At 62.5% G+C, this 56,027-nt stretch carries 55 protein-coding genes and 1 tRNA gene (2 of these 56 cut by a window edge); 23 read left to right on the top strand and 33 right to left on the bottom strand.

The features are described 5' to 3' along the window. Positions 1-199, bottom strand: the start of a protein-coding gene (locus tag FBY03_RS01300) for a PP2C family serine/threonine-protein phosphatase (protein ID WP_147170386.1). It extends 587 nt beyond the left edge of the window; 199 of the gene's 786 nt are visible here — the first part of the coding sequence; it begins with the start codon at positions 197-199; the stop codon falls past the left edge of the window. 354 nt (positions 200-553) lie between these two features. Between FBY03_RS01300 and FBY03_RS23155 the strand changes: the two genes are divergently transcribed. From FBY03_RS23155 to msrA, 5 genes are all read left to right on the top strand, one after another. After that, positions 554-685 carry a hypothetical protein gene (locus tag FBY03_RS23155; RefSeq protein WP_256677816.1) on the top strand — a complete coding sequence of 44 codons (132 nt, stop codon included), beginning with the start codon at positions 554-556 and terminating at the stop codon, positions 683-685. Positions 686-769: 84 nt separating this feature from the next. Then, entirely contained in the window at positions 770-1,180 is a 411-nt protein-coding gene (locus tag FBY03_RS01305; RefSeq protein WP_147170387.1) for a GNAT family N-acetyltransferase, read from the top strand. Between the two features lie 155 nt (positions 1,181-1,335). Continuing rightward, positions 1,336-2,385, top strand: coding sequence for a GGDEF domain-containing protein (locus FBY03_RS01310; protein WP_147170388.1), 1,050 nt, complete (start codon positions 1,336-1,338; stop codon positions 2,383-2,385). A 143-nt stretch (positions 2,386-2,528) separates the two neighbouring features. Further along, positions 2,529-3,053 carry a peptide-methionine (R)-S-oxide reductase MsrB gene (msrB, locus tag FBY03_RS01315; protein WP_147170389.1) on the top strand — a complete coding sequence of 175 codons (525 nt, stop codon included), beginning with the start codon at positions 2,529-2,531 and terminating at the stop codon, positions 3,051-3,053. Positions 3,054-3,055: 2 nt separating this feature from the next. After that, the gene (msrA, locus tag FBY03_RS01320) at positions 3,056-3,724 is read left to right on the top strand and encodes a peptide-methionine (S)-S-oxide reductase MsrA (RefSeq protein ID WP_147170390.1); all 669 of its coding nucleotides are present in this window, start codon (positions 3,056-3,058) and stop codon (positions 3,722-3,724) included. Between the two features lie 143 nt (positions 3,725-3,867). On the opposite strand, the gene FBY03_RS01325 is transcribed toward msrA, so the two are convergent. From FBY03_RS01325 to glaH, 7 genes are all read right to left on the bottom strand, one after another. After that, positions 3,868-4,356 (bottom strand): heme-binding protein, encoded by a 489-nt coding sequence (locus FBY03_RS01325; RefSeq protein ID WP_147170391.1) that lies wholly within the window; start codon positions 4,354-4,356, stop codon positions 3,868-3,870. A gap of 118 nt (positions 4,357-4,474) precedes the next feature. Continuing rightward, complete coding sequence (locus FBY03_RS01330) at positions 4,475-5,095, bottom strand: response regulator transcription factor (protein WP_218570746.1); 621 nt, start codon at positions 5,093-5,095, stop codon at positions 4,475-4,477. Then, positions 5,092-6,594 carry a sensor histidine kinase gene (locus FBY03_RS01335; protein WP_178090521.1) on the bottom strand — a complete coding sequence of 501 codons (1,503 nt, stop codon included), beginning with the start codon at positions 6,592-6,594 and terminating at the stop codon, positions 5,092-5,094. The genes FBY03_RS01330 and FBY03_RS01335 overlap by 4 nt, the downstream gene beginning before the upstream one ends. 767 nt (positions 6,595-7,361) lie before the next feature. Next, positions 7,362-8,813 (bottom strand): NADP-dependent succinate-semialdehyde dehydrogenase, encoded by a 1,452-nt coding sequence (gabD, locus tag FBY03_RS01345; RefSeq protein ID WP_147170393.1) that lies wholly within the window; start codon positions 8,811-8,813, stop codon positions 7,362-7,364. A gap of 106 nt (positions 8,814-8,919) precedes the next feature. Beyond that, positions 8,920-10,287 carry an aspartate aminotransferase family protein gene (locus tag FBY03_RS01350; protein WP_147170394.1) on the bottom strand — a complete coding sequence of 456 codons (1,368 nt, stop codon included), beginning with the start codon at positions 10,285-10,287 and terminating at the stop codon, positions 8,920-8,922. 238 nt (positions 10,288-10,525) lie between these two features. Continuing rightward, complete coding sequence (gene lhgO / locus FBY03_RS01355; protein WP_147170395.1) at positions 10,526-11,755, bottom strand: L-2-hydroxyglutarate oxidase; 1,230 nt, start codon at positions 11,753-11,755, stop codon at positions 10,526-10,528. Between the two features lie 84 nt (positions 11,756-11,839). Next, entirely contained in the window at positions 11,840-12,817 is a 978-nt protein-coding gene (glaH, locus tag FBY03_RS01360) for a glutarate dioxygenase GlaH (RefSeq protein ID WP_147170396.1), read from the bottom strand. 190 nt (positions 12,818-13,007) lie between these two features. Between glaH and csiR the strand changes: the two genes are divergently transcribed. Further along, positions 13,008-13,727: a DNA-binding transcriptional regulator CsiR gene (csiR, locus tag FBY03_RS01365; protein WP_147170397.1), complete on the top strand. Its 720-nt coding sequence runs from the start codon at positions 13,008-13,010 to the stop codon at positions 13,725-13,727. Positions 13,728-13,833: 106 nt separating this feature from the next. On the opposite strand, the gene FBY03_RS01370 is transcribed toward csiR, so the two are convergent. From FBY03_RS01370 to FBY03_RS01390, 5 genes are all read right to left on the bottom strand, one after another. Continuing rightward, a complete protein-coding gene (locus FBY03_RS01370; RefSeq protein ID WP_147170398.1) occupies positions 13,834-14,793 on the bottom strand; it encodes a helix-turn-helix domain-containing protein in 960 nt (319 codons plus the stop codon). A 96-nt stretch (positions 14,794-14,889) separates the two neighbouring features. Continuing rightward, positions 14,890-16,980: a hydantoinase/oxoprolinase family protein gene (locus FBY03_RS01375; protein ID WP_147170399.1), complete on the bottom strand. Its 2,091-nt coding sequence runs from the start codon at positions 16,978-16,980 to the stop codon at positions 14,890-14,892. Positions 16,981-17,015: 35 nt separating this feature from the next. Beyond that, on the bottom strand, positions 17,016-18,761 hold the full coding sequence (locus FBY03_RS01380; RefSeq protein ID WP_147170400.1) for a hydantoinase B/oxoprolinase family protein: 1,746 nt from the start codon (positions 18,759-18,761) through the stop codon (positions 17,016-17,018). Positions 18,762-19,012: 251 nt separating this feature from the next. Next, positions 19,013-20,191 (bottom strand): porin, encoded by a 1,179-nt coding sequence (locus FBY03_RS01385; RefSeq protein ID WP_147170401.1) that lies wholly within the window; start codon positions 20,189-20,191, stop codon positions 19,013-19,015. Positions 20,192-20,337: 146 nt separating this feature from the next. Then, a complete protein-coding gene (locus FBY03_RS01390; protein WP_147170402.1) occupies positions 20,338-21,699 on the bottom strand; it encodes a cytosine permease in 1,362 nt (453 codons plus the stop codon). A 247-nt stretch (positions 21,700-21,946) separates the two neighbouring features. Between FBY03_RS01390 and FBY03_RS01395 the strand changes: the two genes are divergently transcribed. Then, complete coding sequence (locus FBY03_RS01395) at positions 21,947-22,255, top strand: hypothetical protein (protein WP_147170403.1); 309 nt, start codon at positions 21,947-21,949, stop codon at positions 22,253-22,255. Between the two features lie 101 nt (positions 22,256-22,356). Here FBY03_RS01395 and FBY03_RS01400 read toward each other — a convergent pair. Together FBY03_RS01400 and FBY03_RS01405 are read right to left on the bottom strand one after the other, a co-directional pair. Then, positions 22,357-22,432 (bottom strand) — tRNA-Thr (locus FBY03_RS01400). Positions 22,433-22,570: 138 nt separating this feature from the next. Next, positions 22,571-23,413 (bottom strand): S1 RNA-binding domain-containing protein, encoded by an 843-nt coding sequence (locus FBY03_RS01405; protein WP_147170404.1) that lies wholly within the window; start codon positions 23,411-23,413, stop codon positions 22,571-22,573. A 313-nt stretch (positions 23,414-23,726) separates the two neighbouring features. Here FBY03_RS01405 and FBY03_RS01410 point away from each other — a divergent pair, with 313 nt between their 5' ends. Continuing rightward, entirely contained in the window at positions 23,727-23,915 is a 189-nt protein-coding gene (locus FBY03_RS01410; protein ID WP_025165310.1) for a hypothetical protein, read from the top strand. Positions 23,916-24,138: 223 nt separating this feature from the next. Further along, positions 24,139-26,352: an LTA synthase family protein gene (locus FBY03_RS01415; protein ID WP_256677819.1), complete on the top strand. Its 2,214-nt coding sequence runs from the start codon at positions 24,139-24,141 to the stop codon at positions 26,350-26,352. 65 nt (positions 26,353-26,417) lie between these two features. Here FBY03_RS01415 and FBY03_RS01420 read toward each other — a convergent pair whose 3' ends face one another. Further along, positions 26,418-27,554 carry a PQQ-dependent sugar dehydrogenase gene (locus FBY03_RS01420; RefSeq protein ID WP_147170406.1) on the bottom strand — a complete coding sequence of 379 codons (1,137 nt, stop codon included), beginning with the start codon at positions 27,552-27,554 and terminating at the stop codon, positions 26,418-26,420. A 144-nt stretch (positions 27,555-27,698) separates the two neighbouring features. Continuing rightward, complete coding sequence (locus tag FBY03_RS01425; RefSeq protein WP_256677820.1) at positions 27,699-28,421, bottom strand: ABC transporter substrate-binding protein; 723 nt, start codon at positions 28,419-28,421, stop codon at positions 27,699-27,701. 168 nt (positions 28,422-28,589) lie between these two features. On the opposite strand from FBY03_RS01425, the gene FBY03_RS01430 reads away from it, so the two are divergent. Further along, the gene (locus tag FBY03_RS01430; protein ID WP_147170407.1) at positions 28,590-29,570 is read left to right on the top strand and encodes a zinc-dependent alcohol dehydrogenase family protein; all 981 of its coding nucleotides are present in this window, start codon (positions 28,590-28,592) and stop codon (positions 29,568-29,570) included. Positions 29,571-29,793: 223 nt separating this feature from the next. Here FBY03_RS01430 and FBY03_RS01435 read toward each other — a convergent pair whose 3' ends face one another. Next, entirely contained in the window at positions 29,794-31,152 is a 1,359-nt protein-coding gene (locus FBY03_RS01435; protein ID WP_147170408.1) for a DEAD/DEAH box helicase, read from the bottom strand. A gap of 176 nt (positions 31,153-31,328) precedes the next feature. On the opposite strand from FBY03_RS01435, the gene FBY03_RS01440 reads away from it, so the two are divergent. Continuing rightward, complete coding sequence (locus FBY03_RS01440) at positions 31,329-31,745, top strand: anti-virulence regulator CigR family protein (protein ID WP_147170409.1); 417 nt, start codon at positions 31,329-31,331, stop codon at positions 31,743-31,745. Between the two features lie 95 nt (positions 31,746-31,840). Here FBY03_RS01440 and rarD read toward each other — a convergent pair whose 3' ends face one another. From rarD to FBY03_RS01460, 4 genes are all read right to left on the bottom strand, one after another. Next, positions 31,841-32,731: an EamA family transporter RarD gene (gene rarD / locus FBY03_RS01445; protein ID WP_147170410.1), complete on the bottom strand. Its 891-nt coding sequence runs from the start codon at positions 32,729-32,731 to the stop codon at positions 31,841-31,843. Then, positions 32,731-33,603, bottom strand: coding sequence for a carboxylate/amino acid/amine transporter (locus tag FBY03_RS01450; RefSeq protein ID WP_147170411.1), 873 nt, complete (start codon positions 33,601-33,603; stop codon positions 32,731-32,733). Before FBY03_RS01450 ends, rarD begins: the two co-directional genes overlap by 1 nt. Before the next feature lie 235 nt (positions 33,604-33,838). Continuing rightward, positions 33,839-34,438, bottom strand: coding sequence for an FMN-dependent NADH-azoreductase (locus tag FBY03_RS01455; RefSeq protein ID WP_147170412.1), 600 nt, complete (start codon positions 34,436-34,438; stop codon positions 33,839-33,841). Between the two features lie 169 nt (positions 34,439-34,607). Continuing rightward, positions 34,608-34,922 (bottom strand): 3-phosphoglycerate kinase, encoded by a 315-nt coding sequence (locus tag FBY03_RS01460; RefSeq protein WP_147170413.1) that lies wholly within the window; start codon positions 34,920-34,922, stop codon positions 34,608-34,610. A gap of 93 nt (positions 34,923-35,015) precedes the next feature. Here FBY03_RS01460 and FBY03_RS01465 point away from each other — a divergent pair, with 93 nt between their 5' ends. The 3 genes from FBY03_RS01465 to FBY03_RS01475 are packed head-to-tail and all read left to right on the top strand — an operon-like array spanning position 35,016 to position 37,328. Beyond that, positions 35,016-35,942, top strand: a complete 927-nt coding sequence (locus FBY03_RS01465; RefSeq protein WP_147170414.1) for a LysR family transcriptional regulator — start codon at positions 35,016-35,018, stop codon at positions 35,940-35,942. 13 nt (positions 35,943-35,955) lie between these two features. After that, on the top strand, positions 35,956-36,771 hold the full coding sequence (locus FBY03_RS01470) for an alpha/beta fold hydrolase (RefSeq protein WP_147170415.1): 816 nt from the start codon (positions 35,956-35,958) through the stop codon (positions 36,769-36,771). 2 nt (positions 36,772-36,773) lie between these two features. Then, positions 36,774-37,328: a peptidylprolyl isomerase gene (locus FBY03_RS01475; RefSeq protein WP_147170416.1), complete on the top strand. Its 555-nt coding sequence runs from the start codon at positions 36,774-36,776 to the stop codon at positions 37,326-37,328. Positions 37,329-37,535: 207 nt separating this feature from the next. On the opposite strand, the gene FBY03_RS23015 is transcribed toward FBY03_RS01475, so the two are convergent. Beyond that, on the bottom strand, positions 37,536-37,712 hold the full coding sequence (locus tag FBY03_RS23015; RefSeq protein WP_178090522.1) for a hypothetical protein: 177 nt from the start codon (positions 37,710-37,712) through the stop codon (positions 37,536-37,538). 281 nt (positions 37,713-37,993) lie between these two features. On the opposite strand from FBY03_RS23015, the gene FBY03_RS01480 reads away from it, so the two are divergent. Both FBY03_RS01480 and FBY03_RS01485 read left to right on the top strand, forming a co-directional pair. Beyond that, positions 37,994-39,826 (top strand): ABC transporter ATP-binding protein, encoded by a 1,833-nt coding sequence (locus FBY03_RS01480; protein WP_147170417.1) that lies wholly within the window; start codon positions 37,994-37,996, stop codon positions 39,824-39,826. Between the two features lie 64 nt (positions 39,827-39,890). Then, positions 39,891-40,166: a DUF2790 domain-containing protein gene (locus FBY03_RS01485; protein WP_147170418.1), complete on the top strand. Its 276-nt coding sequence runs from the start codon at positions 39,891-39,893 to the stop codon at positions 40,164-40,166. Here FBY03_RS01485 and FBY03_RS01490 read toward each other — a convergent pair whose 3' ends face one another. The 5 genes from FBY03_RS01490 to FBY03_RS01500 all read right to left on the bottom strand — a co-directional run bounded on the left by FBY03_RS01490 (position 40,167) and on the right by FBY03_RS01500 (position 42,818). Then, positions 40,167-41,291, bottom strand: coding sequence for a GNAT family N-acetyltransferase (locus tag FBY03_RS01490; RefSeq protein ID WP_147170419.1), 1,125 nt, complete (start codon positions 41,289-41,291; stop codon positions 40,167-40,169). Between the two features lie 163 nt (positions 41,292-41,454). Beyond that, a complete protein-coding gene (gene ccoM / locus FBY03_RS23395; RefSeq protein WP_306102461.1) occupies positions 41,455-41,571 on the bottom strand; it encodes a cytochrome c oxidase subunit CcoM in 117 nt (38 codons plus the stop codon). A 151-nt stretch (positions 41,572-41,722) separates the two neighbouring features. Beyond that, positions 41,723-41,884 carry a hypothetical protein gene (locus FBY03_RS23020; protein WP_178090523.1) on the bottom strand — a complete coding sequence of 54 codons (162 nt, stop codon included), beginning with the start codon at positions 41,882-41,884 and terminating at the stop codon, positions 41,723-41,725. After that, on the bottom strand, positions 41,881-42,483 hold the full coding sequence (locus tag FBY03_RS01495; protein ID WP_371920736.1) for an alpha-ketoglutarate-dependent dioxygenase AlkB: 603 nt from the start codon (positions 42,481-42,483) through the stop codon (positions 41,881-41,883). The genes FBY03_RS23020 and FBY03_RS01495 overlap by 4 nt, the downstream gene beginning before the upstream one ends. A gap of 38 nt (positions 42,484-42,521) precedes the next feature. Then, positions 42,522-42,818, bottom strand: a complete 297-nt coding sequence (locus FBY03_RS01500; RefSeq protein WP_147170421.1) for an aspartate-semialdehyde dehydrogenase — start codon at positions 42,816-42,818, stop codon at positions 42,522-42,524. A gap of 164 nt (positions 42,819-42,982) precedes the next feature. Here FBY03_RS01500 and rapA point away from each other — a divergent pair, with 164 nt between their 5' ends. Next, complete coding sequence (gene rapA, locus FBY03_RS01505) at positions 42,983-45,826, top strand: RNA polymerase-associated protein RapA (protein ID WP_147170422.1); 2,844 nt, start codon at positions 42,983-42,985, stop codon at positions 45,824-45,826. A 122-nt stretch (positions 45,827-45,948) separates the two neighbouring features. On the opposite strand, the gene FBY03_RS01510 is transcribed toward rapA, so the two are convergent. Further along, positions 45,949-47,277, bottom strand: coding sequence for an MFS transporter (locus tag FBY03_RS01510; RefSeq protein ID WP_147170423.1), 1,329 nt, complete (start codon positions 47,275-47,277; stop codon positions 45,949-45,951). 624 nt (positions 47,278-47,901) lie between these two features. On the opposite strand from FBY03_RS01510, the gene FBY03_RS01515 reads away from it, so the two are divergent. Beyond that, positions 47,902-49,455, top strand: coding sequence for a GGDEF domain-containing protein (locus tag FBY03_RS01515; protein ID WP_178090524.1), 1,554 nt, complete (start codon positions 47,902-47,904; stop codon positions 49,453-49,455). A 47-nt stretch (positions 49,456-49,502) separates the two neighbouring features. On the opposite strand, the gene FBY03_RS01520 is transcribed toward FBY03_RS01515, so the two are convergent. Continuing rightward, on the bottom strand, positions 49,503-50,291 hold the full coding sequence (locus FBY03_RS01520; protein ID WP_147170425.1) for a hydroxypyruvate isomerase family protein: 789 nt from the start codon (positions 50,289-50,291) through the stop codon (positions 49,503-49,505). Beyond that, positions 50,288-51,178, bottom strand: coding sequence for an NAD(P)-dependent oxidoreductase (locus FBY03_RS01525; RefSeq protein WP_147170426.1), 891 nt, complete (start codon positions 51,176-51,178; stop codon positions 50,288-50,290). Before FBY03_RS01525 ends, FBY03_RS01520 begins: the two co-directional genes overlap by 4 nt. A 129-nt stretch (positions 51,179-51,307) precedes the next feature. Between FBY03_RS01525 and FBY03_RS01530 the strand changes: the two genes are divergently transcribed. The 4 genes from FBY03_RS01530 to phnE are packed head-to-tail and all read left to right on the top strand — an operon-like array spanning position 51,308 to position 54,559. Further along, positions 51,308-52,159 carry a putative selenate ABC transporter substrate-binding protein gene (locus FBY03_RS01530; protein ID WP_147170427.1) on the top strand — a complete coding sequence of 284 codons (852 nt, stop codon included), beginning with the start codon at positions 51,308-51,310 and terminating at the stop codon, positions 52,157-52,159. Beyond that, positions 52,156-52,959, top strand: coding sequence for a phosphonate ABC transporter ATP-binding protein (locus FBY03_RS01535; protein ID WP_147170428.1), 804 nt, complete (start codon positions 52,156-52,158; stop codon positions 52,957-52,959). Before FBY03_RS01530 ends, FBY03_RS01535 begins: the two co-directional genes overlap by 4 nt. Next, complete coding sequence (locus FBY03_RS01540; RefSeq protein ID WP_147170429.1) at positions 52,953-53,780, top strand: ABC transporter permease; 828 nt, start codon at positions 52,953-52,955, stop codon at positions 53,778-53,780. Before FBY03_RS01535 ends, FBY03_RS01540 begins: the two co-directional genes overlap by 7 nt. After that, positions 53,777-54,559 carry a phosphonate ABC transporter, permease protein PhnE gene (phnE, locus tag FBY03_RS01545; RefSeq protein ID WP_178090525.1) on the top strand — a complete coding sequence of 261 codons (783 nt, stop codon included), beginning with the start codon at positions 53,777-53,779 and terminating at the stop codon, positions 54,557-54,559. Before FBY03_RS01540 ends, phnE begins: the two co-directional genes overlap by 4 nt. A gap of 79 nt (positions 54,560-54,638) precedes the next feature. Here phnE and FBY03_RS01550 read toward each other — a convergent pair whose 3' ends face one another. Together FBY03_RS01550 and FBY03_RS01555 are read right to left on the bottom strand one after the other, a co-directional pair. Next, entirely contained in the window at positions 54,639-55,007 is a 369-nt protein-coding gene (locus tag FBY03_RS01550; RefSeq protein ID WP_147170430.1) for a DUF5064 family protein, read from the bottom strand. Between the two features lie 80 nt (positions 55,008-55,087). Continuing rightward, a complete protein-coding gene (locus FBY03_RS01555; RefSeq protein WP_147170431.1) occupies positions 55,088-55,405 on the bottom strand; it encodes a DUF2288 domain-containing protein in 318 nt (105 codons plus the stop codon). 298 nt (positions 55,406-55,703) lie between these two features. Here FBY03_RS01555 and FBY03_RS01560 point away from each other — a divergent pair, with 298 nt between their 5' ends. Then, on the top strand, positions 55,704-56,027 hold the start of the coding sequence (locus FBY03_RS01560; RefSeq protein WP_147170432.1) for a branched-chain amino acid ABC transporter substrate-binding protein. Its footprint extends 804 nt past the window's final position; only the first 324 of its 1,128 coding nucleotides appear in the window; it begins with the start codon at positions 55,704-55,706; the stop codon falls past the right edge of the window.

Consider the following 56,027-nt stretch of genomic DNA (forward strand, 5'->3'; position numbering starts at 1 on the left):
GACCCTCGGCACAGGCGCTACGCAGCGTTTGCAGTGCCAAGGCACTGGCCACCTCACCGCGCCGATGCCCGCCCATGCCATCGGCGACCGCCCATAGACTCAACTCAGGACAGCACAACAGCGCATCTTCGTTGTGCCCTCGTACCTGGCCAATGGCAGTCTGTGCTGCGTATACCAGGGGTTCTCCAATCAACGCCATCGACCTGCCTACTTCTTGATCATCTGGAGGGCTGCGTGACATACAGCGTAGAGTCGCTGACAACAACGCGCATGGGCCAATCAGGGTTCGACGCAGTCGTCGAGCGACGTAGTACCCCCCCATGAACAGCTGCTCAACCTCCTTCATCATAAGCATAGGTGGCCCACTGCAACCATGGCAGCTATCACAGCGCGATAAAAATCTAGCGTGCACCTTCTATCGCTCAGCTATTCTCAGAAGAGCAGTAGCGACTTTCGATCCATGCAGGCTCATGCAGCTTGGGAGGTGGGAATGCCCCAGAAAACCCTTCGATTACCGCATTCTTCAACCGCGAACTAGACAGAGGTGAAGATCATGAGCAAAGGTATGGACTCAAAGAAACAAGCAAAGAAAAAGCCCCTGAAAACTGCCCATGAAAAACGCATGGCAAAGAAAGGCAAAGCCACCAGTAAAACCATTCTGGGGAGCCACTCCGCAGACGCCTGAGTCATTCGTCCAGCGCAGGCCCTGCGCCTGCTGCTGGACATTTATCCCGCCCCCAGTGCACCGACCATACCCGGCCCCATCCGCATGCACGACCTGCACTATCGCGCCCTCCCTGTGCCACTCAAGCCGTTGGCGGACAAGTTCTACCGCAGCCATCGTTCGCGAATGCTAGCCCGCCATGAAGACCAGGTGTGGGTCGCACAACACACCGAAATCGTCGCCGCGCTGTGCCTGCGGCCTGTCGCTCAGGGGCACTGGCTGACCAGCCTGTTCGTAGCACCCGCACAACGCCAGCAAGGGCTGGCAAGCCAACTGCTCGAGCAGGCGCTGACGCACACAGCAGGCGCAATCTGGCTGTTCTGCCATCCTGAGTTGAGCTCGTTCTACAGGCGCCAGGGCTTTATGCCTTGCGCCAGCCTGCCCCCAGCGCTGAATGAACGATTTTTGCGCTATCAGCGCAGCAAGACCTTGATTGCCTTGGAGCGCTGTAGATAAAGCCAACAATCCACTCATCCAATCGGATGAATAGCCCCGCGCCACAGGGTTATTCGTCGATCCGGCGAAAATACTGGCACTTTGCCCGACTTTGACCCTTGCCATCTACTGACTAAGCTCTGCATCCTTAGCCCAAACAATCACAAGAATCGGCCATGGCTATGCAACACTCGCGACTGCTCAAGCGGCTGCGTCGAGACTTCCAGCTCTCCATCATCACCTTGATGGGCCTGTTCGGCATCCTGGGCATCTCGCCTTATGCCGTGTATCGCTTGGCGGAAGGTAATTACCTGGTCGGTGCAGCCGATACCATCATCGTGCTGTCGACCCTGTTCGCCGTGCTCTATGCCTGGCGCACTGGCGACACGGTCAAGCCGGGTATCTACCTGGCGGGTATTTTTTCCGTGGGCGCGACGCTGATCGTCATCAACCTCGGGGTCAACGGCCTGTTCTGGATCTACCCGCTGATCCTCTTCAACTTCTTCATGGTCTCGCCGGGCAGAGCCTGGGTGATCACGGCACTGGTACTGACCGCGTTGGTCGCCCATGCCCTGTTCGTCCCGGGCACGGTGTTCGACAGCCACTATCAGATGGTGTCATTCCTGGTCACCAGCATGATGGCCAGCGCCCTGACGTTTATCTTCGCCTACCGCACGCGCAGCCAGCGCGACCAGTTGCAGACCCTGGCGAGCCACGATCCACTGACCGGCGCACGCAATCGTCGGGCAATGAATGAAGAACTGAAAATAGCGGTATCCACGCATCGCCGACACGGCAACAGCTACGGCGTATTGGTCATGGATCTGGATCACTTCAAACAGGTCAACGACAGCTACGGCCACCAGGCTGGCGACCAGGTACTAGTGGAGTTCGTCGAGCTGATCAAGGACTCTTCGCGTCAGGAGGATCGCTTGTTTCGCTTTGGCGGAGAAGAATTCCTGCTACTCCTGCCCAATACCGCCAAGTCAGGCCTGCAGGCGGCCGCGAACCAGCTGCAACAGCAGATCGCGGCCAACCTGCAAGGCCCAGGCGGGCCGGTGACGGTCTCCATCGGCGGCGCCATTTTGCGCAGTGGTGAACAGTGGGGCAGCTGGCTGCAACGCGCCGATCAGTGCCTGTATCAAGCCAAGAGTGCCGGGCGTAACCGCAGCATCATCGATGAGACATCGCAGAACGTCAGCGAACAACCGATCGGTAATAGCTGAGAAAATCCACCTTGCCTGTTAGGTTCCCAGCGCCATCTGGCGCAGCAAGGCAGGCTCTGGGTAGATTCCGCGCAGAAGCCTTGCCCCTGTAACAACACAGACTGAGGCGTGTCTACTGAGTACATTCACACCTGAGACCGGTCATGAAACGACGCTCCTTACTCCAAGGCATTGCCCTGCTGCCGGCCCTGCCACTGCTCGGCAGTTATGCCCCGCTCAGCCTGGCCGAAACCTCCACTGACAGCGCTCCGGTTACCCCGCTGGACAAGCCCCACAGCGCCTGGCGCGAGCTGCTGCCACCTGCTGCCTATGCGGTGTTGTTCGAAGAAGACACCGAACGCGCTGGCAGCAGCCCGCTGAATCAGGAGAAACGCGCCGGCACCTTCATCTGCGCCGCCTGCTACTTGCCGCTGTTCGATAGCCAGCACAAATACGACAGCGGTACCGGCTGGCCGAGTTTCACTCAGCCGATTGCCGGTCACACCGGCTTCAAGCGCGATTTCAAATTGATTTTCCCGCGCACCGAGTACCACTGCGCTCGCTGTGGAGGGCATCAAGGCCATCTGTTCGACGACGGCCCACAGCCGCGTGGCGAGCGCTGGTGCAACAATGGTGTGGCGCTGCGTTTCGTCCCTCGGGACGAAACCCTTCCTGCACTCAGGAGCTGAAAATGACCGCTATTGTTTTCAACCGGCTCACTCGTGGGCCTCTGCTGGCGGTATCCCTGTTGCTGGCTGCCTTATTGGCGGCGTGTGGACAGACGTCGGCCCAGACTGCGGAAACCCCCGCTAGCCCACCGAGCAGCAGCGCCGCAGAAGGCGTGGCGGTATTCGCCGGAGGTTGTTTCTGGTGCACCGAATCGGACTTCGACAAGGTCCCCGGGGTGATTTCGACCACCTCCGGTTACATCGGCGGCACGGTTGCCAATCCAACCTACCAACAGGTCTCGGCTGGTAGCACTGGTCATGCCGAAGCGGTGCAGGTGCGTTTCGACCCGAGCAAGACCAGCTACGCCAAGCTGCTGGAAGCCTTCTGGCCGACCATTGATCCGTTGACCGCGAACGCGCAGTTCTGCGATCACGGCTCACAATACCGAAGCGCAATTTTCTACGGTAATGCCGACCAACAGGCACAGGCCGAAGCCTCAAAAGCCGCCCTGCAAAAATCCGGGCGCTTCAACCAGCCCATCGTTACCGAGATCCTCCCGGCCAGCACCTTCTACCCAGCCGAGGATTACCACCAGGACTATCACCAGAAGAATCCGCTGCGCTATGCCTATTACCGCAGAGGCTGTGGCCGCGATGCTCGGCTTGAGCAACTGTGGGGAAAAAAAGGCTAGGCCGCACTGGCAAGCGCGGACGATAGTCCTTTAGCTGACCCGCCCGCCCCTCGCTGCAGCGGCAACTGCCGATGCAGCGAGGGGCGGCTTGGGTTAAGCATCAGGCATGCCCGTGGCGCTGCGCATGCGGATACCCGCGGCCCTTACTTGAGCTGGCTCTTGACCTTCTCCAGTGCGGCGCTGGCGCACTGCTCATCGAGATGACCACCTGGCGCGCCACCAATACCGACAGCACCAATCACCTCATCCCCGACCTTGATCGGCAAGCCGCCGCCCAATACCAGGAAGTCGTCGATCATCGGCAGGTTTTGAGCGCCTGGGTTCTTCTGCACCATCTCGACAATGGCCGAGGTGGCGGCCTTGGTCGAAGCCGAGGTGTAAGCCTTGCGGCGGCTGGCATCGACGGTATGGGGGCCGGCATTGTTCGCACGCAAGACGGCCCGCACCGAACCGGCCCGGTCGACTACCGTGGCGGTGACGTTATAGCCCTTAGCGGTGCAACTCTCGACGGCGGCGCTGACGATCTGCGCGGCGAGCTTCTGGCTCATGTTGCGCTCAGTGGCAACCTCTGCCTGAGCGGTGACACTGAGGGCGGCGAGACTGCCCAGGGCAATGATGGCTAAGGATTTCATAAACGTTCTCCAGTTGAGTTTATCGGCCAGAACCGAAGCCCATTCTGGGAAGTTTGTACGGCTGAGTACCATCGGCCTGACTGCGGAGGTCTCTGCGTAGAATTACCTAAAGTACCGCTCACTCGGGGGCGAGAGCCGTCAGATAGAGCCTGACCAGTTGCGCCAGCGAATCAACGTCGAGTTTCTCGAACAGGTTGGCGCGGTGGCTTTCCACCGTGCGCGGCGAGAGAGCTAGCTCGCGGGCGATCTGCTTGTTGGAAAGACCATCGACGATCTTCGCCAGCACTTCGCCCTCACGCTCGGTGAGGCGGGCCAGACGCGCCTGCGCCTGCCGCGAGACGCTGGCCTTCTCCCGACTGCGGATGTGCGCACGCACTGCGCCCTGTACCGCCTCGATCAGCTCGCCTTCGTCCGCCGGTTTGCTCAGAAACTCGACTGCGCCACTGCGAAAAGCCCGCCGACAGGCCGCCAGGTCTCCGTGCCCGGTGAGAATGATCACCGGTAGATCGATGTGCTCGGCGCTCAAGCGATCGAGCAGTTGCAGGCCCGACTCGCCCGGCATGCGAATATCCAGAATCAGGCAACCGATGGCATGCGCAGCGTATCCGCCGATGAACTCGGCACTGCTGGCATAGGCCTCACTGCTCAGGCCCACGGAGCGCAGCAACAAGGCCAGCCCCTCGCGCACATCCGGGTCGTCATCCAGCAGATAGACCACCGGGGATTGTTGATTGATCAATCGAGCGCCTCCAGGGCGATAGGCAGGGTCACACTGAACAGGCAGCCGCCGACAGGGCTGCTGACGACACTCAGCTCACCGCCGGCCTGCTCGATAATGCTGGAGCAGATAGTCAGGCCAAGCCCCAGTCCCCCCTGTTTGGTGGTGAAAAAAGGCTCGAACAAACGACTGGCCACTTCACTGCTGAGGCCCGGGCCGGAGTCGGCGATATCCAGGCGCAGGCTGCGCGCCTCACGAGTCAGGCTGACATCGAGCCGGCGCAGAGGCTGCCCAGCCATGGCCTCGATGGCATTCAGCAACAGGTTGACCAACACCTGTTCGAAGCCGATGGCATCGCCCAGTACCGGCGGCAATCCGCTGGGCAGCGAGGCGTGCACCTTGATCTGCTGGCGGCGCAGCGTCTCGCGGGTGAGCGCCAGCGCACCCTCGACCACGCCCCGCAACTCAACGGACTCGGCTTGCGGGGTATGCGGTGACATGAACTGGCGCAGTCGATGGACTATCGCACCGGCTCGTTTGGCCTGACGCGCCAGGTTGCCGGCGGCCTGCTGAGCACCGGGCAGATCGAGCGGATCGTCGGCGATAAAGTTGGCCAGCGCCTGGCTATTGGCGAGCATGGCGGCCAGTGGCTGGTTCAACTCATGGGCGATCCCGGCCGCCAACTCACCCATGGTATTGATGCGCGAGGCCTGAGCCAGGGCCAATTGCCGCCGGGCGATGCTGCTTTGCCGGTACTGTTCTATCGCCCAGCTGGACAACAGGCTGACCAGCAACAGCATGGCGCTAACCATCCCCAGGCGCAGCCAGGGCAGCTGCTCGGGTAACGGCGCTTGCCGGCTGGTGAGCAAAAATGGCTGGGACTGGCTGCCCAGGTGCTTGCTGAACAGTAAAGGCGCCATCCCCGTCCAGCTGGGTTGGCGCAGGGGGAGCTGCCAGAGCACCAGCCCATCACTGGCCGACAGCTCGGCTCCCATAGATGGCGGCGGCAACTCTTCAGGCTGCAGCAAGCGCTCGCTGGCGATGCGCAGGGCGAAGATCGAACCATGCTGACTGCGGCGCAGCAAACGGTAATGCCCAGGCTCAGCGGGAGCCACGTTCAGCAACCCTTGGCCGGGGCGCTCAGGCAAGGCTTCCAGCACCCCATCACCGAGCGGCGGGGTCGGCTGACTGGCAATCTGCTGCCAGCGCCCCTGAGCTGTCTTGCGGTAGCGCTCGATGCTGGCAACCTGCGGATAAGCGCGCTGCAGCGAGGCGGCGAAGGTCGCAAATAACCCACTGGAGGTGCCCATGGAAAGCTCGGCGGCGATCAACGCAGCAAGAATCGCCTCGTGCTGTTCGGCCCGTTGCGTCAGCAGACGGTGAACAATCCGCGACTGGGTTTCAAACGCCTCGAGCGTAGCGGCCCGCTGCTCACCCAGCAGCCAGGTGGCATAAGCCAGGGACAGCCCCAGCCAAACCAGCAAGGCGCTTAACCAGAGCGGCACGGCCTTCAGGCGCATGGGCTGGGCTGGCATGTCGAGAAAGAGGAAGGCGGCACGGAGCACTCTGCTGTGGGACGGACAATACGCGAGACACCCGAAGTGCCTCTGTTCGCGCAGAGTGTGCCACCGCAACACGCCTTTGTCGTTTCCGTACAACTACGCAGAGACCCGTGTAAAAGCCGACTGCTGACGCCGATGCGCGCACAGGACGGGGCTGAGAAGCCTTATCGCCGCTGTCCCGGAAACCACGACAACGCACAAAGTAAAGCTGCAATGCTTGAGTCGACTACCTGACCCAAAGCATGGGCTCGCGCATCCCTGCGCTCGGGCCTTCGGCCCAGCCTGCGGCTGCCCAGAATCGCTCCCGGCGATTCTGTCTGGCCAAGGCCTTTGCTCGCCCCATCCATGGGGCTCGGCCTTCGGCCCGCCCTGCGGGCGTCCAAAATCGTTCCGGACGATTTTGTCGAGGCGAGCTGGTGCCGCAAGTCCCCAACGACGAACCGGCCAGCGTGCTGCTGGAGCGAATAAAAGCCCAACACGCCGCAGCGTCCAAGGCTCGCGGCAGAGCTCGCAAGAGCGCGGATAGCCATGCTTGACGGCGTGCTGGCGGGAAAAGACGCGGCACGGACCTTGGGGGGCAACGCCTTACCCTCGCCCAGGCTGAAGGAGCCGAGGGCAAGTTACCCATAGCTGCAGCCCGGTGTTGCAAAACACTGGGCTTCAGCCCGGAGCCCATGCCCACACTGATAGACCTTGGAGGCGAAACTCCAACGAGGGAAAGTCGTTCAAATACCGCCGAGGCAGAGGTACTTAATCTCCAGGTAATCCTCGATACCGTACTTCGAGCCCTCACGGCCCAGGCCCGAGGCCTTGATGCCGCCGAACGGCGCCACTTCATTGGAGATCAACCCGGTGTTGATCCCCACCATGCCGTACTCCAGTGCTTCGGCCACACGAAATACGCGGCCCAGGTCACGGGCATAGAAGTAGGAGGCCAGACCGAACTCGGTGTCGTTGGACATGGCGATCACGTCGGCCTCGTCCTTGAAGCGGAACAGTGGCGCCAGCGGGCCGAAGGTCTCTTCCTTGGCCACCACGGCGTTGTTCGGCACGTCGGTGAGGATGGTCGGCTCGAAGAAACTGCCACCCAGGGCGTGCGGCTTGCCACCGGTGAGCAGCTTGGCACCCTTGCTGATGGCGTCGGCAATGTGCTCCTGGACCTTGGCCACGGCCTTGGCGTCGATCAGCGGGCCGGTGGTGGTGCCTTCGTCCAGACCGTTACCGATCTGCAACTTGGCCACCGCGACTTTCAGCTTCTCGGCGAACGCGTCGTACACGCCGTCCTGGATATACAGACGGTTGGCGCATACGCAGGTCTGGCCGTTGTTGCGGTACTTGGAGATCAGCGCGCCTTCTACCGCCTTATCCAGGTCGGCATCGTCGAACACGATAAAGGGTGCGTTGCCGCCCAGCTCCAGGGACACCTTCTTGATGTCCTTGGCGCACTCGGCCATCAGCTGGCGCCCGATCTCGGTCGAGCCGGTGAAGCTCAACTTGCGCACGATCGGGTTGCTGGTCAGCTCGCCACCAATGTCGCCAGCGCTGCCGGTGACCACACTCAAGACGCCTTGCGGAATACCGGCGCGGTGCGCCAGCTCGACCAGCGCCAGAGCGGAGAACGGCGTCTGCGAAGCCGGCTTGATTACCATGGTGCAACCGGCGGCCAGGGCCGGGCCGGCTTTACGAGTGATCATCGCCGCGGGGAAGTTCCACGGGGTAATCGCCGCGGTGACGCCGATCGGCTGTTTGAGCACGATCAGACGTTTGTCCGGCTGGTGGCCGGGAATCACGTCGCCATAGATGCGCTTGGCTTCTTCGGCGAACCACTCGATAAAGGACGCGGCGTAGACGATTTCGCCCTTGGCTTCGGCCAGCGGCTTGCCCTGCTCCAGGGTCATCAGGCGGCCGAGGTCGTCCTGGTTCTCGATCAGCAGCTCGAACCAGCGGCGCAGTTTGTTCGAACGTTCCTTGGCGGTCAGCGCGCTCCAGGCCGGCAGCGCACGGTTGGCGGCTTCGATGGCTCGGCGGGTTTCCGCGGCGCCCATCTTCGGCACAGTCCCTATGATTTCATTGGTGGCCGGGTTGGTGACCTTGAGGGTCTGGCCGCTGTCGGCGTCCAGCCAGGTGCCGTCGATATAGGCTTGCTGACGAAACAGCTGGGGGTCTTTCAATTGCATGCGGGGCTCCTTCACAGGCGGCAGTCCGTCCTGAGCAGCGTTGATTTCAGGCAGTGAGTGGCAGGTGGTCGTTGGGGGCAGACGCCGAGCGCTGCCCCCGACGGACTTAGCCGACCCAGCGGGTGGTGTCATCCAGGGCCTTGGCGAAGCGCTCCAGAATCAAGCCGACTTGCTGCTCGTTGACGATTAACGGCGGGCAGAAGGCCACGGCATCACCCATGGCGCGGGTAATCATGCCGTGCTCCTGGGCTCTGCCGGCCATGTAGCGGCCGAGAGTGCCGAGCGTCTGATGCGGCGCTTTGCTCGCACGGTCGCCTACCAGCTCCACCGCAGCGATCAGGCCGCAACCACGGACTTCGCCGACCAGGGGGTGGTCGGCGAAGTCTTGCAGGCCGCTGCGCAACAGCTGGCCCATTTGCGCCGCGTGCTCGACCAGGTTGTCCTCTTCGATGATCTTCAGGTTCTCCAGGGCCACGGCGCTGGCCACCGGATGACCGCTGCCGGTGAAGCCATGGCCAAGCGAACCGAGCGCCTGGCTGTGATCGGCGATGCCCTGGAACACCGGGTCATTGATCAGGATCGCCGCGATCGGCTGATAGGACGAGGACAGCTGCTTGGACACCACCATGATGTCCGGCTGGATGCCGAAGGTCTGGCTGCCGAACATCTGCCCGGTACGGCCAAACCCACAGATGACCTCATCGGCGATCACCAGGATGTCGTACTTGCGGCAAACCTTCTGGATCTTCTCCCAGTAGGTGCGCGGCGGCACTATGACGCCGCCGGCGCCCATCAGCGGCTCACCAATGAACGCGGCGATGGTGTCCGCGCCTTCGGCGAGAATCTTCTGCTCCAGTTCGGCGGCCAGGCGGTCGGCGAACTGCTCTTCACTTTCACCGGCCAGGGCGAAACGATAATGGTGCGGGCAGCCGACATGCAGGAAGCCCGGCAGCGGCAGGTCGAAACCGCGCTGGTTGCCCGGCAGGCCGGTCAGGCTGGCGCTGGCGATAGTGATGCCATGGTAGCCGTTGACCCGGCTGATGAACTTCTTCTTGGCCGGCAAGCCGCGAGCATTGTTGAGGTACCAGACCATCTTCACCACGGTGTCGTTGGCCTCGGAACCGGAGTTGGTGAAGAACACCTTGCTCATCGGCACCGGCGCCATTTCGATCAGCTTCTCGGCCAACTCGATGCTCGGACGATGCGATTTGTGACTGAACAGGTGATAGAACGGCAGGGTGTTGAGTTGCTGCTCGGCGGCCTTGATCAGACGTTGATTGCTGAACCCTAGCGCGGCGCTCCACAACCCAGCCATCGCCTCGATATAGCCCTTGCCCTGATCGTCATAGACATAGATGCCCTCCCCTCGCTCGATGATCAGCGGGCCGACCTCCTGATGCAGGCGGGCATTGGTGTAGGGGTGCAGTTGATACTGAATGTCTTTTTCTGGCAGCGAGGACACTGACTGGTTCATGGCGCGCTCTCAAGATGACTAACAAGCATGGTTTCTGGGGGGTAGCCGTATAAGCAGGCACCCGGCTTTTGATCACACTCACGCACTGCAACCCGGCAATGAGCTCAGCAACGCTGACTTGGCTCGGGAGCGTTGAGTGCACTGGCCGACAGCCTATTAGGCTGAGCCGGAGCGGGGCTTGTCGCCTGGTGCACCGTCTTGTTCGTCCCAGTGCACTGGCGCATTCGCCCCGAGTTGCTTATGCGGGCTGTTTGGATTGTGCAAATCCAGGCAGTCCCTGCAGCTGTGCATCAATCTGCTCGATGACGTAAGCCCCGATCGGGATGGCCGAGGTGGCCGCCGGCGACGGCGCATTGCAGACGTTGACGCTGCGCCGGGTATTGCGGAACAGGAAATCCTCGATCAGCTTGCCTTCCTTGGACACCGCCTGGGCGCGGACCCCGGCCGGGTACGGCTTGAGATCCTGTACCTGGAGGCTGGGGCAGTACTTGCGCACCAGTTGCAGATAGCCGCGTTTGTACAGCGAGTTCTTCATCTCGATCAGGCCGGGGCGCAGGTTGTCCTTGAGCACCTTGAGGATGCCCGGGGTGGTCAGCATCTCGAAGGTGTCGGCCAGGGAGATGTCGCGCTTGCGATAGCCCTCGCGTTTGAGCGCCAGCACCGCATTCGGGCCGACCGTCACGCTGCCGTCGATCATGCGGGTCAGGTGCACGCCGAGGAACGGCATGGATGGATCGGGAATCGGGTAGATCAGGTGGTTGACGATGCGGTTGTGCTGCTCGGGCAGCAGGTAGTATTCGCCGCGGAACGGGCAAATGCTGAAGCCCGGGTCGAGGCCCAGCAGGCGTACCATGCGGTCGGCCATCAGACCCGAGCAGGTCACCATAAAACGTGCGCTGTAGTCGCCCTGCTCGGTTTTCACCCGCATCTCGGTCGCCGTCTCTTGCAGGCCGATGACTTCGCTGTCGTAGCGAATCTCGCCGCCGTGCTTCTGGAACTCGCGGGCCATGGCGGCGGTGACCTCGGCATAATTGACGATGCCGCTGGAGGGCACGAAGATCCCGCCGATCCCGGTGATATTCGGTTCGCGCTCCCTGAGCTGCTCGGCCGACAGCCACTCACGCTCCAGCCCGTTGGCCGCGGTGCGCTCCCACAGCGCGCGCATGCGCTGCATTTCCACCTCATTGGTGGCGACCAGCAACTTGCCGCACTCATCGTAGGCAATACCCTGCTCATCACAGAACGACTTGGTGGCGCGGTTGCCTTCCAGGCAGAACTTCGCCTTCAGGCTGCCCGGCGTGTAGTAGACGCCGGCGTGGATGACCCCGCTGTTGTGCCCGGTCTGGTGCTTGGCTGGCCCGGACTCTTTCTCGAGCAACAGGATTTTCGACTCTGGGTAGGCCTTGATCAGCTGCATGGCGGTCGACATGCCGATAATGCCGCCCCCGATGATCACAAAATCGTACACCGCTATCACCTCTACTCGATCCGTGTTGTCCAGTGGACAAGTGACAAGGACTACACCGCGTAGCCCCTGCCCAATTAATGGCCATTATTGGCCTTGCTGGTGGCCGAGCTTGGGGTAGCTGAAGTAGCCGCGCTGGCGCATCAGCTCACGACGCAGCCCCGGATGCGGGGTGAAGGGATCGCGGCCATGCAGCCAATACAGATTGTTGATCAACAGGAAGCAGCCCACCGGCACCGGCACGGACAGTTTGCTTGAGCTGCCTTCCAGGGATTGCGACAGGTCGGTCAGCCAGTTGCCTTCATCGAAGTCCTTGGGCTGCACGAATTGGTCGATATAGCGCATGGTCGGCCGGCCTTCGGCGTCGACATCGAAGATTGCATGGAACACGTCCTGGTCGACCTTCTTGCTCGGCGGCGCCGTCCAGCGCATGACCCGCCGTGCCAGCGGGTGATGGAAGAAGGCATCGCGGTCCTCCCAGTCGTCCAGGTGCAGGATCAGCGAATTGCCACCTTCGATGTTCTGCTCATCAATTTTCATCATCAGCACGTAGTCGGTGATCTGATCGACGAAGGTGCCATCGTTGTGCAGCTCCATCACCCGGTGCGGCTGGCGCAGGTAGCTGTCGGAGTTGTCGATGTTCTCGACCACGAAGCGCGCGTAGAACTGGCCACTCATGGCATCGAAATTCGAGCGCCCCAACAGATGCGCCACCGCCGTGGAGAGCTTGACCATGTCTTCGGCCTGGGCCACATCGTCCAGCCCCTCAGGCCTGATCAGCATGCCGCCGGTGGCGCGATCCATCAGGGTGTTGAGCAGCACCGGACGCAAACTGTTGCCACACAGATCATCGAGAATCCTGGCGCAGCGAAAACGCAGGAAGGACTTGTACTCCAGCGCCTGCACCGGCCACTCGGCCACCGCCGCGCAGAAAGCCTCCACCGTCGCTTTGGCGAAGGTCAGTTCGAGCAAGCGGGACGACTGCGCGGAGGGCGCCAGAGAAAAGCCCTGAACGGCAGTCGGTAGCGGCATCACGAGGTCTTTCAGTTGGGTAAAGGCATTCATGGCAGAGTCCTGACGAAGATGGTCGGTGCGCCGCTCCAGGACTTGCCAGAGCAGCGGGAGTAAATTTATCGCCATTAAATTAAAATGTCTACGTTTTTTATAAACGTAGACAAATACGCCCTATATCTCCACTTAGTAGATATTTCGGCACTTGGGTATGATGAGCGAAATCCGTTGAGGAACATGGCTTATGGATACCCTCGCCCCCCGGCAAAACTCAGCAGTCAGCGGCTATGAGTGGCTCAAGCGAGACATCATTCAGGGTCTGTTCGAGCCCGGCGAGAAGCTGCGCATGAGTGCACTCAAGGAACGCTACGACCTAGGCGTAGGCCCCTTGCGCGAGGCGCTGTCGCAGCTGATTGCGGAAAATCTGGTGGTCGCGATCAGCCAGCGCGGCTACCGCGTCGCCTCAATGTCGCTGAGCGAGATGCAGGACATCTACGACGCCAGGGCCAATCTCGAGGCACTGGTGCTGAGGCTGGCCATCGAACGCGGCGATGACGCCTGGGAGGCCCAGGTGTTGGCCTGCTCGCATACATTGGCCAAGGTGATGGAGGTCAAGACTCAGGAGCAGCTGCTGGAAATCTGGGATGCCCGGCACAAGGCCTTCCACACCGCCATAGCCGCCGGCTGTGGCTCCAGGCACCTGCTGCAGGCGCGCGCCTACCTGTTCGATCAGGCCGAGCGCTATCGTCAGCTGTGGCTGCGGCGCACGGTGCTCTCCGAGGAGGCCTTGAGCCTGAAACGCCACGAACACAGCGAACTGGTCGACGCCATCCTTGCCCGTGACGCAACGCGCGCAAGCGCCATGATGCAGGCTCACCTGATGACGCCGGTACCGATCATCGAGGGGATCATGCGCAGCAGCAAGCTGAGAACTTCCCTGCCCGACCCTGAACTCATGGAGTAGGTGGCGCGCCTCGCTATCGGGCTGCTGGGGGAACTCTCAGCATGTGGGGTGATCTTCGCCGAGCGACTTCTACTCGCCCAAAGCACATTGGCACTCAAGTTACCGACTAATGCTTTAGCGGGACGGCTCGAGCTTCACTGGCGCTGCAGCCGAAGTGCTGACGGAAATGCCGGGAAAACTGTGCCTGATCGCTAAACCCCCAGCGATATGCCAGCTCACCGATTGATAGGTGGCAGTGGGGATCGCGCAGACGTTGGTATACCGCCTCTAGTCGCTTCAGGCGAATCCACTCACCGAGGCTGTAGGGTGTGCTGGAAAATAATTTGTGCACATAGCGAACGGATAAGCCGCAGGCCTGAGCAATATGCTGCGGACTTAGCTCAGCTGAACACAAGTGCAGGTCGATGTAGTGCTCGAGACGCTGCAAATGCAGGGCGGCTAGGTTCGAGCTCTCACTGTTGAGCACTCGCTCATCCTGGCGCAGAGCCATTAACAGCGTCGAAAGGGCTTGTTCCAGCAGCATATGACGGGCGTCCGCATCGCATTCGTCGAAGCGCGCGGCACACATCGCCAGTTGATCAACAAAAATTCGCCCCAAGCCACGCCGAGCGTCGAAGCAGAAACGGGTGTAGCGCTCGGCTCCCCGTATCTGTCCATGCAGCGCGCGCTCAGGTAGTTTGAATACCCAAAGGTCGTTGTCGGAGGAGTAGTGAAAACGATAAGGCGCATCGCCCCGCTCGAAGATGAAGCCACCAGGCTGACAATGCAGCTCACGACCGTCCTGCTCGAAGTGCACCTCGGTGAGACGCGGCACGGTAACCAGGTAACAGGGTTCAGTGTCTTCGCTAACCTGACCCTCGCTGCGCGAATAGCCTAGCTGACTGGAGCGCAGGCGCGATAACGCCAATGGCGTACTGGCCGTCTCCCAAATTTTCAGACTGCCCTGGAAACTGGCGCTGGGATTGAACTCCAACGACAGTGGAAAATATGTATTGCCGATGGCTTCGGCCCAGCGCGGTTGCCTTTCACTCTCAGGCCAATACCGAGTGGACAATTGATGGGCCATGGACGGTCCTCAAGTTGTAATTATTATGAGGCGGCACCAACGGTGAATACCGTCGGTGCCGTTGTTACACCATCCTTGATTAAAGCTTCCTGACGGTCAATGACCGGGGGTCAGCTCATAGGTGGCCGAGGGTGCCAAGCTGACCTGCCAGCCCGGCGGAACAACGATGTTGGTGGTCGCTTCCTCAATCACACAAGGGCCCTGAATCATCTGCCCTACTTCTATCCGGTCGCCGTTGTACACCGGGGTGTCCTGCCAGTCGTCTTGCGCACTGAACAGCATCGGCCGGTGACCGGCCGGCGTCGCGGCCGTTGCCTCGAGCGGGGTTGCAAGCTCAGGCATGGGTGGACGCTGCAAGCGCGCGATGACCGAGCATTCGAGGTTGACCAGCTCGATTGGACTGCCCGGTTCACTGTAGGAGAACAGCGCCTTGTGCCGCTGGTGGAAGGCTTCGCGCAGCGCCGCCAGGCTGCCGTGGTCGAGTCGGTCGCAGCTCAGCTCGACGTTGCACTCGTGGATCTGCCCGAGGTAGCGGATCTCCAGGTTGTACTGGCAGTCGATGCGGTTGTCGCCACCGAAACCGTCGTCACGCAGGTTGGCCATGCCACGCTCGCGCAGCTGCTGCAGGGCCAGGTTGAGCTGCTCCAGGTCGACGAACTGGTCATCCAGGCGCATCGGCAGGGTGGTCAGCTGGTCATAGCGGATGTCCGAGAGAATCTGGCCGAAGGCGCACAGCCCCGAAGCCACCTTGGGAATCAGCACCACCTTGCTGCCGATCTCCTCGGCCAGGCGCATCACGTGCATGCCCGCCGCACCGCCCGCGCCGATCAGGGCGAAGTCGCGCGGATCATAACCACGCTCGACGGACACCCGGCGGATGCCGCTGACCATATTGAGGTTGACCAGGGTGATGATGCCGATAGCGGCACGCTCGACGCTGATGCCCAGTGGCTCAGCAATCTTGCTGCGGATAGCGTCGATCGCGGCCTGGCGATTTAGCCGGATGCTGCCACCGAGCAGTGCGCCGTCGGCCAGGTAGCCGAGTGCCAGGTTGGCGTCGGTCACAGTCGGCTCGACCCCGCCCTTGCCGTAGCACACCGGGCCCGGGGTGGCGCCGGCGCTGCGGGGGCCGACCTGGAGCATGCCGAAGTCGTCGAGGTGGGCGATGGAGCCGCCGCCGGCGCCGAGGGTTTCCACCTGGATCATTGGCACGCCGATGCGGTAGCGCAGGAAGTCGCTGTCCTTGCTGAAGTTGGTGCGTCCGCCCTTGCTCAGGGTGATGTCGAACGAGGTACCGCCCATGTCGACGGTGATCACGTTGTCGATACCGAAGGGCTGGGCCACGCACAGACCGGCTTGCGGGGCGGAGGCCGGGCCCGAATTGATCGCGTTGACCGCACGCTCACGCATCACCACGCCCGGAGCCAGGCCACCGTTGGACTGGAAGTAGCGGGTCGGCTGCTGCGCGCCCAGCTCCTCGAACAGGGCGTCGATGCGTTCGATATAGCGGCCCATCACCGGGCTCAGGTAGGCGTTGACCACGGTGGTCGAGGTGCGGGTGTATTCGCGAATCTGCGGGAACACCTCGTGGCCGCTGCAGACGAAGACGTCCGGCAAGGCGGCACGCACCATGGCCATGGCGCGTTGCTCATGACTGGGGTTGCGCACCGACCAGACGAAGGAGATCGCCACCGCCTGCACCTGTTGTTCGCGGAAGTAGTCGATGGCGGCATGAATCGCCGCCTCGTCCAGCGGGCTGTACTCGCTGCCATCGCTGATAATCCGACCGCCGATGGGGCGGCGCAGGTGGCGCGGCACCAGCATATGCGCCGGTGGATAGGTGGCGTCGTAGCGATGGCCGTCTTCCTTGTGGCCCAGGCGAATTTCCAGGCTGTCCTCATGGCCATCGGTGCACAGCAAGCCGACCTTGACCCCGGTCTTTTCGATCAGCGCGTTGAGCGCCACGGTGGTGCCGTTGATGCACAGATCGCAGTCGGCAATGATCTCGGCTGGCGTGCGGCCGATGGCATCGGCGATTTGCGCCAGACCGTTGCGGATGGCCAGGGTGCCGTCATGCGGGGTGGACGGCGCCTTGAACAGCTGCACGTTGCCCTGGTGGTCGGCGAGGATGAAATCGGTGAAGGTGCCGCCGGCATCGATGCCCAGGCGATATTGTTGTTTGCTCATGCTCGAATCCTCTGCATTGCTCAATGGGGCTGTGCTTAATGCGCGGCGCGGTTGGCGTGGGTGGCGGCTTCATCTAGTTGGCCGTTGCCGTCGATCACTACGCCGTATTCCAGGCGCGCGCCGTCGACCGAGACCAGGCCGTTGCGCACATCGGCCAGTACCGCGGCCAGCGGACGACGCAGTGGGTCGCCATAACCGCCACCGCCCGGGTTGACGTTGATTACGCGCTCGCCTGGTTGTGCGGTCAGCAGAGTGTTCTGGATGTAATGGTCTTCCTCGCCGTCGGCATGCCGATGGATCAGGCGGCCGAGCTTGGGTTCGAGCAGGACATTCTTCGCCCCCGCCGCACCGGCTGTGGGCAGCTGCCGGCCCTCGCCGAAACCGATCACGGTCATGGCGTGCTCGAGCGGTTCGAGCTCCAGGCGAGTGCCGGAACCACCGCGGAATTCGCCGGCGCCACCGCTGTCGGCCATCAGGCTGTAGCGATGGATCAGCACCGGATAGGAGTACTCCAGCAGCTCGATATCGCCGGACATCAGCGCGCCGAAGCAGCACAGCGGGCCGCAGGCTGGCCAGCCGTCCATGGCCTTGTTGGCGCCGGCGCCAGAGATGATCGAGGCCAGCACCATGGTCACGTATTCGTCGTTGTTGTTGCGTGGGTCGCGCCCGGCGATGTTAATCCCGCTGGCATGTCCCCAGGAGGCGGTCACCCGCTCCGGAGCGGCCTGCTCCAGGGCCAGGCGTACGGCGTCTGCGAGGGTTTCCATCGGTGTGGTGGTGCTGTTGACGTGCGGCGCCGGCTCCTGGGCGTTGCACAGCGTGCCGGGTGGACCGAGGTCGACGCTGACGCAGCGATACAGGCCTTCGTTGTAGGGCGGTGGCACCTGGGCGAACATCATCAGCCCGAGGTAGACCCCGGAGATCGAGTTGCCCGCGTAGGAGTTGATGAAGTAAGGCACCTGCGGCGGGCTCTCGATCAGTACGTGCGCCTCGTCGCCGCGAATTTCCACCTGGGCGGTGATCGACAGCTCTCCCAGGCCATGACCGGAGTCTTCGAGAATTGCGGTGCCGCTATAGAAACCGTCTGGCACGTCACGCAGCAGGGCACGCATATGGCGGTCGGCCATATCCTTCAGCTCGGTAATGCAGGCGCGCACCTGGTCGACGCCGTAGCGATCGAGCAGCTCGATCAGGTGGCGTTCGCCCACGCTGCAGGCGCCGTACTGGGCATTCAGATCGCCTTCCTGGTAGGCGCGGGCACGCATGTTGGTCAGCAGCAGGTTGATCACGTCTTCCCGGCGCTGGCCCTGGGCCCACAACTTGACCGGCGGAATGCGCAGACCCTCGGCGTAGATTTCCTTGGCGTCCGGGTTGTAGCCGGCCGGCACCGGGCCGCCGATGTCAGTCAGGTGGCCCTTGCAGACCGCCCAGAACACCAGTTCGCCCTTGTAGAACACCGGTTTGTACATGCAGCAGTCGAGGATATGACTACCCATGTAGGCCGGGTCGTTGTGGTAGATGACGTCGCCTTCGGCAATGTCATCGCCGAAGAAGCCGGCCACGCATTTCATCGCGGGAATCAGCGAGCCCAGGTGAATCGGGATGTCCTGCCCTTGCAGGATCATTTCCGGCAAGTGGTCGAAGAGCGCGTTGGAGTAGTCATGGGCGAGGTTGAACACGCTTGAACGGCTGGTCTTCTCCAGCGTCAGGGTCATTTCTCGCTGGGCGGTTTCGAGCGCGCCGCGCACGACTGCCAGGGTGATCGGATCTACTGTGTTCATGGGTCACCAGAAATCTTGTTTTTATCCGGGGGGGCCGTGACGAATGTCTTGCCCACGTCACTAAAACTACGCGCGGGCCTGGCGGCTGGCTTGTCGCAGAACGCACCGTTTTTTGGCTTGGGGTGTACTGTTTCTATTGCTGTGGCGAGGCGGGATCCAGTGCCCGGAGGACGGATCGCGGCGCATAAAAAACGCCAGCACAGGGCTGGCGAAAACAGGAGCGAGAGTGGTTGCTGGCGCCGCTTATGGCCTCAGAAGTAGTAACCGATGTTGGTGTACAACTGGTTTTCCCAGCGATTGCTACCGCCGGCGCCCAGGCTCTGGGTGTAGCTACTGCCGCCGATATAGGGATCGTTCTTGCCATGCAGCCACTCGACGGCGATCCACAGGTCTTTCAGCGAGAACGAGGTGCCGAGGATGAAGCGCTGGGAGTCCTCGAAGCTGGACTCATCCTTGTCGAACAGGCTGTAGTTGCCGTAGACCTTGGCCCCGGAGAGCCAGCCGAGTGTGCCGGCAATGTCGTAGCTGAGGTCGGCAACATACAGATTGCCCTTGGCCGCGACGTTGAAGGTGCCGTCGAAGCTGCCGAAGCTGACCAGCTTGTCGCTGCCGGGGTTTTTCGGGGTCATGAGCTGGCGAGTGGCTTGCAGCTGCACGCCCCAGGGGCCGTTCTTGCCCAGGTAGTGGGCCGCCAGGGCATTGCGCCGACCGCTGTCGCGGCTGTCCTGGTTGTGCAGCGTCGAGGTCAATGCCGAGGCGCCGATCTCCGACTGCCAGTTGCCGAGCTTGAGGTTGCGGGCCAGGCGTCCGACCAGGATGTCGCGCTCATGGTTGTCGCTGCCGTCGACGACGTAGTCGTCGGCCGTGGCGACACTGGTTGCATAGGTCCGCCCACCGCGGCTGGTGCCTTGGCCCTGATCGGCCGGGCGCAGGTAGTAACCGAGTTGGAGATTCCAGTCATCCTGCTGCTGGATGTATTTGACCCCCAGGTTCGCAATGTCTTCCAGGCCGATCACGCTGCCCAGGGTCTCGAAGAAGGTACTGCCGGCATAAGGCAGCAGGCCGAAGGGAATCTTGTTCAGGCCGACCTGGACCTGACGCGATTCATCGAACTTGTAGCCGATCCAGGCATATTCGGCGAAGGAGATGTCGCCGATCCTGTCGGTGTAGTCGAAGGGGTAGGCCTTGCCATAGAAACGGTATTTGGCCGCGCCGATCCAGCTGTCGGAGTTGTAGGTCGCGGCGAGGAAGGCGGTATCGAAGCTGAGCTTCTCGATATCCCGGTCGGGGTCGTAGTCGATGCGCGCGCGCACGGCGCCGCCTATGTCCAGGTTGTCATTGATAGCCACCGCGCCGGCGGGTAGCGCGAGCGATGCCAGCAATGGCAGTAATGTCAGCGTGGGTAGTGGGTGCAGGTTGATCAGGCTCATGGATGGGCTCTTTGGCATTATTAGTCTTGTTTTCAGCCGCGCGGCACCCAGCCACGGCAGTGCCGGGGCTTGTGCTGGATCGGGTGGGTGGCTGCGGCGAGTTGCCAGAGCCGACTGCATCGGCCCGGCGGACAGGGGTGTTGATTTCAGGTGCAGCTGGCGCGAACAAACCAGCTGCGTTTGGCGCTGTTGAGCAGCAGCCAGTAGCTGCCGAACGCGCTGACAAAGGTCACCGGCGCCGAGAAGGTCGCCAGCGTTGCGCCGCCGAAGTTCAGCAGCACTATCCCCAGGCCTGCGGCGAAGAACCAGGCGGTCAAACCGCACGGGTTGAAGGCGTTGACTCGCTCGAGGGCGAACTCGACCTTGCCCTCGAACAACTGCGAGTACTTCGGCGAGCAGATATGCGCCAGGGCGATCGCCACCCAGGCGACCACGAAGATGCTCTGGTACGCCAAGGCCTGCAGGATGTAACTGAACACGTTGAGCAGCATCAGCAGGTAGACCAGTGCGCCGACCACGATGGCCCAAACCATATAGGGAACCTTGTCCAGGCCAAAGCGGCCGAAGAACGCGTGCATATTGCTGGCCGCCATGAAGAAGTTGGCGGTGTTGATACGGGTCTGGCTGACCCAGACGAATAGCAGCCCCCAGATGCCCATCAGCTCGACGATGGCGAGCACCACCGAGACTTCCGACAGACCGCCCTGGGTGGGGATGGTGGCGGCGAGGAAGATCCCGACCAGGCCGTTGATCAGGAAGGTGAATATATAGAAGGGCAGGCCGAAGTTGAATTTGGCGTGGTAGCCGGCATCCTGCTTACGGCCGAAGCGGGCGTAGTCCCAGGTGTACATCATGAGAATCCAGACGCCCATGAAGTAGGTGAAACAGTCCCACCAGCCGTTGCTCACCGGCCCGCTCTCAGGCCCCATTTCCAGCCAGGCGGAGCTGTAGCCGTATTCGCCGACGGCCATCACCACCACCGCGACCAGACCCATCAGGTAGAGCGGCAGCAGCACACCATTGAGCTTGTCCAGCCAGTTTTGCACGCTGCCGAATACCAGCGGCACGCTGTACAGCACCACTAGCAGATACGCCTGATTGAGCGTCAGGGCGGATACATAGTTGTGGATGGCGATGGCGATCACCGAGCCTTCGAACACGCTGTAGTAGATAGCGGTGGCGAAGAAGATCAGGGTGGCCAGTGCAGCGCCGGTGCGTCCGAACAGCACGCGGGAGAACAGCGCGACCGACAACCCGGTCTTGATGGCGTAGCGGGCAACAACGCCGTTGATGGCCGCATAGGTTACGACAGACAACAGTAAGCCGATGATGGCATTCATCGTGCCGAAACTCATTGCCAGGGTGGCGGATACCACCAGCCAGAACATGGCGCTGCAGATGGCCCACCAGGCCATGGTCAGTGAGCCTTTGCTCATGCGCTGTGCGTCGGGCACCTCGATGGCGGTGTAGTCGATGCTATCGCCTTGTCTTTTGATGTTTCCGGCCATGACTTTCTCTTTGTTGTTGTTTGAGAGAGTCATGATGGTAAGTGTGGCGAGCCGGCGAAGAATTGACGCTGATCGCCCTCTCTTTTGTCATTTAGTGCACAGGTCTTGTCTTATGGTGCGAGGGGATTACTGCGGTTTTCCGGTCCCCCTGAGCACTTCGCTACGGCACTGACACTTTCGCCATTGGCATTGTTGAGCCAAGATAATGCGAGCAGACAGGACGCTGGATGAAGGCAAGGAGGGCCGTATGGGATTAGAAGATCGTGAGAGGTGGCGTGACGAGCGCCGCCAGCTCGGGCGCAAGGCTTCTTGGGATTACTTCGGTGCAGGACAGCCGCGACCTCAGGCAGAGGACGCCGGGAAGATCTCCAGTGTTGAAGATATGGACCGAGTGGAGCGGCCAACTAAGCAGCGAACGCCGCCGTCTTACCTTCACCTCCAGGCCCAAGAAACCCTCGGCGCCCGTTCGAAGGGTTCAGGGGCGTACTTCTGGCTGGCCATTGTATGCGTTGCAGTCATCCTTAACGGTCTCGCCTACCTGTACCTCACCCACTGACCAGTCCATTGCGTTCGGCTGTGGTGAGTCATGTTTGGGACACTTCGGGGACACCCCCAGAAACGACAAAAGGCTAGCTTTCGCTAACCCTTTGATTTTTATGGTGCCGTTGAGAGGAATCGAACCCCCGACCCCATCATTACGAATGACGTGCTCTACCAACTGAGCTACAACGGCGCGCAACCTGCGCATTATTCAACGGAGTCCGCGGCCGCTCAAGCGGGTTTTGCAAAGCGAGCGCACTGCGTGTGAATGCAACTCACAACCGTAAAACCCATCACAGACGACCCGGCCATACGCAGCCGGACATCCCGCTTACTCGGCGACCAACTCGATGCGCTCGTCGTGAATCACGATCCGCCCTTGTTTGTACAGCCCGCCGATGGCCTTCTTGAAGTTGCCTTTGCTGACGCTGAACAGTGCCGTGATGGCCTCTGGCGAGCTTTTATCGCCGAGGTTCAGCACCCCGTGGTGCTCACGCAGCTTCGCCAGTATCTGCTCGCTCAGGCTGCCCACTGCGCCCTGCCCCACGGCCTGCAGGCTGAGGCTGATCTTGCCGTCCGCGCGCAGTTCTTTGATAAAACCTTTTTCCTGCATGCCGCTGCGCACAAACTTGAACAGTTCGTTCTTGTGGATCAGCCCCCAGTGCTGGCCGTTGATGATCGCCTTGAACCCCATGTCGGTGGACTCGGCTATCAGCAGGTCGACTTCCTGGCCCGCCTTGTACTGGGCCGGCACCTTGTCCAGGTAGCGATCCAGGCGCGCCGTGGCGGTGATGCGCTTGCTGCGCTTATCGAGGAAGACGTGCACTACACAGTAATCACCCACCTGCAGCGGACGCTTTTCTTCCGAGTGGGGCAGTAACAGATCTTTTGGCAAACCCCAATCAAGAAATAAACCGACGCGGTTGATATCCACCACTTTCAGGCTGGCAAATCCGCCGACCTGCACTTTGGGTGTTTCCGTGGTGGCAATTAATTTGTCGTCACTGTCCAAATAAATAAAAACATTCAGCCACTCTTCCACATCGCTCGGCGTATCTTTGGGGATATAACGCTTGGGCAATAATATTTCGCCGTCCGCGCCGCCATCCAAATACAAGCCGAAGTCGGTGTGTTTCACGACCTGCAAACAATTCATTCGTCCAATTAGCGCCATGCTGCCTTACCTCGTTGCGAGACCGGCATTCTACCTGAGTTGCCGCCTGGTTTCGCGCAGTCAGTACGCCAGCACAGCCGCGCTTCAGGTGATCCGACCAGTGGAAAACCTTGCCTGGCCGAGGCTTCCAAGCAGCGTTTTCTGATGTATTGACCCTTGGCGAAACAACAGCTTATCGGCGTCCCGGATAGTTTTAAAATACTTCTGCGCGCTGCTTTCAGACCCACGCCAGCCTGCGCCCTGCGTTATTAACCAAGCAATTGTCAAGCGCTTCTGGTAGAATGCTCGGCCAGATTAATTTTTAAATAGGTTAATGGCCGCCATGCGTGTAAAAGCATCCCACAGCAAACCCAAACCGGCTCCGGCCGTTGAAACCAGCGCCTCGATCGATGCGCAAATTGCGGCCTTCTTGCAAAGCGGTGGCGAAATTCAGCAGATCGCCAAGGGTGTCAGCGGCCAGGTCTACGGCACCACCAAGCAGATCACCATCGGCAAGAAATAACCAACCGCACCGCCTCTGAGCGCTTTGCTCGCCTCGACAAAGCGCTAGGCCCCTCGCCTCACCCCCTTATCTCCCTCCTGCGCCACCCATCAACATTTTTTGGCAATTTGCCAACGCCCACTAGCGGCTAGCACGCGCATGTTTCAGAATCATGTCAGACCGTCTTTTTCGGCGGGTTCGGCAGCGTCGGCGACACATTCTGGCGCTCGCTTCAGGAGTTTTAGTGCGCCCTTTCAGTCATTGGCGGCAACATCCCGTTAGCGTTCTGCTGACGTTAGGCTTCCTATTTATCGTGATTCCTCTGGCCAGCCGCTACGGGCTGGGCTGGTCGCACCCATTCGGCTATTTATCCGACCTGGCCATTGGATGCCTGCTAGTGGTGCTGCTGCATCAGCGTTCAGTATGGCTGAGCGTGCCATTGATACTAATCTGGTGCGTCTTCACCCTGGGTACCGCCGAACTGGTCACGGCGGTCGGGCGCATGCCGACAGCGACGGACCTGCACTACCTCACCGACACACAGTTTCTTCGCCACTCGACGCAAGGCAGCGGGTTGAGCCATCCGCTCCTGGCCTTGGCCCTGGCCGGCAATGTGGTGATCTTCCTGCTGCTGCGTTGGCGGCTGAAAACCAGCCCTCGGCGCACGCTCTCCCAGGCCTGGTTACTGCTGCCTCTGGGGTTGCTCGCCACTCATACCCTCTATCAATACCGCAGCCCCAGTGAGACTGAGCAATGGCTGCAGTTCAACCTGCCGCATAAGCTGCTGGCCGAAGGCCTGAATGCCAGCCAGTCACGCGTAGAGGACTGGCTGGACGACGGCACCCCCGACAGCCCAGCGGATATTGCCGGGCTCGTGCAGCTCGATCTCGATGGCAGCCCACTGCTCAGTCAGCCCGGCAGCGCGCGCAATGTCTTGATCATCACTCTGGAAGGCATTCCGGGTGCCTATATCGCAGCCAGCCGTAAGGCCATCCACAGCAGTTATCGACAAGCGCCGATGCCGCGACTCAGTCAATGGGCCGAGCGCGGCATGCTCACTCCGGACTACGTGCTGCATGGCCACCAAACCATTCGCGGTCTCTACGCCATGCTCTGTGGCGATTACAACAAACTCGATTCCGGCACACCGAAGGGCGTCGAGTTGCTGAATAACCCACAACGCAGCCAGCAGTGCCTGCCCGCGCAACTACGTGAGCACGGCTTCAGCACCCACTATCTGCAAGGCGCCGGTCTGCGCTTCATGGCCAAGGACCAGATCATGCCGCGCATGGGCTTCGATACGACCCTGGGGCGCGACTGGTTCAAGAACCCGCCGTACCAGGAATTCCCCTGGGGTATGGACGACAAAGCCTTCTTCGAAGGCGCTTTAGGCTATGTGCAGCAGCTACGCAGCAAGCAACAACCGTGGATGCTCACCTTGCTGACCGTGGGCACGCACCAGCCCTACTCGGCCCCCACCGGTTACCTTGAGCGTTTTCCGAACGCCAAGCAGGCGGCGATAGCCTACCTGGACGATGCCGTGGCGGACTTCCTCGTCGCCCTGGAACAGCAAGGCGTACTCAAGGACACCCTGATCATCGTCACCTCGGACGAGTCCCACGGCCTGGAAAACGTGCGCCTGGCCTCGGCCTGGGGCTTCAATCTGCTGCTGGCGCCGGAACAGACCCAGCTGCCGCGCCTCAAGCGCGGGGTCTATGGGCACGTTGACCTGACCGCCTCGGTGCTCGATTATTTTGCCTTGCCAATACCGAGCAACCTCAGTGGGCGCTCGTTATTGCGTGACTATGCCCACGGACGGGAAATCATCTCCTACACCAACGGCCTGCTGCGTCTGCATGACGGCAAAGGCACGCTGACCGAGTGCGACTTCCAACACATCTGCCGCCGTTATGCCAGCCAGGGCTTCATTGCCGACAGCGCCCGTTATCTCGGCCGCCTGACCGGCAAACCCGCACGGCTGATCGACCAGCGTGCAGCCTTGCTCGATCAATCCTTGCGCAACAACCAAGGGGAGCAGCGTTATCAATTCGCCAACAGCCAACAGATAGTCCTGAAGCCCACAGCAGGCGATGACTGGGCGGACAACCTGGTCGGTGCGCAATACCTGGAGCTGCCGAAAGGCAGTCAAACCACCGTCAACCTCAAGGTCCGCGCCGTGCGCATGGACTCAAACGGCGCCCGACTACAGCTGAAAACCAAGGAGTTCGACCGTGAGGTGATCCTGCCGGTGCCCGAACTACCACTGCTCACACTCGACCACCCGATTGCGCTGAGTTTTACCTTCAACAACCTCGACACACGCAAGGCCTTCTCCTTCCACCTGCTCGGCCAAGGTCGAGGCACCATCGAAATCACCGACTTCAGCGTGGTCAGCGAAGCCGTGACAGATGAACTGCTGTCGTCCAAGGTCGGCGTGGTCAAGCCCAAAAAGCACTGAGTGCTGAATCTGCGGCCACCTCGCAGGCATCAGCTGCACACGAATCACTCGATTACAGAGGCGCGTTACTGCGCCTGCAAACTCAGGCGCAATAACTGGCCATCGGCCGCATCGGTCAGCACATACAGGTAACCATCGGGCCCCTGGCGGACATCCCGAATGCGCGCACCGAGTTCTTCCAGCAAGCGCTCCTCGTGCACGACTTGATCGCCGCTCAACTCCAGCCGAATCAGCGCCTGCCCGGCCAATGCACCGATAAACAGATTGTGCTGCCAGCCCGCAAAGCGTTGGGCAGCGTAAAAGGCCATGCCGCTGATCGCCGGGGACTTCGCCCAGACGTAGTGCGGCGGCTCGGTCCCGGCGACCGTCTTGCCCTGCGCTTCGGGGATCGGCAAAAGCGAATAGTTCACCCCGTGAGTGGCGATCGGCCAACCATAGTTCTTGCCGGCTTGCGGGATATTGATCTCATCGCCGCCACGCGGGCCGTGTTCGTGAGTCCACAGCTGCCCGGTCCAGGGATTGAGCGCCGCGCCCTGCGGGTTACGGTGGCCATAGGACCAGATCTCCGTACGCACGCCTCGTCGCCCGACAAAGGGGTTGTCGCTCGGCACTCGGCCGTCCGGGTGCAGGCGAACCACCTTGCCTTGTAACTTGCCGAGGTCTTGCGCGGTCGGTCGCTGGTTGTTTTCACCCAAAGTGATAAACAGGTAACCGTCACGGTCGAACACCAGGCGCGAACCGAAATGCTCGCCACTGGAAAGTTTCGGCTGCTGCCGGAAGATCACCTCGAAGCCGTCCAGTCGGCTGTTATCCACCGACAACCTGCCCCGCCCCACTGCCGTGCCGGCATATTGACCGTCGCCGCCCTCGGCGTAGGAGAGGTAGACCCAGCGGTCCTGGGCAAACTCGGGCGACAAAGCCACATCGAGCAATCCACCCTGACCGTTGGCATAGACCCTCGGCACACCACCGATAGGGGCGGACAGTGCGCCCCGCAGGCTGACCAGACGCAAACGACCGGGCCGCTCGGTGACCAACAGGCCTTGCCGATCCGGCAGAAAAGCCAGGCCCCAGGGGTGTTCCAGCCCCGAAAGCAAAACGGTGACCTGCACCACACCTCGCTCGCTGGGGTATTCCGCAGCCTGTGCCGCGGTCAGTAACACGACCAGGCTCAAGGCCGAGACACAGCGTTTCAGCGACATGCTTTTCTCCTACGGGAAGTCGCCCTGGCTTGCCGCTTCCCGACCCGATGATCGTGCACTAAGGCCAGCCTGCACCCACTCACGCCACGTGTTCAACGTGCGAGCCTGGGACTGCAAACATCCAGGCTCAGGCAGCTGTACCAGTCAATACATCGCGTAATTGCGTTCGATGGCACGGTACTCGCCGCTCGCACGAATCGCGGCAAGTCCTCGGTCGAACAGCTTGCGCGGCCCCTCCTGTGCGAAGCCCACCTGATAGGGCGTCGGCGGGAACACCGAATACTCGGCGAGCGGCTGGCTGACATCGACCTGATCCAGCACTTCACGGTTGAAGTAACGGAAAATGCGCATATCGGCAACCACCACATCGATCCGCCCGCTGTAGAGCAGACGATTGCGCGCGATCTGCCGGGCCTCTTCGTGGTAACGCGGATTGCTCTCGGCCATACGCTGGAATTCGTTACCGAGTAAAAAGCGCGCACGCTGAAAGGCGCTGACCGAGTATTGGCCCAGGTCGGCAATCCGCTGGATGTGGTAGTGCCGCACCCGCAGGGCGATCGCAACATTCTGGTAGTAGATATAGGGTTCGGAATAGAAGGCGCTGATACCGCTCTGGGTATTGGTTGAGGCAATACCGTCGATTTCCCCCCGACGCAGCATCAAGTGCAGACGTTCCATCGGCGCATAGCGGACCTCAACGGTAAAACCGGCGCGCTGCGCGGCGGCAACCACTATCTCGTACTCCAGCCCTCTGGCCTCGCCTTCGAACACGTAGGGAGGTTTATTGCTGCCGAAGCCCAAGCGCAGCGGCTCTGCCACTGCCATCAAACTGAGCCAGAACAGGCCGAGCCCCCATAACCATTGCATCTCATGCCCTTTTGTCTGCCAACAGCGCATGCCCAGGCTAACCGCTGAAGGTGCCAGCGAACCAGCACCGCGCGTTATCACCGGCGACGATAGCGCGCAATTCGCCCACTGTCGGATACTACGATCTAGACTGATTGCCACCTGTTTAGTGCCCCTGGGAGAACCTTCATGCTCAAAGCCGAATACCAACAACGCGGCCCGGTGCCGCAAGATGTGATCGCTGCGGTCGAGTTACAGCTGCCGCCGCTGGCCGCTGGCCAGGTGCGCATCAAGGTGCTGGCCGCGCCCATCAACCCATCCGACGTGCTCACCCTGACCGGCGAGTACGGCATACTGCCGCCCCTGCCGGCAATCGGTGGCAATGAGGGTGTCGGCCGTGTCGAAGAACTGGGACCGGATGTCAGCACGCTGAAGGTCGGCCAGATGGTGTTGTTGCCGGTCGGCTGCGGTACCTGGGTCACTCACCTGAATGCCTCGGCCCATAAGCTGATTCCACTGCCGGAGGCCGACCCACAGCAGTTGGCGATGATGACCGTCAACCCGCCGACCGCCTCCCTGCTGCTCAGCGAGTTCGTCGCCCTCAAGCCAGGCGACTGGGTGATCCAGAATGCCGCCAACTCCGGCGTCGGCAGCTACCTGATCCAGCTGGCCAAACTGCGCGGGTTCAAAACCATCAACGTGGTACGCCGCGAATCCGCAGTGGCGGGAGTCACCGCCGAAGGCGGCGATGTGGTGCTGGTGGATGGTCCGGACCTGGCCAAACGTGTGCGCGAGGCCACCGCTGGCGCGCCGGTGCTGCTGGGCATCGATGCAGTGGGCGGCACGGCCACGGACCACCTCGCCGCGAGCCTGGGCGACGGCGGCATTCTGGTTAACTACGGGATGATGAGTCGGCAACCCTGCCAGGTGTCGCCGGCGTCTTTCGTGTTCCGCGGCGTCACCCTGAAGGGCTTCTGGCTGGCCAAGTGGTTCCAGAACGCCAGCCAGGCCGAGCAGATGAAGGTATTTGGCGAACTGACCCAACTGATCGCCAGCGGCAAGCTGCAGACCCGCGTGGCCGCGACCTTCGACGTCAGCCAGATCAAGCAAGCGGTTGCCGCAGCCGCTGGCGGCGAGCGCAATGGCAAGATACTGATAGTGCCGAAGTAATCGCCGGCAGATTAGCCAGTCACCCGTCGGCGCCTCACGCGGCCGGCGGGTACCGGGACACTAACCAGACCTACCCCCGGATACAGTTCGGGAAAACCCTCGCCCCCGGCCCTGCTTCCCGGATTGCATCCGGGGCCATGCCCGGGCCAAGCACCACCAGGTCGGCTACATTCGAGCTGCGCATCGCTCAACCTCCACCGACCTTCGTCACTAACCGGGCTGCTTACTCCGCCGCCGGCTTGCGGCGCTTGAGCGGCGCCAAACCGTCCTGACTGACCAGTACCGGGGCATCAGCCTTGGGTTTGTTGACCGTATTACGCTTGGCCGGCGCCTTGGCGGCCACCTTCTTCACCGCGCCCTTCTTGGCGGTCTTGCCGTCGGCAGTTTTTTTCTTCTTCGCCCCCACCGCCTTGCCGGAGGCCTTGAGATTTTTCGGCCCCTGGTAGATGCCCAGCACATCCTTGATGTTGCGGCGTTCGAAGCGCTGCTTGAGGTAGCGCTCAATGCTCGACATCAGGTTCCAGTCGTTGTGGCAGATCAGCGAAATCGCCAAACCTTCGCCACCGGCGCGACCGGTACGGCCGATGCGGTGCACGTATTCATCGCCCGAGCGCGGCATGTCGAAGTTGATCACCAGGTCCAGGCCGTCGACGTCCAGACCACGGGCCGCCACGTCGGTGGCCACCAGAATCTTCACTGCGCCCTGCTTGAGGCGGTCGATGGCCAGCTTGCGGTCCTTCTGATCCTTCTCGCCGTGCAGCACGAATGCCTTGAACTCATGGGCGACCAGCTTGCCATACAGGCGATCGGCCTGAACCCGGGTGTTGGTGAAGATGATCGCCTTGTCATAGGTCTCGTTGGCCAACAGCCACTCGACCAAACGCTCTTTGTGGTAATTGTGGTCGGCGGTGATGATCTGCTGGCGGGTGCCCTCGTTGAGCTGACTGACGGCGTTAAGCTGCAGGTGCTGCGGCTCTTTGAGTACCTTGCCGACCATCTCGCGCAACCCTGCACCGCCACTGGTGGCGGAGAACAGCAGGGTCTGGCGTTCTGGGCTGCTGCAGAGGTCGGCCAGGCGCTGCACATTCTCGGCAAAGCCCATGTCGAGCATGCGGTCGGCCTCATCGAGCACCAGCACTTCGACCTCATCCAGCGGCAAGTTGCCGGCGTTGGCGTGTTCGATCAGGCGCCCCGGCGTGCCGATCAGGATGTCCACCCGACGCAGCATGGCCGCCTGCTGCTTGAAGTCCTCGCCGCCGGTGATCAGGCCGGCCTTGATGAAGGTGAACTGGGCGAAACGCTCGACTTCCTTGAGGGTCTGTTGCGCCAACTCGCGGGTCGGCAGCAGGATCACCGCGCGCAGGCTCATACGGGGTTGGGCCGCACCGTCACCGAGCAGACGATTGAGCATGGGCAACACGAAGGCGGCCGTCTTGCCACTACCCGTCTGTGCGATCACCCTTAAATCGCGTCCCTGCAATGCCAGCGGAATAGCTGCCACCTGCACCGGGGTGGGCTCGACAAAGTTCAGCTCAGCCACGGCTTTAAGCAGGCGTTCATGCAGGGCGAATTGAGAAAACACGGGGGTTAACCTCGACGAAAAAACGGAAATCAGCTGCATAGCCTAACGGTTTCCCGCGCTGCGGCCGAATTTCTTTGTGGATACCCGCACAACATCGCGCTGTAGGGCCTTGAACCAACGCCCCTATGCGCGCTCCAATCAACCATCATAACGGCCCATTCGGCCCTGGAGATTGCATGATCCGTTCATCTCGTACCCTGCTGATCGGTAGCGGCCTGGCCATGCTGCTGGCCGCACAAAGCACCCTGGCCGCGCCGAAACACGACAACGCCGGCAAGCATGGCTCAGGTCATAACGGCGAGGCCGGCATCCACCTGCAAGGTCCGTCTATCGATATTGGCCGCGTACGCATCATCCTCGGCGACAACCGCCACCTGATCGGCCCGAGCAGTTCGCTGCCGCCAGGCATCGCCAAGAACCTCGCCCGCGGTAAGCCGCTGCCGCCCGGCATCGCCAAAAACTTCGACACCCGCCTGCTCGGCCAACTGCCGCGTTATGACGGCTACGAGTGGAAACAGATTGGCACCGACGTGGTACTGGTGGCGATTGCCACCGGAGTGATCTACGAAATACTGAGAAACGTACTGGACTGATCAGTCCAGGGCAGCATCGGCCCGGGTATCGAGCACCACTCGCTCGGCCAGATCGGCAGGCACTGCCACCCAGGCAATTATCCTACCCACAGGCATCAGCGACGCATCTGCTTAATCAGCAGGCGCGCGCTGTCCCAGCCGACCAGCACCACCGCCAACCAGATCGGCAGATACGTCAGCCATTGCGCCGGGTCGAAATGCTCGCCGAGAAACAGCAACGCAACCGCGAATAGCAGTACCGGCTCGACGTAACTGAGAATACCGAACAACCCCAACGGCAGCAGACGACTGGAGGCCATCATCGTGGCGAACGCCAGTGCGCTGAGCAGGCCCAGCCCCGGCAACAGCCACCACAGCTGCGGGGCCAGAGTGAAGACGTCCTCTAGGCCCCAGCCGATGATCAGCCAGATCGCTATCGGCGCCATCATCAGCATTTCCAGGACGAAGCCGGACAAGGCATCCAGGCGCATCCAACGACGCAGCATGAAATACGGCGGATAGCCCAGGGCGGCCACCAGGGTGACCCAGGAAAACGCCTGGGTACGCCACAGTTCATGCAGCACACCGACCGCCGCACAGGCCACCGCCAACTGTTGCAGCGGGCGCAAATACTCGCCATAGAACAGCCGGCCGACCAGCACCATGGCCAAGGGCAGCAGAAAGTAGCCCAGCGACACATCCAGCATGCGGCCGGCCAAGGGCGCCCAGACGAACAAGGCCCACTGGATACCCATCAGAAACGCTGCCAACGGCAAGGCGGCCAGCAATAACGGCTCATGTCGCAGGCGCACGAAGGCCGCCGCCAACACCGTCCATTGTCGCGACAGGGCGACCAGCAGCAACACCGCCGGAATCGACCACAGCACGCGCTGAGCGAACACCTGCACACCGTCCAGCGGCGCCAGTTGCTGCACATAGCCGGGTACCAGGGCAAACAAGACCGAGGCGATTACCGACAAGGCCACGCCACGTCCAGATAGAGTCATCACGCCACCTTCATAGCAGGCCGCTGCCTGCTACTGCGCCGAATCAGCAGCAGCGACACGCCGATCACCGCCCCGCCCAGGCTCAGGCGCAGTAGGTCGGCATCACGGTTCCACAGCAGCAAGTTGACCAGCAAGCCAGCCGGCACCAGCGCGTTATTCATCACCGCCAGGGTGCCGCCATCGACCAGACTGGCGCCCTTGTTCCACCAGTAAAGACCAAGCCCGGAAGCCGCCAGCGCGAGCCAGACCAACACACTCCACTGCAGCGTCGTGGCGGGCAGCTTGCTGGCGTTGCCGAACAACAGGAACGCGGGCAATGCAATAGCCAACGCGCCCAGGTAGAAGTAGCCGAAGCGTCGGTACTGCGGGACATCCGCAGGGTGCCGCGCCAGCAGGTGCTTGTAGCCCACCTGGCCGGCGGCAAAGGTGAAGTTGGCGAGTTGCAGCAGCGCAAACCCCAGGTAGAAGTCTGCGCTGATCTGCTCGTAGCGAATCACCGCCGCCCCCGCCACCGCGACCAGCGCGGCGAGCAGGGCCCAGGGGTTGAAGCGACGATTGCAGGCGTCCTCGATCAAGGTCACGTGCAGCGGGGTGAGAACAGTGAACAACAGCACCTCCGGCACCGTCAGCACACTGAAGCTCAGGTACAGGCAGACGTAGGTGACGCCGAACTGCAGCGCACCGATCAGCAACATGCCACGAATGAAGCCTGGCGCCACGCCGCGCCAACGGGTCAGCGGCAGAAACACCAGCCCCGCGATGACCACGCGCGTCAGCACGGCAAAGTAGCTGTCCACCTGGCCGGCCAGGTATTCGCCGATCAGGCTGAAGGAGAAGGCCCATAGCAGGGTCACGAACACTAGATAACGCATGGCCACCTCGCAGAAAACCGGCGACCTTAGCCTGTTAATGCTGGCGTGGCCAATGCCTTGTGCGATGCAGGCAGCGCCGCGCTCGCGAACTGCCGGAGGGTTAAGCATTGAAAAATCGCCCGTCTGCTTGCGACGCCACATAAAAAAGCCCAGCCGCCCCATTTAAGAGGGTCGACTGGGCATGTGCGCGCCCAGGAGCGGGGGGCGCGAAGGAAGTCGCTGTACTACTTAAACATTAGGCCACTTGAGCCAGCTGCGCCTTGGCCTCGGCCAAGCCTTTTTCCAGGAACTCACCGCCCAGGTTGAGGCCCTCGGCATGGATGAAGCTGACATCGTGAATCCCGATAAAGCCCAAGGCCTGACGCAGGTAGGGTTCCTGATGATCCATGCTGCCGCCGGCATAGATACCGCCACGCGCGGTCAGCACGAAGGCGCGCTTACCACTGAGCAAGCCCTGCGGACCGCTTGCGGTGTACTGGAAAGTCACGCCGGCACGCAGCACATGGTCCAACCAGGCCTTCAGGGTGCTGGGAATGGTGAAGTTGTACATCGGCGCGGCCAGCACCAGCACGTCGGCGGCCAGCACTTCATCGGTGAGCGTGTTGGAAAGCGCCAGCGCGGCCTGCTCCGCGTCGCTCTGCTGTTCGGCCGGGGTCATCCAGCCACCCAGCAGGTTGGCATCCAGGTGCGGTACCTGATTGACCGCCAAGTCACGCACGCTGATTCGATCGGCCGGGTGAGCCGCTTGCCAGTGGGCAATGAACTGCTCGGTGAGTTGGCGGGAAACCGAACCCTGCTGGCGGGCACTGCTTTCGATTACGAGGACGTTAGCCATGAATTTTGCTCCATCGAGGGGTTAGTGAAGGTCGATGGGCAGAGAATAGGAGCATCAATATCGATTAAAAAGCGCAATTAATCGCCTATAAACATCAACAAAGTTGATTTGTAGGTGATCCCACACTAGGCTCAATGCTGCTACCAACATCGAGCATCGCCGGGCCCGCTTACTTGACACCACAGGTCAACTGAACACGCAGCTTGATGATGCTGCGGGCGAACTTGACCGTCATGTTGCTGCTCTCTCCTGCTGCCAGCAGCACCTTGCGGGTACGCGGCACTTCGGGGCCATTGCGAAACACCGCCTTACAGTGTGCAGCGGTCTGGCCGTAGTTGTAGAGCAGCACAGCGCCCATGTTGTGGTCGATTTCCTGAGTGGTGACCGACACCTCGGCGCCATTGAGTTGTTTCTCCACCTCGATCGGGTAGGCGAAAGCGGTCAGCGGCAACAGGGCGATCAAAGCACAACAGAATTTTTTCATGCGGCAGTCTCCAACAAAGGACTGCCAGTTTAGGGCGAGTTCGCCGCGCTGTGCACCCAGCAGCGCGATAACTCAGGTTTACAGGAGGCGGTGATGAAAGCGCCCCGCGTTACTCTCGATCAATGGCGCACCCTGCAGGCGGTGGTCGATCAGGGCGGTTTCGCCCAGGCCGCCGAGGTGCTGCACCGCTCGCAATCCTCGATCAGCTATACCGTGGCGCGCATGCAGGAACAGCTCGGCATGCCGCTGTTGCGCATCGAAGGCCGCAAGGCGGTGCTCACCGAAGCCGGCGATGTGCTGTTGCGTCGCTCGCGACAACTGGTGAAACAGGCCAGCCAGCTGGAAGACCTGGCCCATCACATGGAGCAGGGCTGGGAAGCCGAGGTGCGCCTGGTGGTCGATGCCGCCTACCCCAGCGCCCGCTTGGTCCGCGCGCTCACCGCCTTCATGCCGCAGAGCCGCGGCTGCCGGGTGCGACTGCGTGAGGAAGTGCTGTCCGGTGTCGAGGAAGTGCTCAAGGAAGGCGTCACCGACTTGGCGATCAGCGGCTTCAGTATTCCCGGTTATCTCGGCGCGGAGATGAGTTCGGTGGAGTTCATCGCCGTCGCTCACCCCGATCATCCGCTGCATCGTTTGCAACGCGAACTGAGTTTCCAGGATCTGGAAACCCAGATGCAGGTGGTGATCCGCGACTCCGGCCGGCAGCAGCCACGCGATGTCGGCTGGCTCGGCGCCGAACAGCGCTGGACGGTGGGCAGCCTGGCCACCGCCGCCACCTTCGTCGGCAGTGGCCTGGGCTTCGCCTGGCTGCCCCGGCACTTGATCGAACGCGAACTGCATGATGGCCTGCTCAAGCCACTGCCGCTGGATCAGGGCGGCAGCCGCAACCCGCAGTTCTACCTGTATTCGAACAAGGACAAAGCACTCGGCCCGGCCGCAGAAATCCTCGTCGAACTGATCCAGCGCTTCGATGCCGCACCGCTGAATGCCGCCTTCGCAGCGCCCCAGCCCCCCGCCTGAGAGGAAGTTGCCCATGTCCTATTTCGATAACGACGGTTGCCAGTTGCACTACGAAGAATACGGCCACGGCGCGCCAGTCCTGTTAGTCCATGGCCTGGGCTCCAGTACCCGCGACTGGGAGTACCAGCTCCCCGAACTGGCTAAGCACTACCGGGTGATCGCCCTCGACGTGCGCGGTCATGGCCGCTCCGACAAGCCGCGCGAGCGCTACAGCATCGCCGGCTTCGCCGAGGACGTGGCGGCGCTGATCGAGCACTGCCAGCTCGGTGCGGTGCACCTGGTCGGCATCTCCATGGGCGGGATGATCGGCTTTCAGCTCGGCGTCGACCGCCCGGAATTGCTGAAGAGCCTATGTATCGTCAACAGCGGACCGGAAGTGAAGGCGAAAAGCCCACGCGACTACCTGGAAATCGCCAAGCGCTGGAGTCTGTCGCGCCTGCTCAGCCTGAAGACCATCGCCAAGGCCCTGGGTAAGCTGCTGTTTCCCAAACCCGAACAGGCCGAGCTGCGGCAGAAGATCGAAGATCGCTGGCCACAAAACGACAAACGCGCCTACCTCGCCAGTCTCGACGCGATTATCGGTTGGGGCGTACGGGAACGTCTGGCGCGCATCACCTGTCCTACTCTGGTGGTCAGCGCCGACCGCGATTACACCCCCGTGGCGCAGAAGGCCGCTTACGTCAAGGAGCTGCCCAATGCACGGTTGCTGGTGATCGAAGATTCGCGTCACGCCACACCACTGGATCAACCGCAGTGTTTCAATAGCCACCTGTTGGCCTTCCTCGCCGAAGTCGAACAGGCCGCACCCACTCCCTCTAAGGACCACTAAGCATGTTGAAGAAACTCGCCCTCGCCGCCTGCTCCCTGCTGTTTGCCGCCAGCCTGCTGGCTGCGGAGAACCCGAAAGTGTTGCTGACCACCAGTCTCGGCGAAATCGAAATCGAACTGGCCGCCGACAAAGCACCGATCAGCGTAGAGAACTTCCTCGCTTACGTGGACAGCGGCTATTACGCGGGCACCCAGTTCCACCGGGTGATCCCTGGCTTCATGGTCCAGGGCGGCGGCTTCGACGCCGACCTGCAGCAGAAACAGACCCGCGCACCGATCAAGAACGAAGCCGACAACGGCCTGCACAACGTCCGCGGCACCCTGGCCATGGCCCGTACCCAGGTTCGCGACTCGGCCACCAGCCAGTTCTTCATCAACCACAAGGACAATGCCTTCCTCGACCATGGCAGCCGTGACTTCGGTTATGCCGTGTTCGGCAAGGTGGTGCGCGGCATGGAAGTGGTCGACCAGATTGCCCAGGTACCTACCGGCAACCGCGCAGGCCAACAGGATGTGCCGAACAAGCCGGTCTTGATTCTCGAAGCCAAGCGCCTATAACCAGAGGGCGGCGCACGAAGGCCGCCCTCTGTACAGCCACCATCGCGTAACCGCCGCCAAGGCCCTGCAACGCGCAGCGTCTGACCAACGTCCCGCCCTCGCGGCGGCCTGCTCGGCCCGCACGCACCTCGCGCCTTGGGGGCTATGCCGCCAGCGCCCCGGCTTCACGCCGAGGAACCGACAGCACACACTCGGCAGGATTACCACTTACTGCTCGTACTCATCCTCGGCCGGGGCAGGCTCAGTTGGCATGGGCTCCGCCGGCGCGGGAGCCTGCTGCTCCTGTACCGGTGGCGCCGGTGGAACACTAGGCTGTTCCGGTTCCTTGTCGCACCCCACCAACGCCAGGGCGAAAACCGCGGGTAACAGAAGTAAAATATTCATGTCTGACCTCCATCACTAATGGCTATCCGAACTCGGGCAGGCAGGTTTAGCCGCCCCTCGCTCTTATGGACCTGTATCAGGCGCATGAGTGCCGTAAAGGCCGACAGGGCTCAGCCGCTCAACCCTGGCCGCACGAGTCACACCCCCAGTCGATGATCGACAGCAGATACCTGCGCCCCCCAGGTACGGCCTTAACGCTGCGGCATTGCCCGGCGGTCGAGCGCCTGCGGGTTAAGGGATAGAATCAGGTTCTTCTCCCTGACTTGGGCAGGATGCCTGACATGCTGTTTCGCCGCTTCGAAGCCCTGCTCGACGTATTCAAAGCCAGCCCCGACCATGAGCCGCCGCAAGGTGTCCTGCCGTTCTACGCCCATTATCGGCGCCAGGCCTGGCCGCTGCTGATCGCCGTACTGGTGGTCGGGTTCTTCGCCGCGCTGATCGAAGTGGCGCTGTTCAGCTTTCTCGGCCGACTGATCGACATGACCCAGGCCACGCCGAGTAGCGCCTTCTTCAGCCAGTACCGGGGCGAACTGCTGTGGATGCTGCTGGTCGCGATGATCCTGCGCCCGGTGGTCTTCGGCCTGCACGACCTGTTGGCCAACCAGGCGATCACCCCCAACCTGACCAATCTGGTGCGCTGGCAGAACCACCGTTATGTGCTCAAACAGAGCCTGAGTTTCTTCCAGAATGACTTCGCCGGACGCATCGCCCAACGCATCATGCAGACCGGCCCGGCCCTGCGCGACTCGGCCCTGCAGGTGGTCGATGCGCTCTGGCACGTGCTGGTCTACGCCGGCAGCGCGCTCTACCTGTTCGCCGAGGCCGACCTGCGCCTGATGCTGCCGTTGCTGCTGTGGATTGTCGGCTACTGCCTGCTGCTGCGGCACTTCGTGCCGCTGATCAAGCAGCGTTCGGCCACCGCCTCGGCGGCGCGCTCCACGTTGATGGGCCGGGTGGTGGACGGCTACACCAACATCATGACCCTGAAGCTGTTCGCCCACACCCGCGAGGAGGAAGGCTACGCCCGCACCGCCATGCAGGACCTGCTCGACAAGGTGCGCCTGCAGACCCGCACCGTCACCGCCCTGGATTTCAGCGTCACCTGCCTCAACGGCCTGCTGATCGGCAGCACTGGCACTCTGGCCCTGTGGCTGTGGAGCCAGGGGCTGATCAGCACCGGCGCCATCGCCCTGGCCATTGGCCTGGTGATCCGCATCAACAACATGGCCGAGTGGATCATGTGGGTGGTCAACGGCATCTTCGAAAACGTCGGCACCGTGCAGGACGGCATGCAGACTATCGTCCAGCCCTGTCACCTGCTCGACCAGACAGGTGCCCAACCGCTCGTGGTGCAGCGCGGCGCCGTGCACTTCGCCGCCATCCACTTCCACTACGGCAAGCCCTCCGGGGTGATCGACGGTCTCGACCTGCAGGTGCATCCCGGCGAGAAAATCGGTCTGGTCGGTCCATCGGGGGCGGGCAAGTCGACCCTGGTCAGCCTGCTGCTACGCCTGTATGACCTGCAGGCCGGGCGCATTCTGATCGACGACCAGGACATCGCCGCAGTGACTCAGGAAAGCCTGCGCGAGCAGATCGGCGTGGTCACCCAGGACTGCTCGCTGCTGCACCGTTCGATTCGCGACAACCTGCGCTACGGCAAGCCCGACGCCAGCGAGGCGGAGCTGCGCGCGGCCGTGCGCAAGTCGCGCGCCGATAGCTTCATCGCCCAACTGGACGACAACCAGGGCGGCCGCGGCTTCGACGCCAAGGTCGGCGAACGCGGGGTCAAACTCTCCGGTGGACAGCGCCAGCGCATCGCCATCGCTCGCGTGCTGCTGAAAGACGCGCCGATCCTGGTGCTCGACGAAGCCACCTCGGCGCTGGACTCAGAGGTCGAGGCGGCGATCCAGGAGAGCCTGGATACCTTGATGCAGGGCAAAACCGTGATTGCCATCGCCCACCGCCTGTCGACCATCGCGCGCATGGACCGCCTGGTGGTGATCGATCAGGGCCGCATCGTCGAAAGCGGCACGCACAGCCAGCTGATCGCCCACGGCGGTCTCTACGCCCGTCTCTGGCAACACCAGACAGGGGGTTTCGTCGGAGTGGAGTGAACTTTCCCGTCATCGAGGGTCACATGAAGTCCTTGTAAGCAGACTCCAGCAGAGGAACAGCCATATGAAATTGGCCTCAGTTGTCAGCGCCGTGATTTCCAGTCTCGCGCCCGGTGTATTTGCCCAGGATGGCCTGCAAGACCGTAGCGTGGGAATTCCCGCGGTGAACTACCACTACGGGATGAAAGTCGATGTACAGAAGGTGCTGCAACGCACCGACACCTCCCAGCACAAAGGCGTGGTACCGGTGACCCTGGTCTATGAAGACAGTAAAGGGGCGGTGCACAAGATCCGTTTCCTCGAATGGGGCGGCAGCGGCGACTCCAGCAAATTCACCTGATCAGAGCTGTCGATAGGGGAGCAGGCTGCGCGCCTCCTCGGCGTAGCCCTGCACCCCCACTCGCTCCTGCTCGAGAAAATTCGCCACCGCCGCGCGCAAGCCGGGATGGCAGAGGTAATGCCAGGAGTGGGTGATCACCGGTTCGAAGCCACGGATCAACTTGTGCTCGCCCTGGGCACCGGCATCGAAGCGCTGCAACCCCTGAGCGATGGCATAGTCCATGCCTTGGTAGAAACAGGTCTCGAAGTGCAGGCGGTCGAACTCCGCCAGGCAGCCCCAATAGCGGCCGTATAAACTGCCGGCGCCGGTCAGGCTGAAGGCCATCGCCACCGGCTGCGCGCCCCGACGCGCCAACACCACGCGGATGGCCTCGGGCATGCGCTCGGCCAACAGGCTGAAGAACGTCCGGGTCAGATAGGGTGCTTGGCCACGCACCTGATAGGTATTGGCGTAACACAGGTAGACGAAATCCCACTCGACCTCGCTGAGCTGATGCCCCTCGCGCCAGTCGAACTCGATGCCCTGCCCCGCCACCTGCTCGCGCTCCTTGCGAATCTGTTTGCGCTTGCGTGAACTCAGGCCGTCGAGGAAATCCTGAAAGTCCCGGTAGTCGCGGTTGCGCCAGTGGAACTGGCAGCCGAGTCGTTCCAGCCAACCCTCGCGCCCCCGCAGCAGGACATCGGCGGCCGCATCGGTAAAATTGATATGCAGGCTGGATAAGCCTTGAGACTCCAACTGCGCGGTGAGCTCATCGAGCAACTGCGTCGCTGCGGCCGGGGCACCGAGCAAGCGCGGGCCGCCCACCGGCGAGAAGGGAATGGCGCCGAGCAGCTTGGGGTAATAGCCGATCCCGGCGCGCAGGCAGGCGTCGGCCCAGCCATGATCGAACACGTACTCGCCGTAGGAGTGGTTTTTCACGTACGCCGGCAGCGCCGCCAACGGCTGCCCCTGGGCATCGAGCAACACCTGATGCGCCGCCTGCCAACCGCTGCGCCCACCGACGCTGGTGCTGTCTTCCAGAGCAGAGAGAAAGGCATGGCGGAGAAAGGGCTGCGGCGCAGGCAGCAGACCATCCCAGGTCGCGGCGGCGAGTTCGCTCAAGCGGTGCAGGCTGTAAACGGGCATCCCAGGTATCCGCAGTCACTGAATAGGCAGAGGCAATCAGCCTGCACTATATCGCTAATGGCGACCACGCCAGAGGGCTACAGGCTGGAGGCATTCCTGGCGCACAAAAAAAGGGGCGACCTAAGTCGCCCGAATTGCCTTGCGTGCCCATTGCCGGAGGGATTCAGTGCGTCTTGCGCTTGTGCGAATCCTTCCAGATGAAATAACCGACGCCGGCGAAGAACGCGACCATCAGGCCGACGGTGCCGATACCGGCGAGAACCACCACATCGATAAACATGCTTGCCTCCTGCACCAGTCCTTGCTGGGAATGACTGCAAGGTACGTGGCGGCGCGGCAACGGGCATTGATCTGGATCAATACAGTCGCGCTTGCCGTCGGACGGGGACGCCCGGCGAACGATTCACGGCGTCCACGGACGCCGGGCAGGCTCAGCGTTTTTTCGGTTTGCTTTTCGACTTTTTCTTGCCCGAGGGTAGCGGCAGCGCCTGTTCGAAGGCCTGGCGCATCTCGTTGAGCTTCTTGTCGCGCAGGTCGTGGATACGCTTGTCGCGTTCGGCGCCGAAGTCGATCAGTTTGTCGTCATTGCTCATGCTGGAGACCGGATTAAGCGAAATGTCAGGTTCAGGCGCGGCGCACAGGGGGTGCGCGTCTTCGCCACTTGGTGCTGCCAATAATGCTGCGTCGACCCGCGCATGACCAGCAGCGAGCCATGATTAAGCGCTAAGGAGTGCTCGATGCGCGACTGCCCTGTGCGCCGCAGATCGAAACGCCGGGTGCCGCCGAGACTGAGCGAAACCACCACCGGATCACTGCCCAGCTCGGCTTCGTCGTCGCTGTGCCAGCCCATGGAGTCTTGCCCGTCGCGGTAGTAGTTGAGCAATACGCCGTTCAGCGGCTGCCCGGCGGCTTCGACCACCCGCGCGCGTATCCCTTGCAGCAACGGCGTCCAGGGCAGCGGCCGATGGGTTTGACCGGAGTAACAATAACTGGCCTCGGCATCGCCGTACCAGGCGAGCAGACGCGGCACCGGACAGACGCGGCCATATAGCCGCACCTGGGGCTGCTGCCAGGGGGTTTCATCGAGTAACTGCTTGAGCCACAGGTCCGCCGTCGCGTCATCCAGCCAGTCCGACTGATAGTCGAGCTCGGCATGCGCCAGGTACAACTCGCTGTCATTGAAAAGATTCACAGGCATCTCGGCACTGCAGAGGAACGGGGCCCAGGCATTCAGACCTCCACATCCACCCACACACCTTGCCGGGGCAACTCGTCGAGCGCCGCCTCATCGGCCTCGTCCACTTCGCCCGCCGCCAGTTGCTCGGGGGTGTAACCGCGGCGCTGACGCCGCCGCTGCTCTTCGCGCAACAGCGCCTCGGCATCCTGTGGATGACGTTTATCCAGGTTCAGGGCACTCTCCTTGGCGCTCGCCTGAACCGGCGTCACCGGCGCAATGTCCGGCCTGGGCTTGATCACGTCCTGCTGGGCAGTGACCGGCACCAGGCTGTGCGGAATGGGTGGTAGCACGTTATTAGGCCTCCCCTTTGGTCAGTCTGTCGGCCAGGCAAACGCCGACTTGAGGCAGCCTCGCTACACTTTTGACTGAAGTTGGCTCGCTAAGTGCCATTGCGTCTTTGGTCTTGGCGTGACGTTCCGTTACCATAGCCGGCTTTTTCACGCGGGAGACAGGCATGGCGCAATACGAACCGGGGCAACGCTGGATCAGTGACAGCGAGGCAGAGTTGGGTTTGGGCACCGTCCTGATGCAGGAAGGCCGCATGCTCACGGTGCTCTACCCGGCCACCGGCGAAACCCGTCAATACGCCGCGCGCAATGCCCCCCTGACCCGCGTGCGCTTCTCGCCCGGCGATGAGATCACCCACTTCGAAGGCTGGAAACTGACCGTACAGGAAGTCGATGATGTCGACGGTCTGCTGGTTTACCACGGCCTCGATGGGCAGAACCAGAGTGTCACCCTGCCGGAAACCCAGCTGTCCAACTTCATTCAGTTCCGCCTGGCCAGCGACCGCCTGTTCGCCGGGCAAATCGACCCGCTGCCCTGGTTCGCCCTGCGCTATCGCACCCTCGAATTCACCAGCCGCCAGCTGCAATCCTCGCTCTGGGGCCTCGGCGGCGTGCGCGCGCAGCCCATCGCCCACCAGCTGCACATCGCCCGTGAAGTCGCCGACCGCGTCGCCCCGCGGGTGCTGCTGGCCGACGAAGTGGGTCTGGGCAAGACCATCGAGGCCGGCCTGGTGATCCACCGTCAACTGCTCAGTGGGCGCGCCAACCGCGTGCTGATCCTGGTGCCGGAGAACCTGCAGCACCAGTGGCTGGTGGAGATGCGCCGCCGCTTCAACCTGGAAGTGGCGCTGTTCGACCAGGAACGTTTCATCGAGAGCGACGCCAGCAATCCGTTCGAGGACTGCCAGTTGGCCCTGGTGGCCCTGGAATGGCTGTGCGAGGACGAGAAGGCCCAGGACGCGCTGTTCGCCGCCGGCTGGGACCTGCTGGTGGTCGACGAAGCGCACCACCTGGTCTGGCACCCGGACCGCGCCAGCCCGGAATACACCCTGGTCGAGCAACTGGCCGGGGTCATTCCCGCCGTGTTGCTGCTCACCGCCACCCCCGAGCAACTGGGCCAGGACAGCCACTTCGCGCGCCTGCGCCTGCTCGACCCGAACCGCTTCCACGACCTCGAAGCCTTCCGCGCCGAGAGTGCCCACTACCGCCCGGTCGCCGAGGCGGTGCAGGAGCTGCTCGACCAGGGCAGCCTGTCGCCCGCCGCCCACCAAACCATTCATGATTTCCTCGGCAGCGAGGGCGAAGGCCTGCTGGCCGCAGTCAACGCGGGCGACAGCGAGGCGTCCGCGCGTCTGGTGCGCGAGCTGCTCGACCGCCATGGCACCGGCCGTTTGCTGTTTCGCAACACCCGCGCGGCGGTCCAGGGCTTCCCCGAGCGCGACCTGCACCCCTACCCGCTGGCGAGCCCGGACGAGTACATGGAGCTGCCGATTGGCGAGCACCCCGACCTGTACCCGGAAGTCAGCTATCAGGCCCAGTCCGAGATCGACGAGGATCAGCGCTGGTGGCGCTTCGACCCGCGCGTCGAGTGGCTGGTCGACACCCTGAAGATGCTGAAGAAGTTCAAGGTGCTGGTGATCTGCGCCCACGCCGAGACCGCCATGGACCTGGAAGACGCCCTGCGCGTGCGCAAAGGCATCCCCGCCACCGTGTTCCACGAAGGCATGAGCATCCTCGAGCGCGACCGCGCCGCGGCTTACTTTGCCGACGAAGAGTTTGGCGCCCAGGTGCTGGTCTGCTCGGAAATCGGCAGCGAAGGGCGCAACTTCCAGTTCGCTCACCACCTGGTGCTGTTCGACCTGCCGGCCCATCCGGACCTGCTCGAACAGCGCATCGGTCGTCTCGACCGGATCGGCCAGAAGCACCGTATTCAGCTGCACGTGCCCTACCTGGAAAACAGCCCGCAAGAGCGCCTGTTCCAGTGGTATCACCAGGGCCTGAACGCCTTCCTCGCCACCTGCCCGACCGGCAACGCCCTGCAGCACCAGTACGGCGGCCGTCTGTTGCCGCTGCTGGAAAGTGGCGACGACGGTGAATGGCAGAGCCTGTTGGACGAAGCCAAGGCCGAGCGTGAACGCCTCGAAGGTGAGCTGCACGCCGGCCGCGACCGCCTGCTGGAACTCAACTCCGGCGGTGCCGGCGAAGGCGAGGCGCTGGTCGAGGCGATTCTCGAACAGGACGATCAATTCGCCCTGCCGATCTACATGGAGCAGCTGTTCGATGCCTTCGGCATCGACAGCGAAGACCACTCGGAGAACGCCCTGATCCTGCGCCCCAGCGAGAAGATGCTGGACGCCAGCTTCCCGCTCGGCGACGACGAAGGCGTGACCATCACCTACGACCGCAATCTGGCCCTGGCGCGCGAGGACATGCAGTTCCTCACCTGGGAACACCCGATGGTGCAAGGCGGAATGGACCTGGTGCGCTCCGGCTCGATGGGCAACACCGGCGTGGCCTTGATCAAGAACAAGGCGCTGAAACCCGGCACCGTGTTGCTGGAACTGCTCTACGTCAGTGAAGTGGTGGCCCCGCGCGCCCTGCAACTAGGGCGCTACCTGCCGCCGGAGGCGCTGCGCTGCCTGCTCGATGCCAATGGCAATGACCTGGCGCACAAGGTGGGCTTCGAGACCCTCAACGACCAGCTGGAAAGCGTACCCCGCGCCAGCGCCAACAAGTTCGTCCAGGCCCAGCGCGACGCGCTCAACCCGCAGATCAGTGCCGGTGAAGAGAAAGTCGCACCGCGCCACGTCGAACGAGTTGCCGAAGCGAAACGCCGCCTGGCCGCCGAGGTCGATGAAGAGCTGACCCGCCTGACCGCCTTGCAGGCGGTCAACCCCAGCGTACGCGATAGCGAACTGGACGCCCTGCGCCAGCAGCTCGAACAAGGCCTGGCCCTGCTCGACAAAGCCGCGCTGCGTCTGGAAGCGATTCGGGTACTGGTGGCCGGCTAAACTCGGCTGGCTTAGACCCGTTCAACCATAAGGCCCGCATTTGCGGGCCTTATGGTTGATGCAAGCAAATCTGGAGCACGTCTATATCTGTGGGGGCATGTACACCTGCAACCCCTGGGCCGCTAGGCTGGCACCGCTTCGAGCATGCCCGTGCGCATCCGCGCGGCGTCCCGCGTGAAACAGCGCGAAGCCTGCACCAGTGCCAGCATGGTGAGAAACAGCGCCACGGGGATCAGGTACATCGCGTCATGCAAGCCCACCGCCTTGAAGGTTTCGCTCATCTGCGTGGCACCAGCAGCGAGCATCGCCGCATTGGCGAAGTAGTCGGACAACAGCCCAACCGCGATGGGACCCAGGCCGCCACCCAGCAGGTACAGGCCGGCGAAGAACAGGGCCATGGCGGTCGCCCGCAGGCGCGGCTCGACCACATCCTGAATCGCCGTATAGACGCAGGTGTAGAAGTTGTAGGAAAACAGCCAGCCTATGCTGAACAGCGCCACGAACAGGCCGATCTGGACATGTCCGGAGAACAGCGCATAGCCGGTGCACCCCGCCGCCACCAGCATGCTCACGGCGGCAAACAGTAGACGTCCGGATTCGGACTTCTGGTGAATCCGGTCCGCCAGCCAGCCGCCAAGCGTCAGGCCGAACAGTCCGGTCACGCCGACTATGACCCCAGTGGCCACGGCCGCCTGCTCCAGCGGCAACAGGAAATAGCGCTGCAGCATCGGCACCATGAAGGAATTGCAGGCGTAAGTGGAGAAGTTGAAGGTCAAACCGGCCAGCACCAGCCACCAGAAAGTGCGAATTGCCAGGACCTTGCGTATCGGTTGCCGCACCGGCTCGACCGCCACCTGCACGACCTCAGCGCCACCACGCTTGGGTTCTTTGATGAAGAACATGAACAACGCCAGGATCAGCCCTGGCACCGCGGCGATGAAGAAGGGTGCGCGCCAACTGTCGAAGGCCTTGACCATGGCGCCGATAGTGAAGAAGGCCAGCAGCAGACCCAATGGCAGGCCCAGCATGAAAATGCCCATGGCCCGCGCGCGTTTGTGCGGCGGGAACAGGTCGCCGATCAGCGAGTTGGCCGCCGGCGCATAGCTGGCCTCGCCAATACCCACCCCCATGCGCACCAGCAGAAAACTCCAGAAGTTCCAGGCCAGACCGTTGACGGCGGTCAGGCCACTCCACACCGTCAGGCCCCAGCCCATGATCTTGCGCCGCGCGCCGGTATCGGCCATACGCCCCAAGGGTACGCCGGCGATCGCATAGACGATGGTGAACGCGGTGCCGATCAAGCCCAGCTGAAAGTCACTGAGGCTCCATTCCAGGCGGATCGGTTCGATGATGATCGCCGGAATGCTGCGATCGAAGAAGTTGAACAGGTTGGCAAGGAAAAGCAGGAACAGAATGCGCCAAGCATTCGCCACTGGCTGGGACTGCTGCATGGAATCCATCTCTATTGTTGTTATAGATAGCCACCACTCGGGGGCGCCAGCGAGCCTGGCGAGACTTAGTGGCCGGTAGGGCTGAGTTCAATTAGCCAATTTCGGCATCTGAGGCCCCGGTACTGCGGCCATCCGAACTTGAGTTAATCCACTAACCGTACAGGCCCTAGCCTGGCATGCGCAGAAGGCAATCTAGAGGCCTGTGCTCTATCTGTCTGCGACTATTCGCCGTCGTTATGCAACGAAATGGCGGCTCTGCCGGCAAAGCGTCGGCACAGAGGCCGCCAGGGGCCGCCAGGGGCCGCGGGCACTTGAAAGGGAACAGTCTGCGGCAGCCTCAGTCAACGCCAAGCGCTCGCATTGCACGCCTTCGCCGCCGGCGCCCACCGCGCTACCGCCGAGCTGTAACAGGCAAGCTGTTTATTGACGTAAGCGCCAACCCTGTCCATGGTCTTACAAGGCCCTAAATCACCGCGCCTACGGCTGATCGCTATGTTCGAACTGTTTGCCAGCCACACGACACGGCCCCCATCCCCTGATCGAGCACCAGGCGCACGCTGGTTAGCCATTAGCCTGCTGTTAGCCCAGACCCTGTGGCCAGCCGATGTCCTGGCGACCGAGACCATGCGCCTGCAACTGCGCTGGCTGCATCAATTTCAGTTCGCCGGTTACTACATGGCCCTGGAAAAAGGCTATTACCGGCAAGCCGGGCTGGAGGTGGATATCCTGCAAGGTGGGCCAGGCACGCCCAATCCGATAGACGCCATGCTCAACGGCGATGTCGACTTCGCCATCGCCAATAGCGGCCTGATCATCGCCCGCATGCAGGGCAAGCCGGTCGTCGCCCTGGCGGCCATCATGCAAAGCTCGCCGGTGGTGTGGATCGTCCGCGCTGATTCGAACATCTACACACCACTCGACCTGGCCGGCAAACGGGTGATGCTGATGCCCGAACCGGAAAGCGCCGAGCTGCGCATCACCCTGGCCCGCGAAGGCATCGACCTGAACGAACTGCTCGTGAGCAAAACCAGTTTCAACCCGCAAGATCTGGCAGACGGCAACATCGATGCCTACGACGGCTACCTGTCCAATGAGCCCTTCTGGCTGGACCAGCACAAGGTGGCCTATCGGCTGATCAACCCCCGCGAATACGGCGTGAATTTCTACAACGACGTGCTGGCCACCCGCGAAGCCCTGCTGCAGGAGCGACCCGAACAAGTCGAGGCCTTCATTCAGGCCAGCCTCGACGGTTGGCAATATGCCCTGGAACACATCGAAGAAAGCGTACAACTGATCCATCGGCGCTACGCGCCTGACAAGAGCCTGGAGCACTTGCGCTTCGAGGCCCAGGCGCTGAAAAAACTGATCATGCCCGATCTGGTGCAACTGGGGCACATGAACCCCGGACGCTGGCAAACCATCGCCAACAGCTACGTCCAGCTGGGCATGGCCACAGGGCCGGTCGACCTGGACGAGTTTATCTACAGTCGCAAGCATGAAACCGATCACAACCTGCTCTATCAGGTAGTGATCGGCGCACTGTCGGCACTGCTTGTCGTCGGCGCCGTGGCTTGGCGCTTCGCTCACCTGACCCAGCACCTGCGCCTGGAGATCAAACGTCGGCGTCAGGTCGAGCAGGCGCTGCTCAACAGCAACCTGCAACTGGAACACTTGGCCAATACCGACCGCCTGACCGGGCAGTGGACTCGACTGAAATTCGAAGAAGTAGCGCTGCACGAAATCAAGCGTGCCGAGCGCTATGGCTTTCCGCTCGCCCTGATCTTCTTCGACATCGATCGTTTCAAACTGATCAACGATGAGCATGGCCATGAAACCGGCGACTACGTGCTGAGGGGCGTGGCGCAACGGATCAAGACGCAGCTGCGTGAGTCCGATTGCCTATGCCGCTGGGGCGGCGAAGAATTCATCATCCTGATGCCGCATACCGACCTCGAGCACGCCGCCGTCATGGCGGAAAAACTGCGCCTGCTGCTGGTCGCCGAGCCGCTGACCGAGCGGATTAGCGTCACCGCCAGCTTTGGCGTCACCCAGTGGCAACCCGGACAGGGCTTGCGCGAACTGGTGCACTGCGCCGACCAGCTGCTCTACCGCGCCAAGCAGCTGGGGCGCAACCGGGTCGAGTGCGTTGAGCTTGATACCGCCCAGACTCAGCCATGAGCAGCCCGCCCCCTGCCGCGCCTAGCCCGATCCTTCGAGCGCTCGCGCTATCGGCCGCCGGCGCGCCACGCGGGCAACCACGTTAGTCCCGCGCGAGTTCCGTCTTCGCCCGGCCTATACTCGGCCCCCAACCAGCCCCGATAACCGCTATCGCGCAAGGCGGCCAAGACAGGAGCGAAGTCAATCCGCCCGGTGCCCGGGGCACCTCGACCGGGGCAGTCGGCGAACTGCACATGGCCGATGCGTCCGGCCAACAGCTCGATACCCGCGACCAGGTCCAGGTCCTGTCGCGCCATGTGATAGAGGTCGTACTGGGCCCGGCAGTTGCGGTGATCGACGGCGCGCAATAGCGCATCCAGCTGCTCCGGGGTGTTGATCAGGAAGTCCGGCATATCCAGCGGGTTGATCGCCTCGCAGAGCACCACGATGCCCAACAGTTGGAAAGCCTCGGCGGCCTTGCGCAGGTTAGCGGCCAGCGTCGTCAGCGCCTGCTGGCGGCTGACACCCGCCAGCAAACGCCCCGGCAACACATTGACACAGGCCGGGCGCACCATCGCCGCGTAGGTCAACGCCTCGTGCAGCGCGCGGTCGAAGTCACCCTGGCGCGCCGGCACGGCGGCCAGCCCGGCACCGCCGCGCATCAGGTCACCGGCCGGCAGGTTGATCAGCACCAGGGGCATGCCGGCCGCCGCCAAGGCTTCCTTCAGGCGTAACGCCGGCAGTTCATAGGGAAACTGGATCTCCACGCCATCGAAGCCGGCGGCAGCGGCTGCCACCACACGCTGATGCAGGGGCAGCTCGGTGAATAGCAGCGACAGGTTGGCAGCTATCTTCATGCGTCTGGCTCACGGTACAGGCTCACCAGAGTGGCCGGATCGCACTCGAGATTGCCCTGACTGCCGTGCAAACGCATCAGCTGCGCGGCCAGGCCACTGAGCGGGGTCGCCGAGCCCGTCTCGCGCGACAGTTTGGCGGCGCTATCCAGATCCTTGAGCAGGGTACGCACATGCCATTTCACCGGTTCGAACTCACTGTTGGCCATTTGCGGAGCCAGTATCTGCAGCGGCTTGGAGTCGGCAAAGCCGCCCGCCAGGGCCGGGGCAATCAGGCGCGCATCCACTCCGGCTTTCTCGGCCAGGGCCACCACTTCGGCGATCACCAGGGCGTTGCAGGCGACGATCATCTGGTTGCACACCTTGGTCACCTGCCCGGCACCGACCTCGCCCATGCGCGTCAGGCGTTGCCCCAGGTGCGCCAGAATCGGCCGCGCGCGTTCGACGTCTTCGGCCCGGCCACCGGCCATGATCGCCAGGCTGCCAGCCTCGGCGCCCGGGGTGCCGCCGGACACCGGCGCGTCCACCCAGTGCATGCCGCAGCGCCGCTCCAGCTCGGCGGCCATCTCGCGGGTTGCCGCCGGTTCCAGGCTGGAGAAGTCCACCAGCAACTGCCCCGGCTTGCCGCCCTCGACGATCCCGCCGGGGCCGAACACCACCTCACGCACCACCTCGGTATTGGCCAGGCAGAGCATCACTGTGTCGGCCTCGGCACAGAGTTCGGCCGGGGTTTGCGCGCACTGCGCGCCCAAGTCCACGAGCGGCTGGCACTTGTCCGGCGAGCGGTTCCAGACCCACAGTGGATAACCGGCGGCGAGCAGCCGGCGGGTCATCGGCAGACCCATCAGACCGATACCGGCGAAGGCGATTGAAGGCAGCGAGGCGGTCATACAGCAGCTCCGTAAGGTTCAGCGAAGCCTGCATCTTAATCCCAGTGCGGGTGAATGAAAGCTGCGCAGAACCCAACATATCCCTATAATTCGCCCCCGCTTTCCCCGCTATTGAACCGGAGAACCCCCATGTATAAGCGTACCCTGGCGCTCGCCGCCGGCCTTGCCCTGTCCCTTTCCAGCCTGTTCAGCCAGGCCGCAGACGTACTGAAAGTTTCCGCCATCCCCGATGAAGCCCCCACCGAACTGCTGCGCAAGTTCGAGCCACTGGGCGCTTACCTGGAACAGCAACTGGGCATGAAAGTCGAATTCATTCCGGTCGCCGACTACGCCGCCGTAGTCGAAGCGATTGCCGCGGACCGCATCGACCTGGCCTGGCTGGGTGGGTTCACCTTCGTCCAGACCCGCCTGAAGACCGGCAATGCCATCCCCCTGGTGCAGCGCGCCGAGGATGCCACCTTCACCAGCAAGATCATCAGCGCCGACCCGAGCGTGCACTCGCTGCAGGACCTGAAGGGCAAGACCTTCGCCTTCGGCTCGGTGTCCTCCACCTCCGGCAGCCTGATGCCGCGCTACTTCATGCTCCAGGACGGGATCAAGCCGGAGGCCTTCTTCAGCCGTATCGCCTACTCCGGCGCCCACGACGCCACCGCTGCCTGGGTCCAGGCCGGCAAGGCCGACGGCGGCGTACTCAACGCCTCGGTGTGGGACAAACTGGTGGCCGCCGGCAAGGTCGATACCGACAAGGTCAAGGTGATCGCCACCACCCCGCCGTTCTTCGATTACAACTGGACCGTGCGCGGCAGCCTCGACCCGGCACTGCGCGAGAAGATCCAGGCGGCGTTTCTCGCCCTCGATCCGGCCAATCCGCAACACAAGGCGATCCTCGACCTGCAGGCCGCCAGCCGCTTTATCGCCACCCAGGCGGAGAATTACCAGGGTATCGAGGAAGCCGCCCGCGCCGCCGACCTATTGAAGTGAGCCTGAACCTCACTGGCGTGGGGTTGACCCACGCCAACGGCCAGGTTGCTCTGCTCGAGATCGATCTACGGGTGCAGCCCGGTGAGCGGATCGCCATCATCGGTCCCTCGGGCGCCGGCAAGACCAGCCTGCTACGACTGCTCGCCACCAGCCTGCAACCGAGCGCCGGTCAACTCGAGCTGTTCGGCCAGCAGCCCTGGCAACTCGGCGCTCAGCAGCGCCAGCAGTTGCGCGGGCGCGTGGGCTTGATCCATCAGGCGCCGCCGCTACCGCCACGGCAACGGGTGGTCACCGCGGTGCTGGCCGGCAAACTCGGCCAGTGGTCACTGGCCAGGAGCCTGCTCAGCCTGCTGCATCCGGTCGATATCCAGGGCGCCAGCAGCGCACTCGGCCGCCTGGATCTGGAGGACAAACTGTTCGCGCGCTGCGACCAGCTGTCGGGAGGCCAATTGCAGCGGGTTGGCATCGCCCGCGTGCTGTACCAGGCGCCCGAGCTGATCCTCGCCGACGAGCCGGTGTCGGCCATGGACCCCCTGCTCGCCGGGCATACCCTGAGCGTGCTCAATCAGGAGGCCAGCGCCCGCAAGATGACCCTGCTGGCCAGCCTGCATGCGGTGGAACTGGCCCTGGCACACTTTCCGCGGATCATCGGCGTACGTGAAGGACGTATCGTCTTCGACCTGCCACCCGAGGCGATCAGCCCGGCCGCGCTGGAAGCCCTGTACGCCAATGAGCAACTGCAAAGTCTCGAGGCTGTGGCACCGGCGCTGCCCGTTTGCGTGCAAATCCCACGATGCTGAACCCCGCCTTGCGTGATCCGGCAGCCCTGCCCCGCCTGGCCCTGACGCTGCTGGCGGTGCTGCTGCTCTGGCCGGGGCTGTCGCTCAGCGAGCTGAATCTGGCGGTGCTGGTCGATAGCGATAACGCCGCGAACATGGGCCGTTTTCTCGCCGATTTCTGGCCGCTGGCACATGACCCGCAGTTCCTCCGCCTGCTCGGTCGCGCCACCCTGGAAACCCTGGCCATCGCCACTGCCGGCATGGCCCTGGCGCTGCTGATCGCGATCCCCGGTGCACTGCTGGCCAGCCGCGCCCTGTCGCTGTCGGCCGCACACCGTAGTGGTCGACCGGCCTGGTGGGCACAGGCCCTGCGCTGGCCGGTACGCGGCGTGCTGATTGTGCTGCGCAGCGTGCCGGAAATCGTCTGGGCACTGCTGTTCGTGCGCGCCGTTGGCCTGGGCCCGACCGCAGGGGTGCTGGCCATCGCCATCACCTACAGCGGCATGCTCGGCAAGGTCTACGCCGAAATCTTCGAGTCGGTCGACCCGCGCCCCAGCCGCGCCCTGCTGATCGCCGGCAGCCCACGCCTGGCGGCCTTTGCCTATGGTGTGCTGCCCAACGCCGCGGCGGAAATGCTCTCCTATACGGTGTATCGCTGGGAATGCGCGATCCGCGCCTCGGTGATCATGGGCTTTGTCGGCGCGGGCGGCCTGGGGCAACAGATCGACCTGTCGCTGCGCATGTTCGCCGGCGGCGAAGTGGCGAGCATGCTGCTGACCTTCCTGGTGCTGGTGCTGTTGGCCGACCAGCTCAGCCGCCTGCTGCGCACGAGACTGCTATGACGCGACTGGTGGCTCAGCGTTTGACCAACTACGGCCTGCTCGCCACCTTGCTGATCGCGGTGATCGCCTCGTTCGTCTACCTCGGCATCGACCTCGGCGCATTGTTCGGCAGCGATAGCCTGAGCCAGATGGGCCATTATGCCGGCGGTTTCTTCAGCCCTGACTTCTCCGCGACTCACCTGCAACGCATCGCCCAGGGCGCCCTGGAGACCCTGGCCATGTCGGCCATCGGCACGCTGCTGGCGGCGCTGCTTGGCCTGTTGTTGGCCTTGCCGGCAGCAGGGCGTTTCGGCTGGCCGGCCCGCAGCGGCTCGCGCTTTATCCTCAATGCCCTGCGCGCGGTGCCGGAGCTGGTCTGGGCCGCGCTGGTGGTGCTGGCCGCAGGCCTCGGCCCGAATGCCGGCACCCTGGCCCTGGCCTTGCACACCGCCGGGGTGCTCGGGCGCTTGTTCGCCGAAGCCCTGGAGAACACCCCGAACGAGCCGGCCGAGGCGATTCGCCTGGGCGGCGGCGGACGCATCGCGGCGTTCTGCTACGGCACCCTGCCGACCGTCTGCCCGCAACTGATCGCCTACTCGCTGTACCGCTGGGAGAACAATATCCGCATGGCCAGCGTACTCGGCTTTGTCGGGGCAGGCGGTTTGGGGCAGATGCTCTATGTCAGTCTCAGCCTGTTCCAGGAAGCCCAGGCGGCGACGGTGATACTGAGCATGCTGCTGCTGGTATTGGCTGTGGATGCGCTCAGCAGCTGGGCGCGGCAGCGCTGGGTCAGCGCGTAGGGCGGTCTCGAAGCGAAGCGACAGCCCGCCACAGGCTACTCCGCGAATCTACGCCGAGTAACGCCCTAGTCGATAGCCGCTACAGACCGTCCTTTTCCAGATGATCGAGGTTGACCGGATCGCCGGTGTGGCTGCCAAGCTTGGCGCGGATATCGGCGAACATCTGGTCGTACTCCTGATGAGTACGTGCAATCAGACTGGTGTTGGCCGGTAGACCATGCTTCAAGGCAATCCGACTGGCGACGCTGGCGAAGTTGAAGGCCGTATCGCGATGCAGCTCGAACTGTTCTTCGAACGACTTGCCCGCCACTTCACCAACCATGCGCATGTGCAGCATCGGCCCCTCGACTGGGTCTTGGCGCACCTCATAGTGCAGATCGATGCTGAACGCGGGCTGCCCCTTGGTTCCGGCAGGGTTATTGCGATGCAGGTGGCCGGGCGCGAACATGCGGGTGCTCCTTCTGCGGATCATCACCGAGCATAGCCCCAAGCGACCCGGACTGCCTCTTCAGCCGCATGGACCTGCCCTCAGGACCGAGTCGGCGCCTCCGCACGCTCCTGGACCATGACCCAGGGCGCCACGACCACGGCCCAGAGTTGCGGATCACGCGCCAGCAAGTCCTCGGCCCGCGCATCATCGAGCTTACTCAACAGCCCGGACTCCAGCCAGGCAGCCACTTTATCCTGGTCGTTTTCCGCCACGGCTTGCGCTGCCGCGATCAGATCCTGCGTGCTCTCGACCCACAGCAACGCGCCGCGGGCGAAGAAAGGTTGCAACTCCTGCCAACTGATTGGCGCAGTTTCACCAAGCAACTTGGCATATAGGGTGCTAGCTTGTTCAGTCATGGTATGCCTTGTGTGGATAGCCCGGTTTTCAATCGGACGCCATGATAACGCCGAGCAACTGACAGGCAAGTCCGCCTGACGCAGAGGGTCGGCTCGAAGGCACGCCGTTTTTCTATACATTTCTTACATTTAAGCGACATCCAGGTACGTTGCCCTCGGCAGTCGGCTTTTCAAGGCGCAAACCAGCGCTCTACACTGTACCGGTACAATTGCCGGGGGTATGACCGGGGATGCAACCCGGTTCTGCAGCTTTGGCCGCCAGAACTACAACAATGAAAAAACATAAGAGTGGAGCACTATGAACAAGGCTACTAAGCAGATCTCCAAACTGTTTGCCGCCATGGCCATGGCCGGCGTTGCCAGCTACTCCGTAGCGGCTGACACCATCAAGATAGGCCTGGCTGGCCCGGTTACCGGACCAGTCGCGCAATACGGTGAAATGCAATTCGTGGGTGCCAAGATGGCCATCGAGCAGATCAACAAAGCCGGTGGGGTGAACGGTTCGATGCTCGAAGGCGTGGTCTACGACGACGCCTGTGACCCGAAACAAGCCGTGGCCGTAGCCAACAAAATCGTCAACGACGAAATCAAGTTCGTGGTCGGCCACCTTTGCTCCAGCTCC

The organism is Pseudomonas sp. SJZ079 (genome assembly GCF_007993865.1).
Classification (GTDB): domain Bacteria; phylum Pseudomonadota; class Gammaproteobacteria; order Pseudomonadales; family Pseudomonadaceae; genus Aquipseudomonas.

What these genes read in the sequence shown, in the direction of transcription:
- FBY03_RS01425 (WP_256677820.1), bottom strand. Translation starts at nt 28,421, where the DNA reads ATGCAATGGTTATGGGGGCTCGGCCTGTTCTGGCTCAGTTTGATGGCA.
- msrB (WP_147170389.1), top strand. Translation starts at nt 2,529, where the DNA reads ATGAAACGACGCTCCTTACTCCAAGGCATTGCCCTGCTGCCGGCCCTG.
- FBY03_RS01465 (WP_147170414.1), top strand. Translation starts at nt 35,016, where the DNA reads ATGAAAGCGCCCCGCGTTACTCTCGATCAATGGCGCACCCTGCAGGCG.
- FBY03_RS23015 (WP_178090522.1), bottom strand. Translation starts at nt 37,712, where the DNA reads ATGAATATTTTACTTCTGTTACCCGCGGTTTTCGCCCTGGCGTTGGTG.
- FBY03_RS01420 (WP_147170406.1), bottom strand. Translation starts at nt 27,554, where the DNA reads ATGTCGCTGAAACGCTGTGTCTCGGCCTTGAGCCTGGTCGTGTTACTG.
- FBY03_RS01335 (WP_178090521.1), bottom strand. Translation starts at nt 6,594, where the DNA reads ATGCGCCTGAAGGCCGTGCCGCTCTGGTTAAGCGCCTTGCTGGTTTGG.
- FBY03_RS01440 (WP_147170409.1), top strand. Translation starts at nt 31,329, where the DNA reads ATGATCCGTTCATCTCGTACCCTGCTGATCGGTAGCGGCCTGGCCATG.
- glaH (WP_147170396.1), bottom strand. Translation starts at nt 12,817, where the DNA reads ATGAATGCCTTTACCCAACTGAAAGACCTCGTGATGCCGCTACCGACT.
- FBY03_RS01380 (WP_147170400.1), bottom strand. Translation starts at nt 18,761, where the DNA reads ATGAACACAGTAGATCCGATCACCCTGGCAGTCGTGCGCGGCGCGCTC.
- FBY03_RS01310 (WP_147170388.1), top strand. Translation starts at nt 1,336, where the DNA reads ATGGCTATGCAACACTCGCGACTGCTCAAGCGGCTGCGTCGAGACTTC.
- FBY03_RS01520 (WP_147170425.1), bottom strand. Translation starts at nt 50,291, where the DNA reads ATGAAGATAGCTGCCAACCTGTCGCTGCTATTCACCGAGCTGCCCCTG.
- FBY03_RS01460 (WP_147170413.1), bottom strand. Translation starts at nt 34,922, where the DNA reads ATGAAAAAATTCTGTTGTGCTTTGATCGCCCTGTTGCCGCTGACCGCT.
- FBY03_RS01350 (WP_147170394.1), bottom strand. Translation starts at nt 10,287, where the DNA reads ATGAACCAGTCAGTGTCCTCGCTGCCAGAAAAAGACATTCAGTATCAA.
- FBY03_RS01450 (WP_147170411.1), bottom strand. Translation starts at nt 33,603, where the DNA reads ATGCGTTATCTAGTGTTCGTGACCCTGCTATGGGCCTTCTCCTTCAGC.
- FBY03_RS01475 (WP_147170416.1), top strand. Translation starts at nt 36,774, where the DNA reads ATGTTGAAGAAACTCGCCCTCGCCGCCTGCTCCCTGCTGTTTGCCGCC.
- FBY03_RS01540 (WP_147170429.1), top strand. Translation starts at nt 52,953, where the DNA reads ATGCTGAACCCCGCCTTGCGTGATCCGGCAGCCCTGCCCCGCCTGGCC.
- FBY03_RS01555 (WP_147170431.1), bottom strand. Translation starts at nt 55,405, where the DNA reads ATGACTGAACAAGCTAGCACCCTATATGCCAAGTTGCTTGGTGAAACT.
- phnE (WP_178090525.1), top strand. Translation starts at nt 53,777, where the DNA reads ATGACGCGACTGGTGGCTCAGCGTTTGACCAACTACGGCCTGCTCGCC.
- FBY03_RS01530 (WP_147170427.1), top strand. Translation starts at nt 51,308, where the DNA reads ATGTATAAGCGTACCCTGGCGCTCGCCGCCGGCCTTGCCCTGTCCCTT.
- FBY03_RS01410 (WP_025165310.1), top strand. Translation starts at nt 23,727, where the DNA reads ATGGCCGCCATGCGTGTAAAAGCATCCCACAGCAAACCCAAACCGGCT.
- ccoM (WP_306102461.1), bottom strand. Translation starts at nt 41,571, where the DNA reads ATGTTTATCGATGTGGTGGTTCTCGCCGGTATCGGCACCGTCGGCCTG.
- FBY03_RS01525 (WP_147170426.1), bottom strand. Translation starts at nt 51,178, where the DNA reads ATGACCGCCTCGCTGCCTTCAATCGCCTTCGCCGGTATCGGTCTGATG.
- FBY03_RS01480 (WP_147170417.1), top strand. Translation starts at nt 37,994, where the DNA reads ATGCTGTTTCGCCGCTTCGAAGCCCTGCTCGACGTATTCAAAGCCAGC.
- FBY03_RS01510 (WP_147170423.1), bottom strand. Translation starts at nt 47,277, where the DNA reads ATGCAGCAGTCCCAGCCAGTGGCGAATGCTTGGCGCATTCTGTTCCTG.
- FBY03_RS01515 (WP_178090524.1), top strand. Translation starts at nt 47,902, where the DNA reads ATGCGCCTGCAACTGCGCTGGCTGCATCAATTTCAGTTCGCCGGTTAC.
- FBY03_RS01490 (WP_147170419.1), bottom strand. Translation starts at nt 41,291, where the DNA reads ATGCCCGTTTACAGCCTGCACCGCTTGAGCGAACTCGCCGCCGCGACC.
- msrA (WP_147170390.1), top strand. Translation starts at nt 3,056, where the DNA reads ATGACCGCTATTGTTTTCAACCGGCTCACTCGTGGGCCTCTGCTGGCG.
- FBY03_RS01430 (WP_147170407.1), top strand. Translation starts at nt 28,590, where the DNA reads ATGCTCAAAGCCGAATACCAACAACGCGGCCCGGTGCCGCAAGATGTG.
- FBY03_RS01375 (WP_147170399.1), bottom strand. Translation starts at nt 16,980, where the DNA reads ATGAGCAAACAACAATATCGCCTGGGCATCGATGCCGGCGGCACCTTC.
- FBY03_RS23155 (WP_256677816.1), top strand. Translation starts at nt 554, where the DNA reads ATGAGCAAAGGTATGGACTCAAAGAAACAAGCAAAGAAAAAGCCCCTG.
- FBY03_RS01485 (WP_147170418.1), top strand. Translation starts at nt 39,891, where the DNA reads ATGAAATTGGCCTCAGTTGTCAGCGCCGTGATTTCCAGTCTCGCGCCC.
- FBY03_RS01370 (WP_147170398.1), bottom strand. Translation starts at nt 14,793, where the DNA reads ATGGCCCATCAATTGTCCACTCGGTATTGGCCTGAGAGTGAAAGGCAA.
- FBY03_RS01395 (WP_147170403.1), top strand. Translation starts at nt 21,947, where the DNA reads ATGGGATTAGAAGATCGTGAGAGGTGGCGTGACGAGCGCCGCCAGCTC.
- gabD (WP_147170393.1), bottom strand. Translation starts at nt 8,813, where the DNA reads ATGCAATTGAAAGACCCCCAGCTGTTTCGTCAGCAAGCCTATATCGAC.
- FBY03_RS01385 (WP_147170401.1), bottom strand. Translation starts at nt 20,191, where the DNA reads ATGAGCCTGATCAACCTGCACCCACTACCCACGCTGACATTACTGCCA.
- rarD (WP_147170410.1), bottom strand. Translation starts at nt 32,731, where the DNA reads ATGACTCTATCTGGACGTGGCGTGGCCTTGTCGGTAATCGCCTCGGTC.
- rapA (WP_147170422.1), top strand. Translation starts at nt 42,983, where the DNA reads ATGGCGCAATACGAACCGGGGCAACGCTGGATCAGTGACAGCGAGGCA.
- FBY03_RS01325 (WP_147170391.1), bottom strand. Translation starts at nt 4,356, where the DNA reads ATGAAATCCTTAGCCATCATTGCCCTGGGCAGTCTCGCCGCCCTCAGT.
- csiR (WP_147170397.1), top strand. Translation starts at nt 13,008, where the DNA reads ATGGATACCCTCGCCCCCCGGCAAAACTCAGCAGTCAGCGGCTATGAG.
- FBY03_RS23020 (WP_178090523.1), bottom strand. Translation starts at nt 41,884, where the DNA reads ATGAGCAATGACGACAAACTGATCGACTTCGGCGCCGAACGCGACAAG.
- FBY03_RS01305 (WP_147170387.1), top strand. Translation starts at nt 770, where the DNA reads ATGCACGACCTGCACTATCGCGCCCTCCCTGTGCCACTCAAGCCGTTG.
- FBY03_RS01390 (WP_147170402.1), bottom strand. Translation starts at nt 21,699, where the DNA reads ATGGCCGGAAACATCAAAAGACAAGGCGATAGCATCGACTACACCGCC.
- FBY03_RS01405 (WP_147170404.1), bottom strand. Translation starts at nt 23,413, where the DNA reads ATGGCGCTAATTGGACGAATGAATTGTTTGCAGGTCGTGAAACACACC.
- FBY03_RS01550 (WP_147170430.1), bottom strand. Translation starts at nt 55,007, where the DNA reads ATGTTCGCGCCCGGCCACCTGCATCGCAATAACCCTGCCGGAACCAAG.
- FBY03_RS01470 (WP_147170415.1), top strand. Translation starts at nt 35,956, where the DNA reads ATGTCCTATTTCGATAACGACGGTTGCCAGTTGCACTACGAAGAATAC.
- FBY03_RS01455 (WP_147170412.1), bottom strand. Translation starts at nt 34,438, where the DNA reads ATGGCTAACGTCCTCGTAATCGAAAGCAGTGCCCGCCAGCAGGGTTCG.